General features: G+C 67.7%; 54 protein-coding genes and 1 pseudogene (2 of these 55 cut by a window edge). 30 read left to right on the top strand and 25 right to left on the bottom strand.

Annotation, left to right across the window (positions count from 1 at the left end; all coding sequences use genetic code 11):
• Window positions 1–869, top strand: partial view of a mandelate racemase/muconate lactonizing enzyme family protein gene (locus tag ACZ5KP_RS07620; RefSeq protein WP_460922907.1) — the 3' portion only. It extends 244 nt beyond the left edge of the window; 869 of the gene's 1,113 nt are visible here — the last part of the coding sequence; its start codon lies off the left edge, out of view; its stop codon occupies window positions 867–869.
• A gap of 3 nt (window positions 870–872) precedes the next feature.
• Here the strand turns inward: ACZ5KP_RS07620 and ACZ5KP_RS07615 are convergent, their stop codons facing one another.
• The 4 genes from ACZ5KP_RS07615 to ACZ5KP_RS07600 form a co-directional block, all read right to left on the bottom strand.
• The gene (locus ACZ5KP_RS07615; protein ID WP_460922909.1) at window positions 873–1,904 is read right to left on the bottom strand and encodes an SDH family Clp fold serine proteinase; all 1,032 of its coding nucleotides are present in this window, start codon (window positions 1,902–1,904) and stop codon (window positions 873–875) included.
• A gap of 6 nt (window positions 1,905–1,910) precedes the next feature.
• Complete coding sequence (locus tag ACZ5KP_RS07610) at window positions 1,911–2,090, bottom strand: hypothetical protein (RefSeq protein ID WP_460922911.1); 180 nt, start codon at window positions 2,088–2,090, stop codon at window positions 1,911–1,913.
• Window positions 2,091–2,279: 189 nt separating this feature from the next.
• A complete protein-coding gene (locus ACZ5KP_RS07605; RefSeq protein ID WP_460922913.1) occupies window positions 2,280–2,768 on the bottom strand; it encodes a cupin domain-containing protein in 489 nt (162 codons plus the stop codon).
• A 49-nt stretch (window positions 2,769–2,817) separates the two neighbouring features.
• On the bottom strand, window positions 2,818–3,318 hold the full coding sequence (locus ACZ5KP_RS07600; protein WP_460922915.1) for a hypothetical protein: 501 nt from the start codon (window positions 3,316–3,318) through the stop codon (window positions 2,818–2,820).
• A 222-nt stretch (window positions 3,319–3,540) separates the two neighbouring features.
• Here ACZ5KP_RS07600 and ACZ5KP_RS07595 point away from each other — a divergent pair, with 222 nt between their 5' ends.
• The 8 genes from ACZ5KP_RS07595 (at window position 3,541) to ACZ5KP_RS07560 (ending at window position 12,087) form a co-directional block, all read left to right on the top strand.
• Complete coding sequence (locus ACZ5KP_RS07595) at window positions 3,541–5,910, top strand: type II/IV secretion system ATPase subunit (RefSeq protein WP_460922917.1); 2,370 nt, start codon at window positions 3,541–3,543, stop codon at window positions 5,908–5,910.
• A gap of 92 nt (window positions 5,911–6,002) precedes the next feature.
• Window positions 6,003–7,919, top strand: a complete 1,917-nt coding sequence (locus tag ACZ5KP_RS07590; protein ID WP_460923436.1) for a type II secretion system F family protein — start codon at window positions 6,003–6,005, stop codon at window positions 7,917–7,919.
• Window positions 7,916–8,746: a DUF7289 family protein gene (locus tag ACZ5KP_RS07585; protein ID WP_460922919.1), complete on the top strand. Its 831-nt coding sequence runs from the start codon at window positions 7,916–7,918 to the stop codon at window positions 8,744–8,746. The genes ACZ5KP_RS07590 and ACZ5KP_RS07585 overlap by 4 nt, the downstream gene beginning before the upstream one ends.
• A complete protein-coding gene (locus tag ACZ5KP_RS07580) occupies window positions 8,743–9,225 on the top strand; it encodes a DUF7266 family protein (RefSeq protein WP_460922921.1) in 483 nt (160 codons plus the stop codon). The genes ACZ5KP_RS07585 and ACZ5KP_RS07580 overlap by 4 nt, the downstream gene beginning before the upstream one ends.
• Window positions 9,222–9,977, top strand: coding sequence for a DUF7263 family protein (locus ACZ5KP_RS07575; RefSeq protein ID WP_460922923.1), 756 nt, complete (start codon window positions 9,222–9,224; stop codon window positions 9,975–9,977). Before ACZ5KP_RS07580 ends, ACZ5KP_RS07575 begins: the two co-directional genes overlap by 4 nt.
• Window positions 9,974–10,414: a DUF7262 family protein gene (locus ACZ5KP_RS07570; RefSeq protein ID WP_460922925.1), complete on the top strand. Its 441-nt coding sequence runs from the start codon at window positions 9,974–9,976 to the stop codon at window positions 10,412–10,414. The genes ACZ5KP_RS07575 and ACZ5KP_RS07570 overlap by 4 nt, the downstream gene beginning before the upstream one ends.
• Window positions 10,402–11,076: a DUF7261 family protein gene (locus ACZ5KP_RS07565; RefSeq protein WP_460922926.1), complete on the top strand. Its 675-nt coding sequence runs from the start codon at window positions 10,402–10,404 to the stop codon at window positions 11,074–11,076. The genes ACZ5KP_RS07570 and ACZ5KP_RS07565 overlap by 13 nt, the downstream gene beginning before the upstream one ends.
• Window positions 11,077–11,166: 90 nt before the next feature.
• Window positions 11,167–12,087 (top strand): DUF726 domain-containing protein, encoded by a 921-nt coding sequence (locus tag ACZ5KP_RS07560; protein WP_460922928.1) that lies wholly within the window; start codon window positions 11,167–11,169, stop codon window positions 12,085–12,087.
• A gap of 33 nt (window positions 12,088–12,120) precedes the next feature.
• Here ACZ5KP_RS07560 and ACZ5KP_RS07555 read toward each other — a convergent pair whose 3' ends face one another.
• The 4 genes from ACZ5KP_RS07555 to ACZ5KP_RS07540 form a co-directional block, all read right to left on the bottom strand.
• Window positions 12,121–12,945: an MBL fold metallo-hydrolase gene (locus ACZ5KP_RS07555; protein ID WP_460922930.1), complete on the bottom strand. Its 825-nt coding sequence runs from the start codon at window positions 12,943–12,945 to the stop codon at window positions 12,121–12,123.
• Window positions 12,946–13,397: 452 nt separating this feature from the next.
• Window positions 13,398–13,823, bottom strand: a complete 426-nt coding sequence (locus tag ACZ5KP_RS07550; RefSeq protein WP_460922932.1) for a hypothetical protein — start codon at window positions 13,821–13,823, stop codon at window positions 13,398–13,400.
• Window positions 13,824–13,880: 57 nt separating this feature from the next.
• Window positions 13,881–15,287: an ATP-binding protein gene (locus ACZ5KP_RS07545; RefSeq protein WP_460922934.1), complete on the bottom strand. Its 1,407-nt coding sequence runs from the start codon at window positions 15,285–15,287 to the stop codon at window positions 13,881–13,883.
• Between the two features lie 124 nt (window positions 15,288–15,411).
• The gene (locus ACZ5KP_RS07540; RefSeq protein WP_460922935.1) at window positions 15,412–15,990 is read right to left on the bottom strand and encodes a DUF7090 family protein; all 579 of its coding nucleotides are present in this window, start codon (window positions 15,988–15,990) and stop codon (window positions 15,412–15,414) included.
• Window positions 15,991–16,090: 100 nt separating this feature from the next.
• On the opposite strand from ACZ5KP_RS07540, the gene ACZ5KP_RS07535 reads away from it, so the two are divergent.
• The gene (locus ACZ5KP_RS07535) at window positions 16,091–16,771 is read left to right on the top strand and encodes a class I SAM-dependent methyltransferase (RefSeq protein ID WP_460922937.1); all 681 of its coding nucleotides are present in this window, start codon (window positions 16,091–16,093) and stop codon (window positions 16,769–16,771) included.
• A gap of 70 nt (window positions 16,772–16,841) precedes the next feature.
• Here the strand turns inward: ACZ5KP_RS07535 and ACZ5KP_RS07530 are convergent, their stop codons facing one another.
• The 3 genes from ACZ5KP_RS07530 to ACZ5KP_RS07520 all read right to left on the bottom strand — a co-directional run bounded on the left by ACZ5KP_RS07530 (window position 16,842) and on the right by ACZ5KP_RS07520 (window position 20,397).
• Window positions 16,842–17,345 (bottom strand): amino acid-binding protein, encoded by a 504-nt coding sequence (locus tag ACZ5KP_RS07530; RefSeq protein WP_460922939.1) that lies wholly within the window; start codon window positions 17,343–17,345, stop codon window positions 16,842–16,844.
• Between the two features lie 1,014 nt (window positions 17,346–18,359).
• Window positions 18,360–18,947 carry an imidazoleglycerol-phosphate dehydratase HisB gene (gene hisB, locus ACZ5KP_RS07525; RefSeq protein ID WP_460922941.1) on the bottom strand — a complete coding sequence of 196 codons (588 nt, stop codon included), beginning with the start codon at window positions 18,945–18,947 and terminating at the stop codon, window positions 18,360–18,362.
• Between the two features lie 217 nt (window positions 18,948–19,164).
• On the bottom strand, window positions 19,165–20,397 hold the full coding sequence (locus ACZ5KP_RS07520; RefSeq protein WP_460922943.1) for an MFS transporter: 1,233 nt from the start codon (window positions 20,395–20,397) through the stop codon (window positions 19,165–19,167).
• A gap of 116 nt (window positions 20,398–20,513) precedes the next feature.
• On the opposite strand from ACZ5KP_RS07520, the gene ACZ5KP_RS07515 reads away from it, so the two are divergent.
• Window positions 20,514–21,602 (top strand): TrmB family transcriptional regulator sugar-binding domain-containing protein, encoded by a 1,089-nt coding sequence (locus ACZ5KP_RS07515; RefSeq protein ID WP_460922945.1) that lies wholly within the window; start codon window positions 20,514–20,516, stop codon window positions 21,600–21,602.
• A gap of 121 nt (window positions 21,603–21,723) precedes the next feature.
• On the opposite strand, the gene hisA is transcribed toward ACZ5KP_RS07515, so the two are convergent.
• On the bottom strand, window positions 21,724–22,464 hold the full coding sequence (hisA, locus tag ACZ5KP_RS07510; RefSeq protein ID WP_460922947.1) for a 1-(5-phosphoribosyl)-5-[(5-phosphoribosylamino)methylideneamino]imidazole-4-carboxamide isomerase: 741 nt from the start codon (window positions 22,462–22,464) through the stop codon (window positions 21,724–21,726).
• Window positions 22,465–22,991: 527 nt separating this feature from the next.
• Here hisA and ACZ5KP_RS07505 point away from each other — a divergent pair.
• Window positions 22,992–23,375: a hypothetical protein gene (locus ACZ5KP_RS07505; protein ID WP_460922949.1), complete on the top strand. Its 384-nt coding sequence runs from the start codon at window positions 22,992–22,994 to the stop codon at window positions 23,373–23,375.
• Between the two features lie 55 nt (window positions 23,376–23,430).
• On the opposite strand, the gene cgi121 is transcribed toward ACZ5KP_RS07505, so the two are convergent.
• Both cgi121 and ACZ5KP_RS07495 read right to left on the bottom strand, forming a co-directional pair.
• Window positions 23,431–23,997 (bottom strand): KEOPS complex subunit Cgi121, encoded by a 567-nt coding sequence (cgi121, locus tag ACZ5KP_RS07500; protein ID WP_460922951.1) that lies wholly within the window; start codon window positions 23,995–23,997, stop codon window positions 23,431–23,433.
• On the bottom strand, window positions 23,994–26,648 hold the full coding sequence (locus ACZ5KP_RS07495) for an ATP-dependent DNA helicase (protein ID WP_460922953.1): 2,655 nt from the start codon (window positions 26,646–26,648) through the stop codon (window positions 23,994–23,996). Before ACZ5KP_RS07495 ends, cgi121 begins: the two co-directional genes overlap by 4 nt.
• A gap of 291 nt (window positions 26,649–26,939) precedes the next feature.
• Here ACZ5KP_RS07495 and ACZ5KP_RS07490 point away from each other — a divergent pair, with 291 nt between their 5' ends.
• Entirely contained in the window at window positions 26,940–27,611 is a 672-nt protein-coding gene (locus ACZ5KP_RS07490) for an HAD family hydrolase (RefSeq protein WP_460922955.1), read from the top strand.
• Window positions 27,612–28,513: 902 nt separating this feature from the next.
• Here ACZ5KP_RS07490 and ACZ5KP_RS07485 read toward each other — a convergent pair.
• A complete protein-coding gene (locus tag ACZ5KP_RS07485; protein ID WP_460922957.1) occupies window positions 28,514–28,684 on the bottom strand; it encodes a DUF7838 family putative zinc beta-ribbon protein in 171 nt (56 codons plus the stop codon).
• A 556-nt stretch (window positions 28,685–29,240) separates the two neighbouring features.
• Between ACZ5KP_RS07485 and ACZ5KP_RS07480 the strand changes: the two genes are divergently transcribed.
• The 3 genes from ACZ5KP_RS07480 to ACZ5KP_RS07470 all read left to right on the top strand — a co-directional run bounded on the left by ACZ5KP_RS07480 (window position 29,241) and on the right by ACZ5KP_RS07470 (window position 33,514).
• The gene (locus tag ACZ5KP_RS07480) at window positions 29,241–30,503 is read left to right on the top strand and encodes a putative manganese transporter (protein WP_460922959.1); all 1,263 of its coding nucleotides are present in this window, start codon (window positions 29,241–29,243) and stop codon (window positions 30,501–30,503) included.
• Window positions 30,504–30,971, top strand: a complete 468-nt coding sequence (locus ACZ5KP_RS07475) for a universal stress protein (protein ID WP_460922961.1) — start codon at window positions 30,504–30,506, stop codon at window positions 30,969–30,971.
• A 92-nt stretch (window positions 30,972–31,063) separates the two neighbouring features.
• A complete protein-coding gene (locus tag ACZ5KP_RS07470) occupies window positions 31,064–33,514 on the top strand; it encodes a heavy metal translocating P-type ATPase (RefSeq protein WP_460922963.1) in 2,451 nt (816 codons plus the stop codon).
• Window positions 33,515–33,546: 32 nt separating this feature from the next.
• Here ACZ5KP_RS07470 and ACZ5KP_RS07465 read toward each other — a convergent pair whose 3' ends face one another.
• The gene (locus tag ACZ5KP_RS07465) at window positions 33,547–33,969 is read right to left on the bottom strand and encodes an AbrB/MazE/SpoVT family DNA-binding domain-containing protein (protein ID WP_460922965.1); all 423 of its coding nucleotides are present in this window, start codon (window positions 33,967–33,969) and stop codon (window positions 33,547–33,549) included.
• A gap of 140 nt (window positions 33,970–34,109) precedes the next feature.
• Between ACZ5KP_RS07465 and ACZ5KP_RS07460 the strand changes: the two genes are divergently transcribed.
• Window positions 34,110–34,643: a cob(I)yrinic acid a,c-diamide adenosyltransferase gene (locus ACZ5KP_RS07460; protein WP_460922967.1), complete on the top strand. Its 534-nt coding sequence runs from the start codon at window positions 34,110–34,112 to the stop codon at window positions 34,641–34,643.
• Between the two features lie 63 nt (window positions 34,644–34,706).
• Here ACZ5KP_RS07460 and ACZ5KP_RS07455 read toward each other — a convergent pair.
• From ACZ5KP_RS07455 to ACZ5KP_RS07445, 3 genes and pseudogenes are all read right to left on the bottom strand, one after another.
• Window positions 34,707–35,183: pseudogene (locus ACZ5KP_RS07455) on the bottom strand (hypothetical protein).
• Window positions 35,184–35,245: 62 nt separating this feature from the next.
• Complete coding sequence (locus ACZ5KP_RS07450) at window positions 35,246–35,812, bottom strand: DUF7437 domain-containing protein (RefSeq protein ID WP_460922973.1); 567 nt, start codon at window positions 35,810–35,812, stop codon at window positions 35,246–35,248.
• An 80-nt stretch (window positions 35,813–35,892) separates the two neighbouring features.
• On the bottom strand, window positions 35,893–36,756 hold the full coding sequence (locus ACZ5KP_RS07445) for a DUF7089 family protein (protein ID WP_460922975.1): 864 nt from the start codon (window positions 36,754–36,756) through the stop codon (window positions 35,893–35,895).
• Between the two features lie 872 nt (window positions 36,757–37,628).
• Here ACZ5KP_RS07445 and ACZ5KP_RS07440 point away from each other — a divergent pair.
• From ACZ5KP_RS07440 to alaS, 4 genes are all read left to right on the top strand, one after another.
• Window positions 37,629–38,627 carry a S49 family peptidase gene (locus ACZ5KP_RS07440; protein WP_460922977.1) on the top strand — a complete coding sequence of 333 codons (999 nt, stop codon included), beginning with the start codon at window positions 37,629–37,631 and terminating at the stop codon, window positions 38,625–38,627.
• Window positions 38,628–38,731: 104 nt separating this feature from the next.
• Entirely contained in the window at window positions 38,732–40,876 is a 2,145-nt protein-coding gene (locus ACZ5KP_RS07435) for a sensor histidine kinase (RefSeq protein WP_460922979.1), read from the top strand.
• Window positions 40,876–43,203 (top strand): ATP-binding protein, encoded by a 2,328-nt coding sequence (locus ACZ5KP_RS07430; RefSeq protein WP_460922981.1) that lies wholly within the window; start codon window positions 40,876–40,878, stop codon window positions 43,201–43,203. The genes ACZ5KP_RS07435 and ACZ5KP_RS07430 overlap by 1 nt, the downstream gene beginning before the upstream one ends.
• A 94-nt stretch (window positions 43,204–43,297) precedes the next feature.
• A complete protein-coding gene (alaS, locus tag ACZ5KP_RS07425; protein WP_460922983.1) occupies window positions 43,298–46,078 on the top strand; it encodes an alanine--tRNA ligase in 2,781 nt (926 codons plus the stop codon).
• Between the two features lie 191 nt (window positions 46,079–46,269).
• Here alaS and ACZ5KP_RS07420 read toward each other — a convergent pair whose 3' ends face one another.
• The 3 genes from ACZ5KP_RS07420 to ACZ5KP_RS07410 all read right to left on the bottom strand — a co-directional run bounded on the left by ACZ5KP_RS07420 (window position 46,270) and on the right by ACZ5KP_RS07410 (window position 47,619).
• Complete coding sequence (locus ACZ5KP_RS07420; RefSeq protein ID WP_460922985.1) at window positions 46,270–46,617, bottom strand: type II toxin-antitoxin system PemK/MazF family toxin; 348 nt, start codon at window positions 46,615–46,617, stop codon at window positions 46,270–46,272.
• The gene (locus ACZ5KP_RS07415) at window positions 46,607–46,978 is read right to left on the bottom strand and encodes a MarR family transcriptional regulator (RefSeq protein WP_460922987.1); all 372 of its coding nucleotides are present in this window, start codon (window positions 46,976–46,978) and stop codon (window positions 46,607–46,609) included. The genes ACZ5KP_RS07420 and ACZ5KP_RS07415 overlap by 11 nt, the downstream gene beginning before the upstream one ends.
• 83 nt (window positions 46,979–47,061) lie before the next feature.
• Complete coding sequence (locus tag ACZ5KP_RS07410) at window positions 47,062–47,619, bottom strand: DUF1684 domain-containing protein (RefSeq protein ID WP_460922989.1); 558 nt, start codon at window positions 47,617–47,619, stop codon at window positions 47,062–47,064.
• 193 nt (window positions 47,620–47,812) lie between these two features.
• On the opposite strand from ACZ5KP_RS07410, the gene ACZ5KP_RS07405 reads away from it, so the two are divergent.
• Entirely contained in the window at window positions 47,813–47,980 is a 168-nt protein-coding gene (locus tag ACZ5KP_RS07405; protein ID WP_460922991.1) for a hypothetical protein, read from the top strand.
• Window positions 47,981–48,058: 78 nt separating this feature from the next.
• Complete coding sequence (locus ACZ5KP_RS07400) at window positions 48,059–49,030, top strand: HhH-GPD family protein (RefSeq protein ID WP_460922993.1); 972 nt, start codon at window positions 48,059–48,061, stop codon at window positions 49,028–49,030.
• A 63-nt stretch (window positions 49,031–49,093) separates the two neighbouring features.
• Here the strand turns inward: ACZ5KP_RS07400 and ACZ5KP_RS07395 are convergent, their stop codons facing one another.
• Entirely contained in the window at window positions 49,094–49,660 is a 567-nt protein-coding gene (locus tag ACZ5KP_RS07395) for a DUF7978 family protein (protein WP_460922995.1), read from the bottom strand.
• 90 nt (window positions 49,661–49,750) lie between these two features.
• Here ACZ5KP_RS07395 and ACZ5KP_RS07390 point away from each other — a divergent pair, with 90 nt between their 5' ends.
• From ACZ5KP_RS07390 to ACZ5KP_RS07370, 5 genes are all read left to right on the top strand, one after another.
• The gene (locus tag ACZ5KP_RS07390; protein ID WP_460922997.1) at window positions 49,751–50,326 is read left to right on the top strand and encodes an NADPH-dependent FMN reductase; all 576 of its coding nucleotides are present in this window, start codon (window positions 49,751–49,753) and stop codon (window positions 50,324–50,326) included.
• A gap of 171 nt (window positions 50,327–50,497) precedes the next feature.
• Window positions 50,498–51,055 (top strand): hypothetical protein, encoded by a 558-nt coding sequence (locus tag ACZ5KP_RS07385; RefSeq protein ID WP_460922999.1) that lies wholly within the window; start codon window positions 50,498–50,500, stop codon window positions 51,053–51,055.
• Window positions 51,052–51,660: an IMPACT family protein gene (locus ACZ5KP_RS07380; protein ID WP_460923001.1), complete on the top strand. Its 609-nt coding sequence runs from the start codon at window positions 51,052–51,054 to the stop codon at window positions 51,658–51,660. The genes ACZ5KP_RS07385 and ACZ5KP_RS07380 overlap by 4 nt, the downstream gene beginning before the upstream one ends.
• A gap of 98 nt (window positions 51,661–51,758) precedes the next feature.
• A complete protein-coding gene (locus ACZ5KP_RS07375) occupies window positions 51,759–52,172 on the top strand; it encodes an SRPBCC family protein (RefSeq protein WP_460923003.1) in 414 nt (137 codons plus the stop codon).
• A gap of 96 nt (window positions 52,173–52,268) precedes the next feature.
• Window positions 52,269–52,478: a hypothetical protein gene (locus tag ACZ5KP_RS07370; protein ID WP_460923005.1), complete on the top strand. Its 210-nt coding sequence runs from the start codon at window positions 52,269–52,271 to the stop codon at window positions 52,476–52,478.
• A gap of 48 nt (window positions 52,479–52,526) precedes the next feature.
• Here the strand turns inward: ACZ5KP_RS07370 and ACZ5KP_RS07365 are convergent, their stop codons facing one another.
• Window positions 52,527–52,703 (bottom strand): hypothetical protein, encoded by a 177-nt coding sequence (locus ACZ5KP_RS07365; protein WP_460923007.1) that lies wholly within the window; start codon window positions 52,701–52,703, stop codon window positions 52,527–52,529.
• A 413-nt stretch (window positions 52,704–53,116) separates the two neighbouring features.
• On the opposite strand from ACZ5KP_RS07365, the gene ACZ5KP_RS07360 reads away from it, so the two are divergent.
• Complete coding sequence (locus tag ACZ5KP_RS07360) at window positions 53,117–53,434, top strand: hypothetical protein (protein ID WP_460923009.1); 318 nt, start codon at window positions 53,117–53,119, stop codon at window positions 53,432–53,434.
• A 50-nt stretch (window positions 53,435–53,484) separates the two neighbouring features.
• Here ACZ5KP_RS07360 and ACZ5KP_RS07355 read toward each other — a convergent pair whose 3' ends face one another.
• On the bottom strand, window positions 53,485–54,876 hold the full coding sequence (locus ACZ5KP_RS07355; RefSeq protein ID WP_460923011.1) for a CobW family GTP-binding protein: 1,392 nt from the start codon (window positions 54,874–54,876) through the stop codon (window positions 53,485–53,487).
• An 84-nt stretch (window positions 54,877–54,960) separates the two neighbouring features.
• Here ACZ5KP_RS07355 and ACZ5KP_RS07350 point away from each other — a divergent pair, with 84 nt between their 5' ends.
• Window positions 54,961–55,289, top strand: partial view of a LiaF transmembrane domain-containing protein gene (locus tag ACZ5KP_RS07350; RefSeq protein ID WP_460923013.1) — the start only. The gene runs 373 nt beyond the window's last position; only the first 329 of its 702 coding nucleotides appear in the window; the start codon lies at window positions 54,961–54,963; the stop codon falls past the right edge of the window.

The following is a 55,289-nucleotide window of genomic DNA, read 5'->3' as shown; positions in this document are numbered from 1 at the left end:
TCGCGGACGTCGAGGCGTTCACGGACGACTTCTTCTACGAGTACCTCGACGTCGGCCCGTTCGTCGGCGGCGTGGAGATGGCGATGCACGACGCGCTGGGCAAGATTCGCGGCGTGCCGGTCCACGAGCTGCTCGGCGGGAAGACTCGCGATACGGTCGAGTTCGCCTACTGCGTCGGCATCCTCGACGAGGAGGACTCGCGCGAGCACGCCCGGCGGGCGCTCGATCGGGGGTTCTCGGTACTCAAGACCAAGGCTGGCCGGGACTGGCAGGAGGACGTCCGCCGGATCCTCGCGATGGACGACGAGGCCGACGGCGAACTCGAGTTCCGCCTCGATCCGAACCAGGGCTGGACGCCGGAGGAAGTCGTCCGCGTCGGCGCCGCCCTCGAGGACGCCGGCGTCTACTGCCAGTATCTCGAACAGCCGGTTCGCATCGACAGCCCCCGGACGTACGAGTCGCTGCGCAACCGCCTCCGGACCCCGATCGCCGTCAACGAGGACACCTACTTCGACCGGAACCTCTTCGAACACGGCGCGGCCGGCGCCGTCGACTGTGCCGTGATCGACGTCGTTCCAGCGGGCGGATTCCGGGCGGCGAAGCGCCTCGCTGGCGTCGCCGACGACGCGGGGATCTCGCTGGCCCACCACAACGCGTTCGATCTGGGGATCAAGACCGCCGCCGTGTTGCACCTGACCGCGAGCACGCCGGCGATCACTCTGCCGCCAGATACGATCTACTACGCCTGGGCAGACGACGTGATCGCGGAGCCGTTTTCGGTGGCTGAGGGGTGCATCGCAGTGCCCGACGGGCCGGGGCTGGGGGTGGAAGTGGACGAGGAGAAGGTGGAGGTGTATCGGATCGGCTAAAAACTAATCTTCTTCAGTTTCGGTGTCGCTCTCTCCATCTCCATCTTGTCCGTCGTCAGACTCTCCATCGTCTCCTCCGTCAACCGGACTACTGGGACGAGCAGCTGACATTGTTCCCTCTGTTCGCTTGATTACTGCTCTACCTTGGTGGTTCTCGATTAATTTCATTACGGGTCGACCAGCATGGGTGTGCATTGTTGCATGGAAGACTGACAGAACTGCGTCCTGTAATTCTTGGTCGCTTTCAAGGCTTTCTACGTCAAGCCCATTGGCCGCCGCCAAGTCCCGATCTATTCTTCTACCATGGCTTTTAAACTTTTGCCTATCTGATAAGAATGAGGATATTTCATCTGCAAGTCTCTCTGCTTCATTAGCCGATTTATCCGAATGCATATATTCTTCTGCCCATTCTCTAGCCAAGTCTCGAGATAGGCCCATTGCTTCGTTACACTCAGCTAGTAATCCCACAGAATACTGATTAAGCAGTGGTTGCCAAGCGATAAGATCGGTGTGGTTATTAATTGATTCTTGGGCCATTGAAAATTGATCTACGATCGCTTGAGCCGCCGTCATTCGGTGTCCGAACGGTGTTTGCACAACGAACTGTGGATCAATTGGACCAATTGCTGAGTGGCGGCCCATGAAAACCTTATCAGCAGCACAACACATCAAGGTGGCAGCAGACATTGCGGCCTGTGGGACAAATATTCGAACGTCATTGAACTTTTTTCGAAGGTAGCCAACGATCTGTTCCGCTGACTCAGCGCTACCTCCTGGGCTGTGAATAATGATGTCTAATTTATCTGTATCAAGACCATGCACCACTTCCATGAAGGCGTGAACATCTCTATCATTTATTGAGACGCTAGAATCTCCACCAGGTTGAGTCCAAGCAGTTGAATAGAGGATAGTATCTCTCCCAGTATAGTCATTCAATTCACTGAGATAGAACCTCCTGACTCTGTCAAATGGGCTATCAACGCCTTGTTTTTGTAGAGAGCTTATCTCTTCAAGAATTTGGCCCCAAGTAGGCATAGAAAGCTAGTCGGAGGAATTAGAATAAGAAATGTTGTTTCTATCAGAAGAAGAGTCCCAAAATGACTGGGAGCTTCTACTGTATCCGGATTCATCATCGTAGACTTCAATCACGTCATCAACACTAGGACCGCCTTCCATCTCCTTCATGCGATCGATCCGGTCGGAATTTTCACTGTCACTCATGGGACTTGACTCTGTTCGCGAGGGACTAAAAACCTACATCTGATATAAATTACTATCGGCACCAGTCCATTTCAATATGATATTTGATAGAATGTTGGGATTGCCGAATCGCTCTCGCCGGTCGAACTGTGCTGGGAGATCCTGGGCCGGATCGAAGAGCGGGTGTAACCTCCAGGCGAGCCGCCACCGTCACATCTCGAACTCCTCCCCACACTCCGTACAGGTGAACTCGAACCGTCCGTCCTCCGTAATCCGCGTTCCGTGGGCGCGCTCTTCGTCGCACTCCCGGCAGTATACCACCGACTCGAGTTCCTCCCAGTCGTGGCGATAGCCCGGTGCGCCGATCGCCCAGCCGACGACGTCCTCCGCCGAGTCCTCGGGGTTGTACCCCGTCTGGAACTCGCCGGGCGGGAAGCGAATCACCTCGCCGGCGTCGACGGTGACGGTCTCCCGCTCGCGCCCGACCTCGAACTCGGCCGTGCCGGACTCGACGTAGAACAGCTCCTCCTGATCGTGGTGGGCGTGGAGCCCGCCGGAGAAGGAATCGCCGGGGGCCAGTTCGAAGTAGTTCATCGCGACGTGGTCGGCGTCGAGCGCCTTCGTGACGGGCCGGCGCACGTCGTGGACCTGGAGCGGGTTCACCTCGATCTCGACGTCGTCGATCGCGACTTTCTCCATGGGGGCGCTGCGTCCGGGAGCGGCAAAGTACTGCCGGCGCCCGACCCAGTCAGTTCCGGAGTCCGGCGAGTCCCGTCGAGACCAGCGACGCGAGGCTCGCCAGCAACACGACGAGGGCTCCCGCGAGGCCGGCGTAGAGCCCGACGCCGGGGGTCGCCGTTTCGGCCACCTGCTCGCCGCCGACCAGGATGGCCTCCTGGCCGCCGCCGTGGAGAAACAGGGCACTCACGGAGAACAGAGCCGTACCGACGCCTGCCAGCAGCAGCGACGGCAGCGACGATTTCCAGTCCCACCCGCGGACCAGCGGAAGCCCGATCGCGACCGCGGCGAGGGCGAGCGCGACCAACAGCGTCCGCGAGGTGGCGATCGTCACCGTCTCGGTACCGGACAGCCCGTTGGAGAGTACCGCTTCCATCTTCCCGTCCTGCAACAGCGACGCCGATCCGCCCGACCACGACATCCAGGGTAACACGGCGCCCAGCAGCGCGAGCGCACCGCCGACCACGTTCGTCTTTCCGGTTCGTGAGAGCGCGTTCCAGTCGACTTCCATGGGCATTCGTCGCCGATAATGGCGGATAAACGCAACGTTTGACGAATATCTTCTGGGAATCCGAATTCGAGGGCCAATTCGATCGCGATCCGGAGGCACGCTGGACCTGCGCTGTCCGCCACCGGACGTCGTCGATCCCAGCGGAGCCGCCGCTTCCGCGTACCACTGTTCGATGCCTGTTCCGAAGGTTTAAATTAAATAACGATGCCACCAGTGATTACCATGGCTACGACGGGATCGACGACCGAACAACCGAGGAACTCTGCGCCTGCCGTTCCAGCCCCCGTTCCGCCGGACGATCCCGACGCGTGGTACGCACCGGACGTCCGCGAGCAGACCGAACTCTGCCCCGGCGTCGTCGCGACGATCGACGCGACCGACGGTGGCTTCGCGTACCGGATTCGCGAGCCGGCGCTGTCCCCTGGCGACGAGGATCGCCTCGCGACGATCATGGACCACTTCGAGGGCGCGACGCTCTCTCGCCCGCTCACGCGAGAGGGGACTCGCGAGCAGATGGCCGCCGGGTTCGACGAGAAGTACCGTCGTGCGATCGAGCGGCTCGTCGACGCGACCGAGGAGAGCCTCCGCCGACTGCGTTACTACGCGCTCCGGGATCTCCGGTGTCTTGGCGAACTGACGCCGCTGGCGCTGGACCCGTCCATCGAGGTCGCCGATGCCGCCGAGGACGCGCTGATCGTCCACACCGAACACTACGCGCCGGCGGTCACCGACCTGCCCGGCGACCCCGATTTTCTCGATCGGTTCGTCAGCGAGCGGTTGAACACCTACACCGTCGCGTTTCGCGAGTTCGAGATACCCGTCGTCGTCTACCGCGAGCACCTCATCGGATCCGACGCCTTCACCACGAAATACGCCGTCCGCGAGCCCGATCTCCTGCCCGGCGACGAGGAGCTGGTCGAGGAGTGCAAGACCCGCGTCTGGGAGACGAACGTCGACGGCGTCGTCGAGGACCGCGGCGCGTTCGTCCGCGAGCGCGCTCGGCTCGTGCTCTCCCGGCTGCTCACCGCACGGAACACCCGGGCGTGGTTCGACGCGACCCGCTATCGGGTCCGCTCGGCGCTCGCGACGTACGATCTCGCCGTGCCGCCGATCGACGACCGGTTCGCGGAGGACCGCCTCGAGGACCTCGTCTACTACGTGCTCCGGGACTACGTCGGCGAGGGGAAGCTGACGGTCCCGATCCGGGACGTCAATCTGGAGGACATCGAGGCCAACCGCGTCGGCGAGCGCGTGAAAGTCGTCCCCAGGTCGACCGTCTCCCACGACCGGCGGATGCCCACCAATCTCACCTTCGAGGACGAGACGGCGTTCGTCAACGTCGTTCGTCAGCTCGCCGCCGCCGACGGCGTCGAGCTCAACGCCGCCAACCCCAGCGCGAAAGTCAACCTCGCGCCGGAGGGCGTGAACGACGACGTGACAATCCGGTGTGCGGTCGCGTTGCCGGTCATCAGCGAGGACGGCCCGCACGTCTCGATCCGCAAGCAGGCGCCCGAAGCGATGACGCCGGTCGATCTCATGGACGCCGGCTCGATCTCCCCGGAGCTGGTCGCACTCCTCTGGCAGCTCTACGAGCACCGTTGCGTCGTCCTCTTCTCCGGGCCGACTGGCGCCGGCAAGACGACGCTGATGAACGCCCACATGCCGTTCGTCCGCTTCGAGGACCGCCCGATCTCCATCGACGAGGGATCCCGGGAGGTCAGACTTCCCCACGAGACTGGCGTCTCCCTGACCACGCGCGACCACGAGGACGACTACAAGCGCGTCACGATGGCGGACCTCATGACCGAGTGCAACTACCTGAACCCCGACATCGAGGTCATCGCCGAAATCAACACGCCCGCGTCCTTCGAGACCTTCGGCGAGACGCTGAACACCGGCCACGGGCTCGTCGGGACCACGCACGCCGAGGACGTCGAGAAGCTCGTGAACCGCGTCGTCGAGCAGGGGCTGCCGCCGTATCTCCTCCGGGAGATCGACCTCGTCGTCTTTCCAAAACACGTCGACGGCGAGCGCTACGTCGGCGAGGTGATCGAGTTCCTCGGCGACGACGAGTACGAGAGCGTCGGGGGCGTCCGCGGCGCGATCGAGAAGGGCGACTCCACCGTCTTCTGGAACCGCGTCGCCGAGCGGGATCAGACGGGCTCCTTCCACCTCAACTACGACCACCCGGAGCTCCCCACCGAGGAGCGCGGGGGCGGCGACGTCGCGATCGGCGAGCGCCTCGAACAGTCCGCGTTCGACCCGCCGGAGGGTCCGGCTGCGTCCCCCGACGCACCCGGCGCCGAGGCTGCAACTGTACCCACCGACGCGCCGGAGTCCGGCGGCACCGTCGGTGCAGAAGCCGACGAAGCAACGCCGACCTGCGACGTGCGCGTCTTCCACCGGATCGCCGAGCGCACCGACCGGCCAGTCCAGGCCGTCGAGGCCGAGTTCCACCGCAAGCTCCGCTACGTCCGCTATCTCCAGCGCGAGGGGCTCGACGACTTCGACGAGCTGTTCGCGTTCGTCGCCGACCTCGAGACGAACGAGGCCGCAACCGTCGAACGGCTGCGGCGGAGGGGCGAGTCGTGAGCGACGGCGCAGACGACGCTGCCGGCGCCGATCGGGCCACCCCTGACGCCGATCGGCAGGGCGGTTCTGCACGGCGGAACGCCGACGCGAACGTGCGCAGCGACGGCGGCGAGCCGACGGACGCGGTCAACGCCGCGCACGCCGCGGCGGCCGACGACCGCGACGCCGGATCGACCGGCGTGGGTCTCTCCGTCCTCGATCGGGCGCTCTACGCGCTGTTCTCCCGGCACGCCGACAGCGGCCGTCACGCCGGCGATCGTGCGACCTACCGCGGGACGGACGTCTCGACGAGCTTCGGCGTCTACGTCGCCCGGCTCTACGGTCTCTCGTGGATCGTCTTTCTCGTCGGCATCGCGTTCGCGACGGTCGTCGTCGCGGCGCTGTTGCCCGGGCAGATCGCTGCGACCCAGGCGGCGCTCCCGACGGGGAGCCGCGGCGTCGCCGCCATCCTGCTCGCGCTCCCGGCCGGCGCGCTGTTGAAGCGGGGATCGATTCACCTGGGCGGGCGCTATCTCAAACTGCGCGCTGCGGCCCGCGCCTCGAACATCGAGCGGACGCTCCCGGGCGCCGTCCGCTACCTCCGGGTGCTCTCGACCGGCAGTGACGACCTCCGCGGGATGCTCCGGAAGGTCGCGAACAACCGTGAGGCCTACGGACACACCTCCGTCGCGTTCCGGACGGCGCTGAACAAGGCCTCGCTGACGGGGAGTCTGGGCGAGGGGCTGCGGATCGTCGCACGGGACACGCCCTCTCGGGACACGCTCGCGCCGTTCCTCCTCAAGTTCCGCGAGCACGCGAGCCAGGGTCAGGACGAGCTGACGTCCTACCTCCGCATGGAGGCGCGGATGCTCTCCCACCGGCAGTCGCGTGCGCGACAGCGGCGTCAGGACTTCCTCGAGCTGCTCGCGGAGCTGTTCATCGTCATGCTCGTGTTGCCCTCGCTACTGGTCATCGTCATCTCCGTCCTGAGCGTGCTCTCGACGGGCCTCTCGGGGACCATCTCGACGCCGTTCGGTGCGATCGCACTCCGGGCGCTCGTGATCTACTCGAGTGCGGTGCTCGTACTTCTCGTCGGGCTGGGTGCGTCGATGGCCGTGGAGAGCCTCCGGCCACCGGGACAGTCCCGGCGCTACGCTCGTCCGGATACGATGGCCGAGACGCTCGCCGCGGTGACGACGAATCCGGCATGTACGGTCGTGTTCGCACTCCCGTTCGCTGTCGGGACCGGAGTCCTCCTCGTCGCCACCGGGTTCGACCTGCTGAACGTCGTCCTGTTGAGCTACGCCCTGGGGTCGATTCCCGTCGGCGTCGTCTCGATCCGGCGCTCCCGGATCGACGACGCGAAAGACCGCGAGATCAAGGACTTCGTCCACGCGGTCTCCGGCCACGTCGCGCTCGGCCGGCCGTTCTCGGAAGCCGTCGACATCGTCGCGAGGGAGGTAGATCTCGGCCCGCTCGATCCTGACGTCGCCGACCTCGCCTTCAACTCCCGGCTCACGACCCACGACGGCGACCTCCGGAGCGAGGCGCTCGATCGCTTCGTCGAGCGCGTGGGCACGCCGCTGGCCGAGCAGACGATCGGGCTCGTGACGGGGGCGCTGGATTCCGGCGGCGACGTCGAGGACGTCTTCGACGCGCTCCAGACCGAGGTGGGACGGCTCCACCACGAGAAGCAGGCGTTGCGCTCGTCGATGCAGGTCTACGTCGCCGTCGGCTGGACCACGGCACTGCTGATCGTCGGGATCACGATCGCCGTCAACAGCTACGTCATCGACGGGTTCACGCAGCTCTCGGCGGTCTCGGAGGTCGACGGCTCGATCGGGTTCGATCCCGGCGCGGTCGACCTCGACGCGATGCGATTCCGGTTCTACGTCGTGACCCAGTGCACGCTGGTCGCCTGTGGCTGGTTCGCGGGCGTCGCGAACCGCGGGCGGTACGAGGGGCTGCTTCACTCCGGGCTGCTCGTCCTGCTTGGCTACCTGCTCTTCCGCGGGGTGGGAATGGCGTGAGCCGGCGCCGGAGCGGTCCACCTCGACGACGCCGGGAAGGTGCGTCCGGGCGAGGATGCGACGACGGGCAGAGCGGATCTCGCAGATGGAGCCGCGCGCAGTCCCACGTCGTGGGCGTCAGCCTGATGATCGGAATCACGGTGCTTGCACTGGGCGGCCTCACCGTCGCGATCGGGACCGTCGTCGATTCGGGTGCGAGTGACGCCGAAGCCAACCGCGTCGCCAATGCGATGACGGTCGTCGCGGAGCCGGGCGACGTGGTCGGGACCGCCGAGGCCGAGCTGCGCTTCGGCGACGGCACGCTCACCACGGAGCAGCGCACGATCCGCCTCATCGACGCGAGCAACGGCAGCGTGATCGAACGCGTCGATTCGGACGTGCTGGTCTACACCGTCGACGACCACACGGTCGTCGGCGGCAACGGCGCCGTGCTTCAGGGCGCCGCAAGCGGCGCGACGATGGTCGAACAGCCCTCGATCGTCGCCGACAGGGGCACCGACGGCGTGTTGCTGATCGGCGCACCGGCGATCGACGCCGAGAACGTCTCCTTCGGCACGAACGGTCCCGCTCGCGTCACGCTACGTGCGTCGGTCACCCACGACCGACTGGATCTCGGCGAGCGCAGCGTCCGGGTGGCCGTCGAGACGGCCTATCCCCGAGCATGGGCGGAGTTCTTCGAACGAAAGGGAGCGACGGTCGTGGATCGCTCGCGGACGTTCGACGACGACGGCGGCACCGACGGCGAGTCGAGCGTCGTCGCGGAGTTCCCGGGCCAGCGCCAGACCTATCTGATCGTCCACCGGACCGACCTGGAGGTGCTGCCGTGACTCGCGGACCGGCCCGACGCGGAAGCGATCGGGATCGCGACCGGGCGCTGTCCGCCGTCGTCGGCAAGTCCCTGGAGGCCGGGATCGTCGTGCTCTACATCTCGACGATGGTCGGCGTCCTCTACGGCGGCGTCGTCCCCGAGTACCAGGCGACGGCCGGCGAGGAACTCGGGGAGCGGGTGCTCGCCGAGAGCGTCCTGGAGGTCCGGACTGCGGTGCCGGCCGACCCGCAGTCGACCGGGACCGCCCGGCACCAGCTCCCGCGGACGATCGACGACGAGCCCTACCGCATCGTCGCGCGGAACGAATCGCTCCGGCTGGTTCTGGACGGCTCCGACGCGACGATCGAGCTGCCACTCCGGCTGCCGCCGGATGTCCAGCGCGTGGAGGGCGAGTGGCGCAGCAGCGCCCCGGCCGTCGTCCGCGTCGAGCGAACGCCGACGGGTCGCATCGTGCGATTGGAGGCGGGATCGGAATGAGCACCGCGTGGGATTCCGGCGGATCGTCGCCGTCGCTGTTCGGGGACGACCGTGGCCTCTCGACGATCCTCTCGCTCGTCGCGGCGATCACGGTCGTGACCATCACGTTCGCAGGGACGATGGTGATCGTCGAGGACGCCTTCCGGGACACGCGCCGTGGCGACGCCGAGCGCGCGACGGCCATCCAGGCCAGCGACCGGCTCGTCGCCGCTGGCGGCCCGATCGCCGTCTCGCAGAACGTACTCGACGCGGACGAACTCGACTCCCTCTCGGCGGCCGATCTCCGGCAGGTCGGTGCTACCGACCGCTTCGCGATGGCGGTCGCGGTCGACGGCGAGCGGGTCGCCGCGGTCGGGGATCCCCACACCGGTCACGTCGTCCGCCGGATCGCGCTGGTCCAGTCGACCGAGCGCGTCGAACGAACGCCGGTGCTGTCCGGCACCGATCCCGGCGTCACGTTGCCGGTTCGGACCGACGAAGTCGAGTTGACGATCGCACCCCCGGCGAACACCACCGTCACCGAGGTCCGGTCCGGCGGTCGCGTCGTCCTCGAAGACGCCGGCGGGCTCACCGGCACCTTCTCCGTCGACACATCGCCGTACCGAACGCTCTCGCTGGATTTCGAGACGACCGGCCCGCTCGAGACCGGTGACGTGGCGATCGCCTACGACGCGACGAACAGCGAGCGGATCGTCCTCTCGGTCACGGTGGACGACACGCAGCGAGCGTCGGGTGGAGGTGCGTCGGTGTGACTCGACTCGCCGGCGCCCACGACGACCCGGATACGGACCGCGCCCAGCTCTCGATGCCCGTCGTCGAGGCCGGCATCGGCGTGGTCATGATCCTCTCGCTGGCGGCGCTGCTCGCGATCGGCACGCCGGCACCACAGGTGGACGATCCCCAGCTCGACGTTTACGCCGAGGACGTCGCCGTCGTGCTCGCCGAGGAGCCGCCACGCCACGGCGGCACGACCCGACTCGACGAGCTGACGCGTTCGCAGTCGAGCTTCGATCGCGAGGCCCCTGCGCTCGATCGCCGGGTAGAGACGCTGCTCCCGGCGAACCTCCTCTATCGGATCGAGACGCCCCACGGTGCGGTCGGGTTCGAGCGGCCCACCGGCGCCGTGACCGGTGCCTCGACGGTGACGACCCAGCACGGCGAGGTGCGCGTGGAGGTGTGGCACCCGTGATCGACGGCATTGGCAGTGAACGGGACGACGTCGATAGCGGCGGTGTCGACAGCGGTGGCGATGGAGACGGTCAACGTGGCGGCGCTGGCAAGGGCACCGATCGCGATGGAGGCCGGTCCCGGCTCGCCGGTCGCCGGAGCCAGCTCGTCCTCGTCGCCGCGGGCGTGATCGCGATGGGGCTGCTCCCAGTGGTGATCGCCTACACGCAGCTGGGCTACGCCGGCATGGCCGCCAGCGATCCCACCGCGACGACGCCGACGGACGACGCCCAGTGGGCGGTCGAACGGGCGGCGTTCTCCGCGAGCACCGAACTCCAGGGTGCCCGGGATTGGGACGCTCGGACCGAGGTCGTCGACGACGTGGCGGCCCGGTTCGACGCCCGGGTGGCTTCGATCGAGACCGGGAGCGTCGAGCGCGGCACCGTCCACCAGATCGAGCGGAACGGCTCGGCGGCGACCGCCTGGGCCAGCGCGAGCTGTCCGGGTGGGCCCGACCGGCAGTTCGGCCCCTGCGAGGCGGTCGACGGCGTGGTCGTTCAGGAGCGGGGCGGCGACACTCACGTCGTCGCGATCGCGGTGGATCTGCGGACTGTGGTGGAGGATGCGACGTACGACGGGACGTACGTGCTGGACGCCGAGGTCGGTGGCACGGCCGGGGGATGAGTGGCGTTCTGGCCGACCCGTCATGCCTTTCGAGGCCGTCACCATCCGAACCGTCGAAACCACTTTATTCCGTCGGCGATGGTGATCACCATGGCTGATGATGACACGCACACTGGAAAACTCGAATCGACCGACCGGCGAACCACACTCCGGCTAATTGGCGGTGCGGCCGCGACGGTCACCGGGCTCGCAGGCGTCTCGGCCGCGGCGAGTGCGTTCAACGGTGACGACGGGGACGTCACCGGCTCAGCGGACTACCCCCGCGTCACGACGCGCGACCACTTCGACGTTCACTGGTGGTACGGCGACCAGCTCACCGACGGCCACACTGCCACCGATTACGATACGGTCGGGGCGATCCCCGGATGGGATGGTGGCGGTGCTCCCGGGGAGCTGGTCGTCGCCGTCCACGGCTGGCTGACCGCGGCCGACGAGGCGCCGGATCACTTCGCGACGGTCGAGACCTCGCTGGCGGAGAACGAATTCGACGCGCCGGTCGTCGGGTTCAGCTACGACGCGGACACCGGGGTCAGCAACTGGTGGCCGGCGACGGATATCGCCGAGCGGAACGGTCCGAAGCTCGCCGCCTTCCTCGCCGACTACGCGGACCAGCATCCGGCGACGGCGGTTCGTTTGACCGGCCATTCGCTCGGCGCTCGCGTCGTGCTCTCAGCGATCGAATCCCTCCACCAGGCCGGCAGGGACGACGTCGTCGCCTCGGCCACGTTGCTGGGCGGTGCGGCGGACGACGGCGCCGTCTCCACGGACGGTCGCTACGGCGCCGCCATCGAGGCTGCCGGCGGGCAGGTCGACAATTTCTGGAAGGACGACGACGGCGTGCTCCAGTGGGCCTACTCGACCGGAGAGTTCGACAGCGCCGTCGGCGAAGAGGGCTGTGACGGCCCCCGGCCGGCGAACTACACCGATCACAACGTCGACTACGTTCCCGACCACTTCTCCTACCACGAGCCCGCCGACGGCTGCATGCCTGCGGTCGTGGATGCGTTCTGATCGGTCGGTTGCTCCGTTTCAGGAACGGTCGTCCTATAGCCCGAAGCGCTCGCCGTCGATCGCCAGCGGCGCCTCGAACGCCTCGTCGGGCTCGAAGTTGTGCGAGCAGTGGACGAGGCGCACCTCGGCGGCGTCGAGTTCCTCCGCCATCGACAGCGCGCCGGTCCGGGTCATGTGCTTCGTGCCGAACGTCCGCGGGACGCCGTTCTCGTCGACGTGGTCGCCGCCCTTCGGGTGGTGTTCGCAGTAGCTCGCGGGGACGATCGCGTCGGCCAGCAGGAGGTCGGCGCCCCGGAGCACGTCGCGCGAGCGCTCGGGAATGGCGAAGCTCGTGTCGCCGGTGAGTGCAAGCGCGGCGCCCGTCTCCGGGTCCTCGACCAGCAGGCCGTAGCACACCAGCGGCGGGTGCTCGACCGGGACCAGGGTGACCTCGAACCCGCACGTCTCGATCTGCTCGAACGGCGTGGCGTCGTGGACGGTGACGGTGTCGAGATAGTCGTAGCGCTGCCGAGCGGTCTCGGCGACGGACTTTCCGGTGACGGGATCCGTTTCGTTTGCGGCGTAGATCGGGAGATCGCGGAGGAGCCGGTAGACGTTGCCCAGTCCGTCGAGGTGGTCGAAGTGGACGTGGGTAACGATACCGGCGTCGGGCAGGGGAACGTCGAATTGGAGGAACTGCTGGCGGAAGTCGGGGCTGAAGTCGATCAGGAGGGACTCGTCCGTGCGCTCGTTCCGGACGTGGACGGAGAAACGCGTGCGCTCGACGCCGAGTTCCTCGGCGCGCTGGCAGGTGTCGCAGTCGCAACCGGGCGCTGGCGTGCCGATGGTGTCACCCGTTCCCAGCAGCGTGACCTCCATTCGTGTGGTGGTGTTCGTGGCGCGGGCGTCATACCCTTCGCGGTTCGGCTTTGGAGAGTAGTGCAAAAAGGCGAACCTACGGCCAGAGATAGGACGACGACAGCAGACAGCTTGGAAGCCCCCTCCCACTCGTCACTTCTGACTCGCTGTCGCCGAAAATCGGAGATTTTCGAGATGACGAAAGAGCTTCGCTCTTTCGAACCACGCGCTTCCCTCGCTCCCTACGGTCGCTCAGTCCAGTGCTTACGTCGTCGGAAGTGACGACCGGTCACCGGGAGACCTTCGGTCTCCCGGGCAGACGGACGTAGTCCGTCAACGGCCCCTTCCAGTCCCACCCGATGGCATTCGACGAGTGTGCGCGAAACCCCGATGGACTGCGTCGCGGAGCGTTCGACGGTGGAGGCTGCAAGCGTACGGATGCGGCGGCGGTCGCCTCGATTTAGTCGGTCCGATCACACCCGCAGTATCGATCCCCAGAGGTAGGGCGCGACGAGCAGCGTGATCGGGACGACGATCCAGACCTGCCCGGCGGTGACGTCGTACTGCCCGATCGTGACCGAAACGGGCGTTCCCTCGGCGTAGCCGACGAGGAACTCGAAGCCGACCGTGAGGATCGTCCAGCCCGCGCCGATGGCGAGCAGTTCGGCGTCGGTGAAGGCTCTGTCCGACCACGCGAAGAAGGCGTAGCTCACGGACAGGATGAGGAGGACGAGGAGCGCGGTGCTCAGGACGTGTGCGCGGTACTCGTCCATCCGCGGGACGAGCATCGTCTCGCGAAAGACGCCGTTCGCGACCGCCAGGACAGCGAGCAGGAGCCAGACGCCGAGCGGTGCGAGGAACACCTCTGGACGGACGGTGGCGAGTGGGGTCGAGACCATGCGCTATCTACGTGGCAACCTCCGAAAAAGCTGCTCGCGGCTCCCGTGGCGGGAGAATCAGTCGTCCGCGTGGTCGTGGTCGCCGTGGTCGTGATCGTGTTCGTGGTCGTGTCCGCCGTCCGCGGCGGCGTCTTCTTCCTCGTCGTTGCCGCTGATGTCGCCGCCGGCGACCAGCGCGTCGGCGTCGCCGTCGATCATGTCCATGTTCTTGAGGTTGTCACGCTCCTCGAAGTCCTGGATCGCGGCGAGCAGGTCCTCCTGGGTCAGTTCGGTGCGCCCCTCCGTGAGCGCGGAGAGGACGGCCTCGCGCATGACGAGCCGGAGGTCGCTGCCGGTGAGCCCCTCGGTCTTGTCGCCCAGTGACGCCGGATCGAACTCGTCGATCGTCATCTCCCGGGTGATGATCTCGAAGATGTCCGCCCGCATGCCGGAGTCCGGCTTCGGGAAGTTGACGATCTCGTCGAAGCGCCGCCACGCCGCGGCGTCGAGGTCGTCGGGGTGGTTCGTCGCGCCGATGAGCAGGACGTCGTCGCGAACGAGACTGATCTCGTCGATGGACTTGAGCAGCGTGTTGACCGCGCGCTTGATCGCGGCGTGTTCGTCGGAAGAGCGGGTCTTCGCGACGAAGTCGAACTCGTCGATGAAGAGGATGCAGGGGGAGAGCCGCTTGGCGACCTCGAAGACCTTCTCGACGTTCTTGGCGGTCTCGCCGAGGTACTGGCTCGTGATCATCGAGAGCTTGACCTCGACGAACGGCAGGTCGAGCTCGTGGGCGAGCCCGCGAGCCGTCGACGTCTTGCCGGTCCCCGGCGGGCCGACGAACAGTAGCTTCCCGATCTCCCGGAGGCCGATCCGCGCGAGGTAGTCGCGGTGCTCGATCGCGGTGACGATCTTGTCGATCTCGCCCTCCTGGTCGGCGGTCAACACGAGGTCGTCGAGCGTGATCTCGATCTCCTCGGGCGCCCGGATGTCCACGAGGTCGAGCATCTCCTGGTCGTCCTCGTCGTCCGCGCCGAAGTACTCCTCGAGCAGCGAGTCGATCCAGACCCGGTCGGCCTGGATCGGTCGGTTGGCCTCGCGGGCTGTCTCGTAGTCCAGCTCCTCGGGCGCGTCCTCGTGTCCCTCGAAGTACGACGCCAGCGTGGGGTTGGTCTCCAGGCGCTCCAGGTCCGCGCGCTCCAGGAACCAGGACTCGGCGAGCTCCCGCTTCGTGAAGGAGATCGTCCCCGAGAAGTCGTCCCGGTCGGTGAACATCAGCCCCGACACGGCCTCCCAGGGCCGCTCGTGGCCGGTCGCGGCGCGGGCGGTCTCGTTCGTGGTCGCCAGCGGCCGCTCGATCGTGCCGTCTTCCCAGAAGACGCTGCGGTAGCGCGGCGGCAAGTCGTTCTCGTCGAGGTCCCGGTCGTCGCCGTATAGCTCCGCCGTCAGCAGGAACTCGACGACGTCCAGCTCCGGTGTGCTCATTCCCCGATTGGTTGGTACCCCCGGGCGTTAAGGGCGTCGAAGTCCGAAACGACTGCGAACCGGTGGCAGGGATGGCGAAACCTGCGGTCGCTGGTCACTCGGCCGTCGCAGAACGAGCGCGTCGCTACTCCTGAACGTCGATGGAGTCGTCTTCGTCGAGGTCGATCACGACGTCGAAACGCTCGCGGTACCCCTCGAGCACGTCGTCGTCGTGAACTTCCGTCGAGAGGTGGAACAGGCCGACGGCGTCGTGTTCGACCAGCAGGTCCAGGATCCGCTCGACGGCGTCGCGGGCGTCGTCCTCGCCGGCGTAGTAGGCCAGTTCGGTGACGGAGTCGAAGCTGAGCCTGATCTTCCCATCGTGGGCCTCGAGGAACGACTCGGTCTGCTCGACGATGCCGTCGGTGTCGTCCGGCGAGGAGACGTAGTGAACGTCGTCGCGGGAGCGCCGGGAGTAGCCCCGCTCGACGGAGAGCGTGTCGAGAATGACGGCGCTGTCCTCGTCGACGTCGTAGTAATCGAGCTTCTGCGTGACCTCTCGGGCTGTGGTTCGCGTCGAGATCACGAGGAAGTGGTCCGTGTCTTTCTTCAGGAAGTCGGTGTCCACGCGGTCGGTCTCCGCCGTGCTCGGGTGTACCAGCAGTACGCTCGTTCCCCCGGGGATCGACGCCGGACCCCCGTCGACCGCGAGCTCGTAGTCCATACCTACCGCGTGGGCACGGAGTCACCTTAATTCCTGTTCGACAGTCCGTGACAGGCGGTCGGTCGAAATTCCCTTGCCCCGGGGACGTCTCGGCGGGAGTATGAGCGTTCGCGAGGAGTTCGACGACTGGGCGGCCGAGGGCCGCGACAGGGGAATGGAGGAGCGACACTGGCGGACGGCCAAACACGCGCTCTCCTCGATGCCCGTCGAGGCGGGCGACACCGTCCTCGACTTCGGCTCGGGGAGTGGCTACGCCGCCCGTGCGCTCCGCGAGGCGGCCGACGCCGGGCGCGCGATCGGGATCGACGGCGCGCCAGAGATGGTGGGGAACGCCCGCGAGTACACCGAGGACGACGAAATCGAGTTCGTCGCCGGCGACTTCCATCACCTGCCGCTGCCGGACGATTCGATCGACCACGCGTGGTCGATGGAGGCGTTCTACTACGCCGCCGATCCCCACGCAGCACTCGCGGAGCTACGAAGGGTGCTTCGCTCCGGTGGCACATTCTACTGTGGCGTCAACTTCTGGACGGAACACGAGTACAGCGCCGGCTGGGCGGACGAGATCGACCTCGACATGACTCGCTGGACGGAGGCGGAGTACCGCGAGGCGTTCCGTGATGCAGGGTTCCACGTCGCGGGCCAGACCCGGATCCCCGACCACGAGACGGAGATCCCACCCGCATCGGAGTTCCCGAAGCAGTGGTACGAGACGCGCGAGGAGCTGCGCGAGAGCTGCAGGGAGTACGGCACGCTGTTCACCGTTGGCGTGGTCCCCTGAATCGGCTGCCGTACCGTCGGCCGCCTCTCACCCCCGTCTATCGGTGGATACCACCGAACTTCTCAACTGTTCACTTGATTTCCACCGAACGAACGAACTCCAGATCGCTCAGCTGCGTCAGTAGGTCACCGGGCGCCTCGCCGTCGATGATGACGTAACAGCGCGCCTCGTCGGTGAACTCCGGATCCTCCGTGATGATCTGGCGGATCGAAAGCTCCCGCTCGGCCAGCAGCTGGGAGAGCTCCGCGACGATGCCGTGCTCCTGGGCCTCCGCGACCTCCACGGTCAGCACGGTCAGGTCAAGCACCGGCGCGAGGTCCATCAGACTGGGCACCTGGGAGATGTTCTGGAAGATGCGCCGGAGCTCCTCGTCCTCGAGGATCGCGTCCGTCGTCGAGTCCACGACCCGCCGGTCGACGTCGATCTCTCTGGCGATTCCGGTGTTCGGAATCTCGATGCCGCCGGAGACCACGCGTCCCTCGTCGTTGACGGAAAAGCCGCGCTCCAGGAGCAGGCGAATCACCGCCTGCTGACTCGGACTGCCCTCGAACTTCTCCAGAATCTCGTCGAACATGCTCGGGCGTTCGCTCCGGGGTGGTTTGAAGGTGGGGGATGAATGCGGCTATAAATAATGTGGGTTGGCGTGGAATCGTTCGCGAGTGTTCCGGTCTTCGGAGTTTCTCCGATCGCTACTGCACGACTCTCTACTAGGGAAATCAGTATCGGGATGTAGAGAAGTATCGGTAATGGTCCCCTCCGAAAGCCCCAGGGCGCTCGATACACCGTCGGAGCAAGCTCCGACGAGGTCACACTCGCTACGCTCGCGTGACTCCCGGGGCTCGCTGCGCGCTTAACTCGCTCCCTTCGGTCGCTCGTTACAGTGCTTACTTCGCCCGGGGACAGCCGAGTCGCCCTGCCCCTTTCGATGTATCGAAGGATCGCAGATCCTTCGTACCTCGCGAGACCGAAGGTCTCGCTCAGTACCGGAAGATCGGAGATCTTCCGTACCTCGCGAAATCAAAGATTTCGCTCAGCCCCACCCACAGCACCTCACTCCTCCCCAGCCTTCTGCGCTGCTCACTCCGTTGCGCTGCCTGAGGCGAAGCCTCAGACTTGCTGGATCTCCGATCCAGCATCGCTCGGCCCTCGCGCGCTGGCTGGCGCGGCCGCTCGCCCGCTTCGGGGCTCGCAGCCGGCGCCAGCGCGCGCCGAAGAGGTCCACCGGGGTGTCGCGCTCGATAAACGATCAAGCGGGGGGCTTCGGAAGGGGCCGACCGCTCGTCGCGCGTAACGAAGTAAGCACCGCAGCCGACCGGAGGGAGGCGAGGCGCGTCGTTCGAAAGACGCGGAGCGTCTTTCGTGACTGAGCGGGATCTTCGATCCCGCGAGGTCGACGGGAGCTTTGCTCCCGTCTGATCACGAGAGAGCTCCGCTCTCTCGGACGACAGCGAGTTAGGCGCGTCGAGCGGGAGGGGCTTCCGTAGCTGTTTGCTGTCCAAGTCACCCTGCGGCGCGATTTGCAAGACTCAGTAGTCAAGCAACGCACCGTAAAGCCGAACCGCGGACCTATCCCGGGACGTGCGTACCTCTACAGCTCGCCCTTGGTGCTGGGCGTTCCGGAGCGCCGCTCGTCGATCCGCGTCGCGTCGTCCATCGCCCGGGCGAACCCCTTGAACAGCGCCTCGATCTCGTGGTGGGCGTTCCGCCCTTCGATCTCGGCGTGGAGGGTCAGCCCGGCGTTCAGCGCCAGGGACTCGAAGAAGTGCCGGGCCATGTCGCTGGCCATCTCGCCGACGGCGGCCTGGGAGAAGGTGCCCTCGAAGTAGAAGCGCGGCCGGCCGGAGACGTCGACGACGACCGACGCGACGGCCTCGTCGAGGGGAACCCGACGGTCGGCGTAGCGGACGATCCGCTCGCGTTCGCCCAGCGCCTCGTCGAAGGCCTCGCCGAGCGCGATCCCGACGTCCTCGACGGTGTGGTGGTCGTCGACCTCGAGATCGCCGTCACACTGGACGGTCAGGTCGAACAGGCCGTGGGTGGCCAGCGCTTCGAGCATGTGATCGAAAAACGCGATCCCGGTGTCCACCTCGGCCTCGCCGGCCCCGTCGATCTCGAGGGTCAGGTCGATCTCGGTTTCCGCCGTCTCGCGGCTAACCGCCGCCGCTCGGTCGCTCATGGCTCGCGGTACGCAGGGGCCCTATTAATCGCTGGCGCTCCCACGAGAAGGAGTTTCAGGGGTTTGGATTGGAACTGCTACCGCAAACGCAGCCTGGAAAGCCCTCGGCGCGCTCGCGGTCGCTCGCCCTTTCATTCCGCCAGGGACGTGGTCGGTGCCGTTGCTGGTCATCATCGAACACGAAAACGTACAACGCCCTGTGGAACGCCGGTCGCCGCTAGTCGGCGCTGGCGCAGGCAGTTTCGGCGCGGGTCCGCCGGACTTCGGCGACGCGAACGAGGAGGATCAGGCCGAGTGCGATCAACAGCGGGATCACGAGCAGCTGCATCCCGGTCGCCGGATCGACGTCGCTCAGCACGAACCCCATGACTGCCGGCGTCACGCCCACACCCAGCGAGGAAGAGATCGCGGCGACGGCCGTCACCGGGCCGCTGTACTCCGGTGCGGCGTCGGTCGCGTAGGACACGAGCAGGGGGAAACAGCCCGACATGAGGAGGCCGATTGCGAGGATCCCTGGAAGCACCCAGAGCCCGTCGGCGAACACGAACGTCGCGACGAACGTCGGCACCATCAGGAGGAGCACGGCGGCGATGAGTCGGACGTAGCCGACCCGCTCGGAGAGCCGTCCGTAGGCGAAGCGGCCGGGGACGTAGCCCGCGATCATGATCGAGAGCGTACCACCGGCGATCCAGCCGGGGAGCTCGCTCTCAGCGTAGGTGGGTAGCCAGAGGAAGAGTCCACCCTCAACGCCCGTCGCGAAGAACATGACCAGGGCCATCCCGAGGATCTCCGGCCGGCGGAGGAGCGCCTTTACGTCCTCCCTGGCCAGGGGCTCCTCCTCGGTCTCGACGGCGGGCTCGTCGAGCGACCAGACGACGATCCCGAGAACGACCAGCATCGCGGCGAGGATCCAGAACGCGTACCGCCAGGAGAGAAATGCGACGCAGGCGACGACGAGCAGCGGTGCGAGTGCAGCACCGATCGCCCACGTCATGTCGTAGTAGCCGTAGATCCGGCCACGCCGGGTGGGGTAGAAGTGGCTCAGAAGCGGCCGATTTAGCCCCCGAACGACGCCGATCGCCGCGCCCTGAAAGACGGCTGCAGCGAGGACGACGAGCATGATCGGTGCGGCCCCGAGCACCAGGAGTGCGACCGCGTTCGCGACGAGCGCGCCAGCGACGATCATTCGTGGCTTGAGATGTCCAGCACCGAAGCCCACGAACGTCACCGAGCACAGGTAGCCGAGCGTCCCGGCGGGCGCGATGAGCCCGAGCTGCCACTCGGGCGCGTCGAACGTCGCGCCGAGCTCGGGCAGGACCGGCCCGCGGGCCATCATCGCACCGCCGCCGATCGCCAGCGCCGCGAAGATGACGACCGTCCAGCGGAGCCGGTTCGAGCGGTTCGCGTCCGCGAGCGCGGCGCCTGATCCGCCCGTCCCCTCGCCGCTCACGCGCCGCTCCCCCCTGTCCTGATCGTGCTACCGCAGGCTCGACGCTCGCTCATTCGTGCGGAGCCAGGATCGCTGTCGAGAAAACTTTTTCTAATAGTAAAAGAAGATAGCTTCCAATGTCGACCGATCGGCTCCGCGACGCACTGGCCGATCTCGGACTCTCGCGCACGGAGATCGACGCGTATCTCGTCGTTCTCGAGGGTGGCGAGGCGACGATGCGCGCGGTGTCGGAACGCGCGGACGTCTCACAGAGCTACGTCTACGAAATCGCCGGCGAGCTCGCAGATCGTGGCCTCGTCACCGTCGACGAGAGCGTCACCCCGACGGTGCTTCGCGCCCGCCCGCCCGCCGAGGCGGTCGAAGCGCTCTCGACGCGGCTTTCGGCCTTCGAGCGTGCCGCCAGCGAGCGCTACGCTGCGTCGAGCCGCGAGGACGCCGGCTTCGAGACCATCCGCTCGGCGAGGACCGTCCGCCGCCGGATCCAGCGCCAGCTCGAGCGTGCGAACACCGAGCTCTACCTCGTCGTCCCCGGGAGCGAGCTGGCCGACCTCCACGATCCCCTCCTCGCGGCGCGCGAGCGGGGGGTGACGGTGTACTGCATGCTCACTGCCCCGGAGCCGGACACCGCCCTCGACGACCACCGGCCGGCCGTCGACTGGGCGACCGTCGTCCGGACGTGGGACGGGACCCCTCCGGTCGTCGTGCTCCGGGACGGCAGCGCCGGCGTGATGGGCGCCCACGGCCTCCTCACCCCGGGATCCGACGGGATCCAGCACGCAGTCGCGTTCGGTCAGCCGGAGGTCGCCGGTGCGTTCTACGGCTCCTCGCTCGGGAACGTCTGGCCGATGGGTGCCGAGCGGGCGGTCGCCGATCCGCCAGCGCTTCCCGTCCAGTTCGACCTCTTTCGGTCCGGCGTGACCGCGGCTGCGATCCACCGCGAGGCGAACACCGATCTGGTGGCCGACGTGACGCTCGTCGACGCCGAAACTGGGGAGGAACGGAGCGTCTCCGGTGCGCCGGTGACCGGCGTCCGGCAGAGTCTCGTCGAACCGTCGAACGCGGCCTTCCCCATCGAGAGTGCGCTGCAACTCGAGACGGACGCCGGACGCGTCTCCGTGGGCGGCATCTCCGAAGGGTTCGGTGCGTACCACGAGCCGTTCGCTGCGGCGTCGGTCACGCTCCGCCGCGCAGACGGATCTCGGTAGTAACAGCAAAAACGACTCGAATCGTCGGCCATTGCAACTGAATTATGCTGTACTGAACCCGCCTATCTCGGTGGATTCGGCGTGCTGTTCGGTGGAAATCGCTGCGCTCTCCAGGTGCCGATCAGCCGTCGTTTTCCAGCGCCGCAAGCGCTTCCGCGAGCGTAAATTCGCCCTCGTAGAGTGCGCTCCCGACGACGACCGCCGCCGCGCCAGTCTCGCGGAGCGCGAGCACGTCGTCGATCGTCGCCACGCCGCCGCTCGCGATCACCGGAATCGAGACGGCGTCGACGAGTCGCTCGACGGGTTCGGTTCGCACGCCCTCGAGACGCCCCTCGACGTCGACGTTCGTGAAGAGGATGCCCGCTGCGCCGAGATCGGCGTACCGCTCGCCGGCGGTCGCGGGATCGAGCCCCGTGCTCTCCGTCCACCCCTCGACGACGACCTCGCCGTCCTTCGCATCGAGACTGACGACGACGCTATCTGGTCGTCGCTCGCTGATCTCTGCGACGATCTCCGGGCGCTCGACGGCTGCCGTGCCGAGAATGACGCGATCGATCCCGAGGTCGAGGAGCTCGATCGCGTCCTCGACCGTGCGGATCCCACCCCCGAGCTGGACGTCGACGGTCTCGGGCACCGTCTCGACGATCGCTTCGACTGCGTCGGCGTTCACGCGCTCGCCCTCGAACGCCCCGTCGAGATCCACGAGGTGGAGCGTCGTCGCTCCCTGTTCGAGCCACCTGTTCGCGGCGTCGACCGGGTCGCCGTAGCGACGGTCGGTCCCGCGTTCGCCCTGGACGAGCTGGACGACCTCACCGTCGCGGAGGTCCACGGCCGGAACGACGGTGAACGGATCGCTTGTCATGGCTCAGACCGGGCGATCAGGACGCCTATCGCTTTCGCTCTCGTCCGACTCCCGGGCAAATGTCCGACCTGGTGGATCGTCCGTCTGGCCAGATCTAGTTCGATAGGCTGTTCGGCGACATCGGGGAGACCACCGATCGACTCGAACGGTCCGCCAACGGCGTCGACGTCGGACCCCGGCGCCGCAAAACGGAGACCGTCCGTTCGAACGGCGACACCCAACGCCGCCATCGACCAACGGTAGCGCTATCGAAGACGCCTGGTCTGGCGACCGATCGTCGACGGCGACCTGCTCATCGGCGCGACACCGGACGAGGAGTGACCGAGTCGCCCGCCGGTCCTTTCTCCGAGAATCGCCGGCTTCTGGAATCGACGTTCGCACACCGGGCCATTCCTCTATCGACGAACGACCAGTTATTGGGCCTATCTGTTCCGCCATTGCTCCACAGATGACGAATATCGGGGCGAACGATGGCGATAATTGTACCAACCTCTACGTACGTACGGCATCCGATCGAACCGATCGCTGTGATCGACGAGGAGTTGCCCGCCGACTGGGATCGGGAACGGCTCCCCGGCGGCGTGGACGCGGATCGCCGACCGTCGTTCGTCGCCTTCAGGCACACCTCCGGCGACGTGCGCGTCCGGATCGCGCCGCCGAACGCCGACCTCGAGCGCAACGCCCACGCGCTGACGGTGACGCTGTTTCCCGGCACCGAGCTCGCGACGACCCGGGAGGTCCGCTCGGTCGCGAGCGAGGAGCGGGTCGGCGAGCTGGCCGTGGAGTGGATGAAGCTCTTCGACGGCCGCTACGAGAGCCCGGCCGACGTCGAGCAGGCTGCCCAGTTCGCCATCGAGCGGATCGCGCCCCCGGACGTCGTTCTCGACTCCCTGGTTACCAAGGACGAGTGAGGGCATCGGAGTGCACGGCGCGCGCCGTTCGGCCGGCTCAGTTCTCGCCGAACCGTTACCGCTCCACGGTCAGCAGTGCGACCCGCTCGCGGACGAGGGTGGCAAGCGCCGCCTCGTCGTCCAAGACGGCGTCGCTGGCCGCCAGCTCGGCGTCGTCGATCTCGAAGAAGCTGCGGAGCCGCTCGGGGTCGGCCAGCTCGACCCCTCGTTTCAGGGCCGCCGGCTCGATCAGCGTCCGGACGGCGTCGGCTGCACCGGCTTCGTCGGCGGAATCGTGCTCGTTGGCCTCCCCAGCGCGCGCGGATCGTTCCGCGTCGAATGGCGCCGCGACGAGCACGACGACGGGCGTCCGACCTCTCACGCCGAGCTCCAGCGCGACGTCGATCTGGCGGGTGCCAGCCGCGTAGCAGAGCACCTCGACGGCGGGGTCGCGGGCGATCGCCTCGCCACGCTCGGTCGCCCGCCGCGCCGTGGCGAGCGCCTGCTCGAGGTGCCCCTCGCCGGCGACGAGCCGGGCGTCGAACGCCTGGACGACGCAGTCGTGGTCGTCACCGATCTCGGCGAGCGAGTCGAGGAAGACGTTGAGGTCGTCGACGTCGGCGTACCCCTCGACGAGTCTCACGCAAAATCCCCCAGGTTCGACTGGCCGTTATCGTCGTCGCCGCTTCCGGTCGCCTCCCCGCCGTCCTCATTTCCGCCGCCGTTCGCTGCGAGCGTCGCGTCGGCCTCGGCGTCCGCGTCGGCGTCGACGGTCTCCATCGAGGCGTCCTCACGTCCGGCGTTCTCGAGGATGGTCTCGGCGGTCGCCTCGCGTCCGCGCAGCGCGCCGAGAATCACGCTCTTGTCGGCGGTTCGGAGCGCCTCGCGGTCCTCGATCCCCGCTCGGTAGAGTCGACGGGCGCGCTTGCGGCCGACGCCCCGGACGCCGACGAGGTCGAGCAGTTCGTCCTTGACGCCGTGCTGGACGCGCATCCTGGCCTCCCTGACGTCGTCGACGACGGGCGCGTCGAGCTCCGCGACGATCTCCTCCGTCGCGCCGAGCAGCCACTCCGCGGTGTCGACTTTCGAGCGGATGTCGCCGGGGCCAACGCCGTGGCGGTTCGTGATCCGGTCCTCGTCGAGCTCTTCCGCCCAGTCCTCCATGAGCTTCGCCGTCTTGAGCGCCGAGAGCCAGTGCTCGAAGCGGTCGTCCTCGTACTCGCTCGGTGCGGCGCCGAGCAGCTCGGTCTCGTGTTCGTAGTAGAGCTCCGAGTACTTCTCGCGGTCGCCGGATTTGAGGTAGAGCTCGTACATGTCCGGCGTGCGCGAGACGAGGTGGTAGAGCGCGAGTGGCGTGAGCGAGACCGACTCGTCGTACTCGGGGCCGTCGTCGGCCGCCGCGTCGTCGGCTTCGGTTCGGCCGTCGGCACTCGACTCCTCGGCGACGCCTTCGGCCGTCTCGTCACTGGCAGGGTCCGCTGCCCCGCTCTCGTCCTCGCCGACGAGTTCGCTGGCGGGGGTGAAGCCGCCGTTGGCGGTCTCTTCGTTCACAGCTGCGGCGCCGTCCGCCGATCCAGCGTCACCGGCCGCCGCGCCGCCCATCGCCTCGTCGGCACTGCTCGACTCGCTGACGGTCCGCGTCGTTTCGGGGTCGTCCACCTGGAGCGCGTGCTCGATCCCGTCGACGATCGTCGCGGCGCTCATCGGGTCGAGGTAGAGCCGCGAGACGGTGTGGCCGAGATTGGTGGCGGTGAGCGTATCGCCGGAAGACTCGCTTCGCTCGCCTTCCGAGCCCGCACTCGCTTCGCTCGCGCGGACGCCGTCCCGCTCCAGGAAGTCATTGCGCTGGAGGTAGACGAGCACGTCCTCGACGACCCGCTCGATGCGGCCGGCCTCGGTGGTCTGGCTGGCGTAGAGGGTCTCCTCGAGGAAGGAGAGGAGCTCCTCTCGCGAGCGGGCGAACCCGGAGGCGACGGTCGCGAGCACGTGCGTTCGGAGGGCTGGTTCTGCGGCGAGCTTCGACTGCACCGGCTCGGGATCGGCCTCGACGTAGCGATCGAACAGCTCGTCGAGCTCGTCGTGGCCCTTCGCGAGCAGGAGCGCCTCGCCGTAGGGGTCCATCCCTGGCCGCCCCGCCCGCCCCATCATCTGGTGGACCTCGAGGACGGGCAGGGGTTTCATGCCGCCGGAGCTGCCGTCGAACCGTCGCCAGTCCCGGACGACGACCCGCCTGCTCGGGGTGTTGACGCCCGCGGCGAGCGTCGGCGTCGCGGAGACGACCTTCACGAGCCGGTCGCGGAAGGCGTCCTCGATCAGGCTGCGGTGCTCGCTGGCGAGCCCGGCGTGGTGGAACGCGGCGCCCTGCTGGACCGCGTCGGCGAGGTCGTCGCTGGTCTCGGTGTCGCTCACGCCGCGGATCTCTTCGGCCAGGGAGGCGAGCTTCGCGCGTTCATCGGGGTCGAGTTTCGATTCGACGACGGAGCCGAGTCGGCCCGCCGCAGCCTCGGCGTTCCGGCGCGAGTTGACGAACACGAGCGTCGAGCCGCCGTCCTCGAGCGTGTCTCGGACGATCGCGCCCGTCGCGGACTCGCTGGCGCCGACGGGGAGCTCCTCTCTCGTGGCTTCGTCCTCGCCGTCGTCGAAGTGGGCGGCGTCGCCGAAGTGTACGCCCATCCGGAGCTCGATCGGGCGCCAGTCGGTGTCGACGAGGGCCGCGTCGAGCCAGTCGGCGATCTCGTCGGCGTTGTCGATCGTCGCGGAGAGGGCGACGATCTGTGCGCCCGGATTCAGCTGGCGGAGCTTCGCGAGGGTGACCTCGAGAGTCGGCCCGCGTTCGGGATCGTCGATGAGGTGGACCTCGTCGGAGACCACGCAGCCGAGATTCTCGATCCAGGAGGCGCCGTTGCGCACGAGCGAGTCGACCTTCTCCGACGTCGCGACCACGAGATCCTTGCTCGCGAGCCACTCGCCGCTTGCCTCGTAGTTCCCGGTGGAGATGCCGACGTCGATGCCCATCGCTTCCAGCGCCTCGAACTCCTCGGCCTTCTCGCTGGCGAGCGCGCGGAGTGGCACGATGTACAGCGCGGTCCCGCCACGGTCGATCGCCGAGATCATCGCGAGCTGCGCGATCAGCGTCTTGCCACTCGCGGTGGGAACGCTCGCGACGAGGTTCTCTCCCTCGGTGACGCCCGCGTCTACTGCTTCTGCCTGTGGTGGGTACAGCGAGTCGATGCCCTCCGAGCGCAGGTGCTCGACGGCGCCAGTGGGTAGCTCTGGGATCGACTCGACGTCCATTCGTCACGGGGTAGGCGCGTACTCCGGGTTAGGGTTTCGGATGCGGGGTTAGGCGAACGACCCTCGGTGACGCGGATTCCGTATCGCGTTGAGCGATATAGTGGCGACTGTCTCCCTACGTCACCTCCTGCACCGAAATCGACCGTATTGAACGCCTCGACGCATTCTCGCGTCGATTTCGTTCTCGCTGGCGTCCAGTCCTTCGCCCTCCGGATCGACACGCCTGTGGCTCTTCGTCCGCCGAGCCGATCCCAAACCGCTGAAGCAGTCCCGGCCCCAACCGGTGATCGAATGCAATACGACGCGGTCGTCTTCGACAACGACGGGGTGCTCGTCGAACCCACGAGCCTGAACGTCATCCGCTCGGCGATCCGGGAGGCCTTCGACGAGGTCGGGGTCGTGGATCCCGACGAGGAGCACGTCGATCAGCTGATCGGCGTGACCGTCGAGGACGTCCACGCCGTCGCTGACACGTACGACCTGGATCCCGACGAGCTCTGGCTGGCCCGGGACACCGCCGGCTCCAGACACCAGTCGGAGCTGATCCGCAACGGCGGGAAGGCGCTCTTCCCCGACGTCGACGCGCTCACAGACATCTCCGTGCCGATGGGGATCGTCTCGAACAACCAGCACGCCACGGTGGAGACGATCGTCGATCACTACGAGCTGGCAGAGCACTTCGACGTGATCTACGGCCGCCAGCCGACGCTCACCGACATCGGCCGCAAGAAACCCGACACGTACTACCTCGACCGCACGCTCTCGGAGCTGGGCGGGATCGAAGACGCCCTCTACGTCGGTGACAGCGCGAAGGACGTGGAAGTGGCCCACCGCGTCGGCGTCGACGCGGCCTTCGTCCGGCGATCACACAACGAGCACGTCGAACTCCCCAAGGAGCCGGCGTACGAGGTCGCCGACCTGGCGGCACTCGTGGACGCGATCGACGGCTCTCTCGGCGGCTGAGTTGGGCCCGCGGAGGGGGAGATCGTCTTTATTTCTGGAGGTGAGCAGTTCGTTGGCGAGCGAATCGCAGGAAAGCGACGGCTTTTCCGACGACGGCGAATCAATAGGTGTCTGCCTGATTGTTGCCAATTCTATATCGCATTATATGGTTTATATCCTCGATAACGCGGCTTTTCCGCCCGTTTCAGTACGTCTGGCGGTGCTCGTCGGTGGGGTCTCGGAGTTGCTGACTGCGAGATTCGACTACTAGAGAGATCAGCTTGGTACGGTGGAGTTGGCTGGACAGTGAACCACTCCAGAAGCCCCCTCCCGCTCGACGATAGTTGACTCGCCGAGAGACGTTCCGGCTCGCTTCGCTAGCGGGTTGCGTCTCTCGAGCCACTCGCTCACTCCGTTCGCGAGGACGCTGCGCACTTTCTTCGTTCGCTACGCTCGCTCAGTCCAGTGCTTACTTCGTCAGCTATCGTCGACTGGCCGGCCCCTTCCAGTCCCGCCCTGGGGGGATTGGAGGAGCGTTGCGTTGCGGAAATTCGGGCGCGCCCAGCACTGGGGATCGCCCGGCGGTCTCCGCTCACTGGCGATCCACCGGAGCGAAGACCCTTCCAAAATCCATCGGGCTGGACTGGAAGGGGCCGTTGACGGACTATGTCCGTCTGCTCGGGAGACCGGAGGTCTCCCGGTGACCGCTCGAGTTCGCTCGCTCGCTGCGCGCGGCCTCGCTGACGCTTGGCCGTGCTTACTTCGCGAGCGGACTCGAGCGGGAGGGGCTTCCGTAGGGGCTGCTGCCCACCTCACTCCACAACTCAAAAATTGAGTTTCCTAGTAGTCGTTTCCGACAGGACAGCAAGTGAGTCACTGCTCGATCGTGGCGACCGTCGAGGGTCGAGAAAACAGTGGACCGGTCAGGCCTGGACAGAAGTGTCGACCGTGTGGTCGATCTTGACGATGCCGTAGTTGCACTCTTCACAGCGGAACTTCCGCTTGCGACCGAGGTGGAGCTCCGTGCGCGCGGTCAACCAGAACGTCTGCTCCTCGCTGCAGTCCGGGCAGGTGTGTTCGAGTTCGTCGCTCATTGGCCGAGTGTGGATGGCCGCGAGGTTTGAACGTACTGATTTCTGCGAGATTCGCGAGGCTGCAGGTGGTCGGCCAGTTCGCGGTTCGCGTGCCGCCGTGGACCGTCTCGCCGCCGATTCTTTATATAGTATATCGAATATCGCGATATCAAATCCGGACAGATCGTCCGTCCGTGTGATCGATCCGGTTTCGCTTCGAATCGGGCATCTGAGCGCGTTTCCTGCCGGTATTGTCCGTTTGCTGATCGCGAACCGCTCGCTGCCGTGATCGCCACAACCGAAACGCATCTCGACTTGGTCCTGCCGAATTCGGCCGATTGCAGCTGTGAGGGCGGTTATCGGTACCGATGGATGGGTCGAGGGGCACGACGCGCTGGTGAAGGAATTAGATGCATCTAATAATCTAATTAGACAGAAACTACTTTATAGTTCGGACAGCCAACTACCACTCGATACAACACATGCAGTCCGAGTACGCGAGGGGCGCGCTGCCCACTGTCCCCAGTTCTGGGGTCGCCACGCACGGGCGTTCCACGACTCGACGGAGGGATGCCCCGTGATCGGAGCGCAGGAGGCCCTGGACATCTTCGCCTTCTCCGTCAGGGACGGCTTCGTCCAGGTGAGTGCCTTCGTCGCGATCACGGTCCTCGTCTTCAGCTACGTGCAGTATCGCACCGGCGGGCGGATGGTCACGTGGCTCGAGAACCACGAGCGACTCCAGCCCGTCGCTGGCGCACTCCTCGGGCTGACGCCGGGCTGTGGCGGCGCGATCATCGCGATGCCGCTGTACATCCGCGGGACGATCAGCTTCGGGACGGTCGTCGCGACGCTCGCTGCGACTGCCGGCGACTCGGCGTTCGTCATCCTCGCACTGGCGCCCGAGGCCGCGATCTACGCGTACGGCCTCGCCTTCGTCTCGGCGGTGCTCTTCGGGTACGCGATCGACCTGTACGGCCTCGGCGTCGGTCGCGTCGACAGCGCGGTTGAGCGAGTCAGCCGGCCGATGACCGACGGGGGCTTCGCGACGACGAGCGTGGCCGAGGGCGGTCCGAGTATCCCCGGCTACGACACGGGCGAGTACGGATCGGCGAGTACCCACGGCCACTCCCGGTCGTCCGGCACGGATCGCGCGTCCGAGGACGAGTCGTGGCTGCACGAACCGATGAGGACGATCAGCCACGGCGTCCACGTGCTCTGGTGGATCGTCGCGTTCGCCGGCCTGGTCGCCGGCGTCGAGTATCTGCGTCGCGGTGCGCCGGAGGTCGCCATGGAGCTCGGGCCGACCTTCTTCGGTCTGTTCACCGTCGCCGGACTCCTCGGGACCACGTCGTCGTTCTACCTCCACTTCGTCGGCCGGCGGTACATCGGCGAGGGCGAGGCCGGTCGCGTGCGCGAGAGCTTCGCCAGCACCTACGAGACGTTCCAGCACGCGGCGATGGAGACGGCGATGGTGACGGTCTGGGTGATCGCCGCCTACCTGCTCTACGAGTACTCGATCGCGATCTTCGCGCTGGACGTCGGCGCACTCGCCGCGGCCGCGGGCATCTTCGCCCCGATCGCCGGCGCCATGCTCGGACTGATCCCGGGCTGTGCGCCACAGATCGTCTTCGCGACGCTGTACGCCGAGGGGGAGATCCCCTTCTCGGCGCTGACGGCGAACGCGATCAGCCAGGACGGCGACGCGCTGTTCCCACTGCTGGCGATCGACGCGAAAGCCGCCATCATCGCGACGATCTACACGACGATTCCGGCCCTGCTCACCGGCGTCGCACTGTACTTCTGGTGGCCCTTCGCCAACTTCGGGTTCGGGGTGGCCTGAATGTACGATCGCATCGTTCTCGCCACCGACGGCAGCGAGCCGGCTGCAGCGGCGGCCCGGCACGCGATCGAACTCGCCGCGGCGACAGACGCGACCGTCAACGCGCTGTTCGTGGTCGACACCGACACGGGCTGGCTGACCGTGTCGAAGGCCGACGTGCGGGACTCGATCCGTGAGATCGGCGAGGGGGCGAGCCGGGAGGCGCTCCAGCAGGTCGAACCGCTCGCGGCCGAGGCCGGGGTTCGACTGGAGACGGCCGTTCGCGAGGGCTCGCCGGAGGCGGAAATTCTGGCGTACGCCGAGACGGTGGACGCCGACCTCGTCGTCCTCGGCACGCACGGACACAGCGCCCTGAAGCGCCGGCTGCTCGGTAGCGTCGCCGAACGCGTGATCAACGGCGCCGACGTGCCGGTGACCACGATTGGGGTGCCAGCGGGGACCGAGAGCGCTCCTCCCGACGATGGTTAATAACTGAACGGCCTTCCTTTACCAAGGTTAGTCAGTCATGGCCGCTATTTTCGCAGCTAGATTAATAACGTGGCGTCGGCTAGCTCGAACCGATGACTGACGACGCTGTCGAAGGGGCTGCCAATACCGATGGAGCTTCCAGTGTCGGTGGAGCTTCCGGCGTCGATCGGGCGGACTCCGCTCCCGGGACCGACGCCACGCTCGAACTGCGACTCTCGGTTCCGGAAATGGACTGTGCCTCCTGTGCGGGCAAGGTCGAGAACGCCCTCGACGTCGAGGGGGTCTCCGCAGTCGACACGCGCCCGATGACGGGGAGCCTGAAGCTCCAATACGATCCCGCGATGGTCGACGTCGACGAGATCGTCGCGGCGATCGAAGCGGCGGGCTACGAGGTCGTCGATCCTCCCACGGGCGAATCCGGTTCGACTACGGCCGAGGGGGAGGCAGATCACACGGCCGAGGCGACCGGGGCCGGTACGGGCGGCGACGGGCTCTTGACGAGTCCGCGAGCGCTGAAGACCTGGATCGCCGGCGCGTTGCTCGCGATCGGTCTCGGCCTCGAGTTCGTCGTCTCGGGCTCGAACCTCCACGTCGCGAGCGTCCTGGGCAGCGAGCTTCACCTCGCGGACGTGCTGTTCCTCGGCGCGGTCGCAGTCGGTGGCCAGGCAATCTTCCGCGGGGGCTACGTCTCCGCCCGGCAGCTGAACCTCGACATCGACTTCCTGATGTCGACCGCGATCGTCGGCGCGATCGTCGCGAGCGTCGGGTTCGGCGAGGCGCTGTACTTCGAGGCCGCGACGCTCGCCGTCCTCTTCTCGATCGCGGAGCTGCTGGAGACTGCCTCGATGCAACGGGCCCGCAGCTCCTTCGAGGAGCTGATCGAGCTTTCCCCCGACGAGGCGACCGTCCGGCGTGGCGGGGAGGGCGGCGAGGAGGCCCGGGAGGAGACGATTCCCGTCGCCGACCTCGCACTCGGCGACGTCGTGCTCGTCCATCCCGGCGAGAAGATCCCTGCGGACGGCGAGGTGATCGAGGGCGAGAGCGCGGTGAACCAGGCCCCGATCACGGGCGAGTCGGTGCCGGTCGACAAGACCGTCGGCGACGAGGTCTACGCGGGGACGATCAACGAGGAGGGCTACCTCGAGATCGAGGTCACGGCGGAGGCGAGCGATACGACGCTCTCGCGGATCGTCGAGCTCGTCGAGGACGCCCAGGCGAACAAGACCGAGCGCGAGCAGTTCGTCGAGCGGTTCGCGAGCTACTACACGCCCGCAGTCGTGGCGTTCGCGATCCTCGTGACGCTCGGCACGCCGTTCGTGATGGGCGTCACCTGGCCGACGGCGGTCGTCTACGGCCTGACGCTGCTCGTGCTCGCCTGCCCCTGCGCGTTCGTCATCTCGACGCCGGTCTCGGTGGTCTCGGGGATCACCTCCGCCGCGAAACACGGCGTCCTGATCAAGGGTGGAAACCACCTCGAGGCGATGGGAGCCGTCGACGCCGTGGCGTTCGACAAGACCGGGACGCTGACGAAGGGGGAGCTGACCGTGACGGACGTCGTGCCGCTCAACGGCAACGACGAGGACGACGTCCTGCGCTGTGCGCAGGGGCTGGAGGCTCGCTCGGAACACCCCATCGGCGAGGCGATCGTCGCGGAAGCAGGCGAGGCCGGCTTCGACGCTGGCGAGCACGAGGTCGCCGAGTTCGAGTCCATCACCGGCAAGGGGGTCCGCGCTGAGCTTGGCGGCGAGCCCCACTTTGCCGGCAACCCCGGGCTCTTCGACGAACTGGGGTTCGACCTCTCGCACGTCCACGCGACGACGGACGGGGGCGTGGTGACCCGGACCGCCCAGCAGCTCTGCGAGCGGAACAACTGTCTCGACCTGCTCGACGGGCTGGTGCCCAAGCTCCAGTCGGAGGGCAAGACCGTCGTGCTCGTCGGGACCGAGGACGAACTCGAGGGCGTGATCGCCGTCGCCGACGAGGTCCGTCCGGAGGCGAAGCGCACGATCGAGGCGCTGCGCGCGCTGGGCGTCGATCGGACCGTGATGCTCACCGGCGACAACGAGCGGACCGCCAGCGCGATCGCCGAACAGGTCGGCGTCGACGAGTTCCGCGCGGAGCTGCTCCCCGAGGAGAAGGTCGACGCCGTCGAGGAGCTGGACGCAGCGACGGAGGGCGGCGTGGCGATGGTCGGCGACGGCATCAACGACGCCCCCGCGCTCGCGACCGCGACCGTCGGCGTCGCGATGGGCGCGGCCGGCACCGACACCGCCCTCGAGACCGCCGACGTCGCGCTGATGGGCGACGACCTCTCGCGCCTGCCCTACCTCTACGAGCTCGCCGGCGACGCCAACGGCGTGATTCGGCAGAACATCGTCTCCAGTCTGGCCGTGAAGGCCGCGCTCGCGCTGGCGGTGCCGTTCGGGCTGGTGCCGATCTGGCTGGCGGTGCTCGCCGGCGACGCGGGGATGACCATCGGCGTGACCGGGAACGCGATGCGGCTGTCGCGGGTGGCGCCGGACGCTCTATCCGGAGCAGAATAGCCAGAAACGGCTCTCGCGGAGTGACCGAGCAGCTATTCATCTCGCTCTACGGTTCGGGGTCCACGTTCGACTTCCTCCGCTCGTTCGAGGAGTTCCCGATGGAGACCGATCGCTTCCTGTGATCGCCCCGTATTCCATTCGGAGAGTTTCCAGCCAGACGTTGTCCGATCGCCTGGCTCGCTGGACAGCCCGTCCCCTCGCTTCTCTCGCAGAGTATCCGTCGCCTGCCCCTCAGTCGATACCTCCTCCTCCTCGGCGGCGAAGCCACGCATCTCGTTGGCCGACGGAACTCGTTCGACGATGACCTGGTCATCTGCCGTCTCTCGAAAACAGACCTTTCCCGGGGTATCGATCCCGAGCCTTCCCAGGAACCACTCCGGGATAGTGACCTGGCCGCTTTCCGTCACGGAGACGACCTGCTCCTCGGGGCCGTCCGGCGGGTCAGGTTCGTCCATGGTTTGATTTCAGTTCTCCTTTTCCAAGAATGTGGCTCAAAGTAGCGTCGGATTAGTGGACGATCGATCCGTGTTGACTTTCGGGTCGATCGGTCGCATTCGGCGGGACGGCTAAGTGACTCCCCGACGCAGCCACAGCCATGAAGATCTACACCGGCCGGGGCGACGAGGGGATGACCGACCTCCGGGACATGTCCCGCGTCTCGAAGACGAGCCCGCGGATCGAGGCCTACGGCACCGTCGACGAGCTGAACGCGATCGTCGGCACCGTCCGCCCCTCCGAGTTCGAGGACGTCGAGGACGCCCTCGCCGCGATCCAGAACCACCTCCACGTCGTGCAGGCGGACTTCGCGAACCCCGATCCCGACGAGGACGATCCGGTCGTGCGCGAGGAACACGCCGAGGAGCTGGAGACGTGGATCGACGAGTTCCAGGAGGAGCTGGAGCCCCTGGAGTCGTTCATTCTGCCCGGCGGGAGCGAGGAGGGCGCGAAGCTCCACCAGGCGCGGGCGGTCTGCCGGCGCGCGGAGCGAAGGGCCGTCGACTTCGCGTCCGCGGAAGGCGCGAACGCGGCCGCGATCGTCTACCTGAATCGGCTCTCCGATCTGCTGTTCGTTGCAGCGCGGCTGGTGAACCAGCGGACTGGCGTCGAGGAGGAAAATCCGACGTACTGAGCGAAAGCGAGCGAGATCGCCGGGTCGTATGGTCGTGATTCGACGGCCCAATATTGACTGCCGTCAGTCGATCGGATCGTCGACGAGCGTCTCGAGAAACGACCGCCCCTCCACGACCGCCGTCGCCTCACCGACGTCCGTGGCTTCGAGCACGTCGTCAATTGCGCGCTCGGCGACCGTATCGCTGACCAACACCGTCACCGCTGTGGTTCGCTCGGCCGCGTACTGCTAGGCGAGTCCGGCGAGCACGGCGTCGGTGACCTCGACGTCGTCCTGGGTGACGTCGTCGGCCGAGAGGCTGGCCATACGCTCCCGCGTGCTGTCGATCACCGACGAGACCGTCGGATTCGAGAAGTCGACCGCCGCCCGCGCCAGCCAGCCTGCGTCCTGGGCGGCACGGAGTCGATCCCGGTGGTAGCGATACGCCCCCGGGCTCTCGCCGAGTTCCTCGGCGACGTGGTCGGGGATTCGGACCGCGACGTCTCGGCGCTTCACGTATCGCTCGAAGGCCTGGTATTTGTCGTTGGACGGTCCGCCCATGGCGAAGAGGACGCTGCTATCGAGGATCGCAACACTCTCGCTCGGCAGATCGACGCCCGGCATCAGTTCGCCGGATCGAGATACGGATCGTACTCCGCCGCCGATTCGATCACGTCCTTCAGGGCAGTGATGATGGTCATGCCCTCGACGGGGTGCACGTCGAGCTTGTTCGCAGCTGTTCGCTGGGTGAGCTCCCCGTTCCGGACGCGGAGCGCGTAGTGGAGCGCGGCTGCGAGCTTCGGAACGCCCTGCCGATCGACGAAGACCCGGATGTCCTCGGTGTCGACCTGCCGCCCGATCGCAGCCACGAGTGCGGGCGTCACGACGACCTCGCCGTGATCGGTGTCCAGGGTGAGGTGGATCGGCTCGACGGTGAGCAAGGCTGGCGTCTCGTCGTCGTGACGCGTCAGAATTCCCTGTTCTTCGAGTTCCCCCACGTACTTGTAGGTCGTCGAGTGGGGCAGATCGAGCGCGTCCTTGACGGCGTCGACGGTGACGGGACCGGTGCGGAGGACGTGAACGTAGAGCCGTGCGAGCTGCGGCGTCGTGAGTAGCTCTGCGTAGGTGAGGAGGGCTCCCACCGTGTCCTCGGGATCGGCGGCATCGACAAATCGTTCGTCCGTCGACATTACAATCTATATTCTATGTACTGTGTATTAATGCTGTTGCCGTGCAGCCGTTCGGCCGCACGGATTCTCGCCGCGGAACGTCACTCCAGCGCGTCGAAGGTCTTCTCGGCCCACTTCACCGCGAACGGCGCGCCGCGATTCTGGTAGGCCTCGGTGTCCAGTGCTGCGTAGGGCGCCGGCAGCTCCAGCGCGTGCTTGACCGCAGCGCAGGCGAGCTCCGCGGCGTCGGGGAACTCCGTCTCGCCGCGGGCGACCTCCCCAGGGAGCCCGTCGAGCCTGCCCTCCAGTCGATCGCCGGCGTCCTGCCAGGCATCGCCGAGCCTTGCCTGCTCCTCGTCGTCGGCTCCGACCCATCCGGCGAACACGTCCCGGGTGTGGAGCCCCAGCCAGGCGTCGTACAGCGCCGCCGCGAGCTGGTACGTTCCGGCGGGCGCCAGCGGCGTCGCCTCCGCGAGGTCGGGGTAGTGGCCGCGGAAGAATCCGAGGAAGTGCTCCGACGGCGGACTCGTCGGAGGCGGCGATCCGGGACCGCCGGTCTCGACGCCCTCGTCCGCGACGCCCGGCACCTGCACGTCCAGTCCGAGTTCGACCAGCGCGTCGGCGAGCAGGAAGTCGACGAACGAGTCGGGCGAGCCCTCGATCCGGGGCTTGACCAGCACCGTCGGCGGCTCGGTCTGGCGGGTCCAGACGACGCTCCCGTCACCCGGCGCGCCGATCGTGAAGTCGCTCCCGGCGTACTGGGTCAACAGCGCCGGCGGATCGGCGGGCAGCCACGCCGCCGGGTAGCTGTGGGGCACCAGCCGATCGACGAGGAGGCCGAGGTCCTCCGCGACGGCGGGATCGAGCGTCTCGAAGTCCGTCTCGACGTCGAACACCTGCGCGTCCGGAGCGTGGCGCTCCCGGACCGCCTCGACCGCCGGCGAGAGCTCCCGTTCGGTGAACATCAGACGAGATACATGCCGACGAGCGCAAGCGTCAGCACGGCCGCGATGACGACCGTCGAGAGCACGATCTTCGTGGACTCGCTCATGCGAAATCGTCCGTGGGGGTCGGTGAAACGCTTTCCGATCGACTCGAGTAGGAGGGTAGGTGGTGGGATACTGCCTGTTTGCGGAGTTGCTTCTGGGCGCTCCGAAAGCCCCAGAGCGCTCGATACACCGTCGGAGCAAGCTCCGACGAGGTCACACTCGCTTCGCTCGCGTGACTCCCGGGGCTCGCTGCGCGCTTCACTCGGTCGTGCCTCCCTCGCTCCAGTGCTTATTCCGAAAGACATCGCTTCGCTCGTCTTTCGGCGTTCGCCTCGCGTTGCTCGGCTCACCTTCGCCCGGGGACAGCCGAGTCGCCCTGCCCCTTTCGAAGTCCCACCCACCGCACCTCGATCCTCCCCAACCTCCTCCCTCGCGTACGCTCGGTCGTCCCTCGCACGCTACGCGGCTGCTGACGCAGCCGCGAAACGCGCGCCACTGCACCCACCGGAGTATCGGCCAACGACACGAACTCCGGGGTGGGGCTCCGGAAGGGGCCGACCGCTCGTCGGTTTAGGCGAAGGTGAGCCGAGCAACGCGAGGCGAACGTCGAAAAGCGAGCGATAGCGAGCTTTTCGGAATAAGCACCGCAGGCGAGCGCCAGCGAGCCGAGGAGCGCAGCGAGCGTAAACCGTCGAGCGGGAGGGGGCTTCCGTAGGCGAAAACTGAACCAAATTCTCCAGCAGTCCATCCCAATTTCCACGCACGTTTTTCTCGCGGGAGGCCGTCGATCAGACTGTCATGCTACACCGACGCACACGACCGCCCTGTACTCACAGCGGTGATCGCGGATGAACGACTCGCTGCGGGGCCTCCTCGGGCTCGCGATCACGATGGTCGTCGCGGCGATGACGGCAGCGGCGGCCGTGATCCTCTTCTGGTACCTCCCGGGTTCGACCACCGAGCTGCTGGGCGTGTTGCTCGCGATCGGTGCGACGATCCTGGGGCTCCGAGTGGGACGCTCGATCGCCAGCGACGCGCTGTCGAGCTACGACGTCGCGGAGGTCGGCGTCGAGGGGCCAATCGTGCGCGAGGACGGCGGCTCGCCGCTGCCCTCCGCGCCGACGGCTGCCGCGGCCGACCAGATCGTCGAGCAGATCGAGCGCGCGGACGAGGACGGCGGGGTCGACGCCCTGGTCCTCCACCTGAACACGCCCGGCGGCGAAGTCGTGCCGAGCGAGGACGTCCGCGCGGCCGCCGAGTCCTTCGACGGGCCGACGATCGCCTACACGAGCGACCTCTGTGCCAGCGGCGGGATGTGGATCGCCAGCGGCTGCGACGAACTCTGGGCGCGCGAGGGCTCGATGGTGGGCTCCGTCGGCGTCAGATTCTCCCAGACTCGCTTCGACGAGTTCGCCGAGGAGCACGGCATCAGCTACGAGGGGATCGTCTCCGGCGAGTTCAAGGACGCCTCCGGCGCGCCGTTCAAGCCCCTCGAGGACGCCGAGCGCGAGTACCTCCAGGGGCTCTCCGACGCGTGGTACGACCAGTTCGTCGAGCGGGTCGCCGAGGCGACCAACCTCGACGAGGCCGCGGTCCGCGACACCGAGGCGAAGGTCTACCTCGGGATCGACGCCGCGGAGCTCGGGTTCGTCGACGAGCTCGGGGACCGCGACGCCGTCGAGGTGGCGCTCGCCGAGGAGCTGGACCGGCCCGAGGTGACCGTCGAGCGGTTCGAGCCCCAGCGCTCCCTTCCCCAGCGGCTCCAGGGCGGCGCAGCGTCGATGGCGTACGCCTTCGGTGCCGGGCTCGCCGCCGTGGTGTCGGGCGATCGCCCGGAGATGCGGTAAGCGTTCGACCGGCCGGAATCGCCGAATCGGCGCCCAGCCCGCCCTCGCCGTCGTCGTTTTCCCGGCCGCCATGGTTTTTTCTCCCCGGCGAGTGCTGTTTGGCCATGGACGTCGTGGCGTACGATACGATCGAGCCGCTCGTCATCTTCGCGGCGAGCGACCTCGATCGGCGGGCTGCCACGACCATGATCGGCGAGGGGGTCGATCTGCGCTGCGTCGACGGGATCGCCGACGCCCTCGCGGTGATCGACGGGGCTGCGGGCGAATCCGTGCGGATCCAGGACGGCGCGACCGGGTCCGGTGGTGCCGGCGAGGCCGCGAGCGACGATCCCGCCGGGACGGAGGCCGACGAGCGGGTCGACTGCGTCGTGACCGCCGATTCGCTACGCGACGGCTCCGGGATCGATCTCGCGTCGGCGATCCGCGACCGCGACGACGACCTCCCCGTGCTCTACGTGCCCGCCACTGGGAGCGTCGAGGACGCGGAAGCTGCCACGGCAGCGGGGGCGACCGTCTACCTGCCCCGGGACCGCGCGGCCGACGGCGAACTCAGGGAACGCATCGACGACGTCGTCGACCACTACGATCGCCGCCGCCAGCTCGCTCGCGAGCGACGGATGTTCGAGGCGCTCCTCGAGAGCGCGCCGCTCCCGCTGTACGTCAAGGACGCCGAGGCGCGTCACGTCGCCGTCTCCTCCTACGTCGCCAGCGGGTACGAGCGCTCGCCGCTCGGTGCGACCGACGTCGAGCTGTACGGCGAGCACGACCCCCGGGCGATCGACAGCTATCGCGACGACTGCACCGTGATCGAGACCGGCGATCCGATCCTCGAGAAGGAGGCGCCCGGCACCTCCGCCGATGGCGAGGAGGGCTGGTACAGCACGACGAAACACCCCTTGCGGACGGCCGACGGCGACGTCCAGGGGCTCGTCGGCGTCACGAGACCGATCACCGCGATGAAGGAACGCGAACGCCAGCTCGAGCGCCAGCGCTGGCGGCTCCAGCAGTTCGCGCAGTTCACCTCGACGGAGCTGCGCGAACCCGTCACCGCGGCGCTGGACGCCCTCGACCGGGCGCGAGCCGCGGACGGATCGCTCGTGGCGGACGCCGATCCGTCACTCGACGAGATCGACGACGCGCTCGACCGGATGCAGTCGCTGATCGACACCCTGCTCACGATGGCCCGGCCGCAGTCCGAGCCGGCCGAGCTCGACTGGATCGACCTCGAAGTGGCCGTCCGCCAGAGCTGGAACGCGATCGAGGACGTCGACGCCACGCTGGAGTGCGCCATCGACGAGCGCCTCGAGATCCGGGCGGATCCCGACCAGCTCCACCGGTTCCTCGAACAGCTATTCCGGGACGCCCTCGAGTCGGACGCCGCTGTGGCCGAGGGCGACGCCGCCGGCGCCAGCAGCGTCACGCGCGTTCGCGTCGGACTCACCGAGATGGGGTTCGCCGTGGAGGACGACGGGCAGTTCCGCGAGTACGACGAGGACGCCGAGTTCGACTACCAGGGCGCCGGCCACCGGGTAGCGATCGCCCGCGACATCGCGGACGCGCACGGCTGGTCGATCGGGACCACGCGGGGCAGGGACGACGGGACCCGGTTCGTCGTCGAGGACGCGCTGTTCCGCCCCGCCGGCCTCCCGACCGCGATCGAGGGGTCGTCGATCCCGCTCGATCGCTCCGGCGACGTCGGCGACGCGGCGCCGCCCGGCGACGCGACGCAATCTCCGCCCCGGGACGACGCGGGAGCTGCCTGGACGGTTCTGGGCGGCGGTCGCAACGTCTGGCAGGACGTCCGGGAGTTCCACGGCGTCTGGGCGGCCGTCGAGGGCGACGTTCGCGTCGAGGCCCGGGTGACCGATCTCGAGCCGGTCCACGAGCGCTGCAAGGCCGGGGTCGCGCTGTTCGATCCAGCCGACGGCGGCGTGCTGTCGTCACTCGGGCTGACCGGCACCGTCGAGACGGAGTCGATCGGGCGCTCGAGGGCGGACGAGCCGATCACCGGGTCGGTCGTCCCCGGCTGGGAGGGCTCCGGGCTGTACTACCGGATCGACCGCGTCGGCGATCGAACGGTCTGCTCCGTCTCCGACGACGGCGAGGACTGGACCGTCGTCGACCACCGGCGGTTCCACGGCCCGGAGTCCGTCGCGGCCGGGCTGGCGGTCTGTAGCCACTCGCCGGAGCGGCTGACCACCGCGTCGTTCGAGGCGGTTCGCGTCGTGGAGCTGGAGGTGAGCGAGTAGTGGAGTTCGCATCGCCGGACTGGCGACCGATCCGCGTGGCCGTCGTCGGGGACACCGACGGCCTCGCCGGTGTCTCAGCTGATGACCTCGCCGGTGTCTCCTCTGGCGATCTCGCCGGTGTCTCCTCTGGCGATCTCGCCGGTGTCTCCTCTGGCGATCTCGCCGATGTCTCCGCTGACGATCTCGCCGATGTCTCCGCTGACGATCTCGCCGCCGTCCCGGCCGACGCCCTCGGGGACGCTGAGGACGTCGCCATCGAACGACTTGCGCCCGAGCGAGTGCTGGAGCGCCTCGAAGCAACGTCCGTGCGGATCGACCCGCCGGCCGACCGGATCGACTGCGTCGTCTGCCCGAGCGATCCGGGCGAGTGGGCGACTGCGTCGTTCGTCGCTGCCGTTCGCGAGACCGATCCCGACGTCCCGGTGATCGTCCACCCGGAGACTGGCTCCGTCGAGGAGGCAGCCGCCGTCACCGCGGCGGGAGCGTCGCGCTACCTCCGGCAGCCGAGCGGTGATCCCGCAGCCGACGGGGATTCTGGGAGGACGCAGGCGCTACTCGAGGCCGTCCGCGAGCTCGCCGACCGGCACGACGCCGTGCGCACCGACCAGCTCTGCAGCCAGCTCCTGACCGCGCTCCTCGACGACCTCCAGCTGGCGATCTTCTTCAAGGACCGGGACGGCCGCCACGTCTGTGCGTCCTCGCGGGTCACCAGTTCGCAGTCCGAGTCGGTGCTGGGCAAGACCGACGTCGACCTCTACGAGGACGAGATCGGCGAGCAAGCCGTCGCCGGCTACCGCGACGACCTCGCTGTCGCGCGCGACGGCGAGCGGATCGTCGAGAAGGAGGAACGCCACGCGACCGGTCGCGGCGAGGTCAGCTGGCTCCGGACGACGAAGGTCCCGTGGTTCGACGACGCGGGCGACCGCTGTGGCCTGATCGGTATCACCGAGTCCATCGACGAAGCGAAGGCCCGCGAGGCGGAGCTCGAGCGGGAGCGCAAGCGGCTCGAGGCGTTCGCGAGCTTCGCGTCCCACGACCTCCGGAACCCCGTGAGCATCGCGAGTGGCTATCTGGAGCTCGCCCGGGAGACCGGCGATCCCGAGACGCTCGAGAACGTCGCTGCGTCGCTCCACCGCATGGACGAGCTCATCGACGACATTCTCGCACTCGTCCAGCCGGGAACGCCCGACGAGGCGCTGGCCTGGCTCGACCTCCGGGAAGCGATCGAGGCGACCTGGGAGCGAATCGACGCGCCGGCGGCCTCGCTCACCGTCGCGGTGCCGGCCGGGATCGAGATCCTGGCCGCGGACGGGCTGTTCAGGCAGCTCGTCGAGAACCTGCTGAAAAACTCGGTCCAGCACGCCGGCGCCGAGGTCGCCATCGAAGTCGGCCTCACGGCGACGGGCTTCTACGTCGCGGACGACGGCCCCGGCGTCGACGCCGAGAACCCCGACCGCGTCTTCGAGTACGGCTACACCGAGGGCGGCACCGGCCTGGGGCTGGCGATCGTCGAGGAGATCGCCGAGTATCACCGCTGGGAGCCCGCCGTCGGCGAGCCGATCGACCACACGGTGTCGGTCCCCGAGGTGGCCGACGAACCCCCGACGGCCCGCGGCTACGACGGCGCCTGCTTCGCGTTCGGGCGGTGCATCCTCCGGACCGACGCCCATCGCCGTGCCGTGGCGGGCGAGCCCGTCGATCCCTCGGAATCGGTCGACGTCGGTCCGGAGACGATCGCCGGTTCCACGCAGCGCGTCGACTCGGACGCTGAAAACGACGTTCTCGCTGGCCTCGACGAGCCGACCGGCCCCGACGCCTGGCGCGTCGAGGGCGGCGGGAAGAACCTCTGGCGGGACGTCGAGGGGTTCCACTTCGGCTACGCTCACGTCCCGAGCGACGCCCGGGTCGTCGCCCGGCTGGCGTCGTTCCAGCACGCCAGCGAGTACTCGAAAGCGGGGGTGCTCGTCGCCGACTGGCCCACGTCGGAACAGCCACTCTCTTTCCTGGGATCGATCGGCGCCCACGGCTGCGAATCGATCTACCGAACGGCCCCCGGCGACCTCCTTATGCTCCGGAACTACCCCGACCGAACCGACGTTCCGATCTGGCTGCGACTCGACCGCGTCGGCCCGCGGGTGACCAGCTACGTCTCCGCGGACGGCGAGGACTGGACGCCGATCGACCAGCACGTGCTCGCGCTCGAGGGGTCCGTCGTCGCCGGACTGGCGGTCTGTAGCCACAACGCGAACCGCCGCTCGACGGCCGTCTTCGACCACGTGCGGATCACGCCGCTCACGACGCGATCGGAACCGCCGTCCGGTGGGTAGATCCGCCGGCTCCAGTCCCCTCCGAAACGCCCGACAGCGCGGCGCTCCCGGCGTCCCGGAACCCTTTTGCACGGCGACCGGCAGATAGCTCCCAATGAGCGACCTCGAGGAGGAGTACCGTCTCGATTTCTTCGAACGGGAGGGGTTCGTCCGGCGCGAGTGCGTCGACTGTGGCGCCCACTTCTGGACCCGCGACGAGGCCCGCGAGACGTGTGGCGAGCCGCCCTGTGAGACGTACACCTTCATCGACGACCCCGGTTTCGCCGAGGAGTACACGCTGGAGGAGATGCGGGAGGCCTTCCTGTCGTACTTCGAGGAGCACGGCCACGAGCGCATCGACCCCTACCCTGTCGCGGCGAACCGCTGGCGCGACGACGTCCTCCTGACGCAGGCGTCGATCTACGACTTCCAGCCGCTGGTCACGTCGGGCGAGACGCCGCCGCCCGCGAACCCGTTGACGATCAGCCAGCCCTGCATCCGGATGCAGGACATCGACAACGTGGGGACCACCGGGCGGCACACGATGGCCTTCGAGATGATGGCCCACCACGCGTTCAACGCCCGGGAGGACGTCGAGAACCCCGACCAGTACGCCTACGAGGGTGAGGTCTACTGGAAGGACAGAACCGTCGAGCTCTGCGAGGGCTTCTTCGAATCCCTTGGAGCGGACCGCGAGGGGATCACCTACATCGAGGATCCGTGGGTCGGCGGCGGCAACGCCGGGCCAGCGATCGAGGTCATCTACGAGGGCGCTGAGCTGGCGACGCTCGTCTTCATGTCGATGGAGCAGGACCCCGAGGGCGAGTACGAGCTCAAGGACGGGAACCGCTACTCGAAGATGGACACCTACGTCGTCGACACGGGCTACGGACTCGAGCGCTGGACGTGGGTGAGCCAGGGGACGCCGACCGTCTACGAGGCGATCTACCCCGACCAGATCGCGTTCCTGAAAGAGAACGCCGGGATCGAGTTGACCGAGGAAGAAGAGCGGATCGTCCACGACGCCGCCGCGCTCGCCGGCAACATGGACATCGACGAGGCCGAGGACCTCGAGGCTGCCCGCGACGAGATCGCCGCCGAGGTCGGCGTCGACGTCGCGGACCTCGAGGAGCTCGTCGAGCCCCTCGAGACGATCTACGCGATCGCGGATCACTGCCGCACGCTCGCGTACATGCTCGGCGACGAAATCGTCCCGAGCAACGTCGGTACCGGCTACCTCGCGCGGATGGTGCTCCGGCGGACCAAACGGCTCGTCGACGAGGTCGGCGTCGACGCGCCGCTGGACGAGCTCGTCGACATGCAGGCCGAGCGCCTCGAGTACGAGAACCGCGACCACATCCGCGACGTCGTCCGGACGGAGGTCGAGAAGTACCGCGAGACGCTCGAACGCGGCCGCCGGAAGGTCGAGGACATGGCCGCCGAGCACGCCGAGGCTGGCGAGCCGATCCCGACCGCGGAGCTCGTCGAGCTCTACGACTCCCACGGCATCCAGCCGGACATGGTCGAGGAGATCGCCAGCGAACACGGCGCCGACGTCGCCGTACCCGAGGACTTCTACGGCCAGGTCGCCGCCCGTCACGACGAGGAGGCTGGCGGGATCACGGCCGCCGACGCCGACGAGCGCTTCGCCGACCTCCCCGAGACGGAGACGCTCTACTACGACGACCAGCAGGGCACCGAGTTCGAGGCAGTCGTGCTGGATGTCTTCGAGCGCGAGGAGGGCTACGACGTCGTCCTCGACCAGACGATGTTCTACCCGGAGGGCGGTGGCCAGCCGCCGGATCACGGCACGCTCACCAGCGACGACGCGACCGTCGAGGTCAGCGACGTCCAGATCGAGGACGGCGTGATCCGTCACCGGACCGACGCGGAGATCGACAAGGGCACGATGGTCCGCGGCAAGCTCGACGTCGACCGCCGCCGCCAGCTCATGCGCAACCACACCGCGACGCACGTGGTGATCCACGCCGCGCGGCAGATCCTCGGCGACCACGTCCGGCAGGCAGGCGCGCAGAAGGGCGTCGACTCCTCCCGCATCGACGTCGCCCACTACGACCGGATCGACCGCGAGGAGGTCAGGCAGATCGAGCGACTGGCCAACGAGATCGTGATGGCGAACGTCCCGGTCAGCCAGGAGTGGCTCCACCGCAACGACGCGGAGGCCGAGCACGGCTTCGACCTCTACCAGGGCGGCGTCCCGCCGGGCGAGCAGATCCGCATCATCACCGTGGACGCCGACGTCCAGGCCTGCGGTGGCACGCACGTCGCCCGCACCGGGGACATTTGCGCGATCAAGGTCCGCTCGACCGAGCGCGTCCAGGACGGCGTCGAGCGCCTGACGTTCTCGGCGGGCACCGCCGCGATCGAGGCCACCCAGCGGACGGAGGATGCGCTCTACGACACCGCCGACGCGCTGGACGTCGATCCCCAGGACGTGCCCGAGACGGCCACCCGATTCTTCGAGGAGTGGAAGGCCCGGGGCAAGCGAATCGAGGAGCTCCAGGAGGAGCTCGCCGAGGCCCGCGCAGGTGGCGGGGACGACGACGCCACGGAGGTCGAGGTCGGTGAGACCACCGCCGTGATCCGCCGGATCGACGCCGAGATGGAGCAGCTACGCGCGACCGCGAACGCACTCGTCGAGGACGGTCAGATCGCCGTCATCGGCAGTGGTGCGAGCGGTGCGCAGTTCGTCGTCGGCGTCCCCGATGGGAGCGCCGTCAACGCCGGTGAGGTCGTCAGCGAGCTGGCGAGTCGCGTCGGCGGCGGTGGTGGCGGCCCGCCGGACTTCGCGCAGGGTGGCGGCCCCGACGCCGACCAGCTGGACGACGCGCTCGAGGACGCGCCGGAGATCCTGCAGGCGGTCGTCGACGCCTGAGGCTCCGGCGAATCAGCGTAGACTGAATTTCCCACCGCGTTTCAGCTGCCGCTACCGCTACAGCGACAGGCAGTTCGACCGCCCCTGGGGTGTCGCGCCCCTCGCAAATCCTCCGGGTGGGACTGGGAGTGGGCTTCCAAGGCGGATACGGTCTCGCGCACCGTACGAACTGTCTCGAAACTCCGTCGTAGTCAGTCCAGGTAGGACGTAACTGCCCCTGTCACTGATTCCAGTCGATCCTTCGTGAGCGCGCCGACGCCTCGATCGACGTCGGCGTGTTTCAGCGTCGTCAGGAACCACGGCGAGACGTAGCTCGTTCGTGGGAGTCCACCGATCGCCCAGGCGTCGTCTTCGTCGATCGCGACCGTTCCCGGACGATCCGTCGTGGTAATTCCAGCGACGAGGTACTCTTCGCCGTGGAAGGGATGGCGGTCGTCGCTGAGGACGAGCCAGGGCCGGCCGCTCCCCCGGAACAGGCCGTCGTGCCAGACGACGTGTCCGCGATCGAACGCGTCGTCCCGTGGCGTCTCAGTCGCCATCGTCGGCCTGCCGGGGATCGACCGCCGTCGCCTGCCATTCGCCCCAGTCCTCGTCGCCGAAGCGGTCCCGGGCCGCGGTCGTGCCGTGGAGGGCTCCCGCGAACGCGGCGAGACGGTCGTCGTCGCCGATCGCCCAGTAGGGTTCCCTGTGACGAACCAGCGAGCGGTCCTCGAGTCGAGAGAGCGTCGCCCCGACGCTGTTCCGTGGGACGCCCGTCTCCTCGGCGATTTCTTTCGGCGTGAACCCCGATTCGGGATGCTTCGCGAGGAACTGGAGGATCGCGTACGCGTTCGATCCCTCGGTGAACGAGAGTCGCTGTTCCTCGTCCCCGGGGTCGTAGGACTCGAACTCGACCGGCATAGTACAGAGATCGTACTCGTTTGTAATAGAAATTCTGGTCGTACAGGTATGTACTACCTCACTCGGCGCCTACTGATCGCCGACTACTCCCAATCCTTCTCGCCGGCCTCGACCGCGACCTCCAGCCAGTTCTCCTCGGGCGGCAGCGGACACGAGAACGTCTCGCTGTAGGCACAGAACGGCGAGTACGCGAGGTTGAAATCCACCGGCACGACGTCGCCGGTCTCCAGCGCCCGCTCGGCGTCCAGATCCATGTACCGGCCGCCGTCGTAAGTCTGCGGGCCGGTCGTCTTGTCGCGGAACGGAACGAAGATCGCTGCCTCGCCCAGCTCCTCGTCGGGCTGCTGGTAGCCGTGGAGCTCGACCTCCGCTCCCTTCAACTCGAACGCGAACGTGACCACGCGGTCGTAGCGGATCGACCGGCCGTCGCTGGTGTCGAGTTCGAGCTGCTCGGGATCCTCGTGGACGGTCACCTCGGTCTGGACGCGGAACTCGGGGTCGGGGTCGAAGTAGTCGAGCCCGTCGAAGTTTTCGCGTTCCTCCGGCGGGATCGGCGACTGGCGGTGCTCGTCGAGGAACTCGTCCTTCTCGGCGCGGCTGGCCTCGAGGTCCTCGGCCCAGCCCGGCGGCGTCTCGCTCATGGGCGAATGTGGGCCGCGAAGCCGGATGAACCCCGCGGCTCGGGCGCCCGGCGAGCCGCCTCCCCCAATCTCCACTTCCACCGAGCTTCTGGCGTCCGCTTAACCGTTACCGACGGTAACGGCTATTCACTCGCTGGCGCCGTGCACCGGCACCCCGTGCTGGGGCGCTCGCGGCCCACGCCGAGCCACAGCCATGTCCGACCACCCACCGCCCCTCTCGACCCGCGTTCGTCGTCTCGCTGCCGCAGCGGTCGCGCTGGCCGGCACGTTCGCTGCGCTGCAATCAGTCTACGGCTCGACCCTCCTCGCCGCCGGCGTCGTGCTCGCGATTCTCGCACTCGCGGCGCTGGGCGTCCGGTAGTGCCGACGGTCCGCCCACGTCGTTCGGCTGGATCGCCGACCGCACGAGTAAAGCGGCCCCGTCGGCAAGCCGCCAGCAATGAGTTCCGAGGAGGACGCGGACGCCGACGGCGATCCCGGTGCTTCCGCCAGCGACCGCGATCTTCCCGACGGCGTCTCGCTTCCGGAGGACCTCGACGCCGTTCAGGACGCGCTGCTCTCGTGGTATCGCGAGGACCACAGATCGTTCCCGTGGCGGGAGACCACCGACCCGTACGCGATCCTCGTCTCGGAGGTCATGAGCCAGCAGACCCAGCTCTCCCGCGTCGAGACCGCCTGGGCCGCGTTCCTCGACCGGTGGCCCGATCCGGCAGCGCTCGCCGACGCCGATCGCGCCGACGTCGTCGCCTTCTGGACCGACCACAGCCTCGGCTACAACAACCGTGCGAAGTACCTCCACGAGGCCGCCCGGCAGATCACCGAGGAGATGGACGGTGAGTTCCCGACCGACCCGGACGGCCTCCAGGCGCTCCAGGGCGTGGGCCCCTACACCGCCAACGCCGTCGCGTCGTTCGCGTTCAACGAGGGAGATGCGGTCGTCGACACGAACGTCAAGCGAGTCGCCTACCGTGCCTTCGGCGTCCCGGACGACGACGCGGCCTTCGAGGCCGCCGCCGCTGCGCTCATGCCCGAGGGCGAGTCCCGCGACTGGAACAACGCCATCATGGAGCTCGGTGGGGTCGCCTGCGAGAAGACCCCAAGCTGCGACGAGGCGGGCTGTCCGTGGCGGCAGTGGTGCGGGGCGTACCACACCGGCGACTTCACCGCCCCGGACGTCCCGACGCAGCCGCCCTACGAGGGCAGCCGGCGGCAGAAGCGCGCGCGGGTGCTCTCCGCGCTGAGCGAGCACGGGCCCCAGGAGCTGGACGATCTCGGGCCACGCGTGCGGGTGGACTACGCGCCCGACGGGGAGGGCGACGGCAGCCGGGAGTGGCTCCGTGGACTCGTCACGGACCTGGTCGACGACGAACTGGTCGCTATCGAGGACGGCGTCGTCGAGCTTCGCACGTGAGTGAGAATCGCGGGCGCGTCGGTTCCCTGCGGAAATCCCGTCCGACGGTCGGTGATCCCGGCGCTACAGCCGCGAGCCGATCGCCGCACCGAGGCCGCCGAAGAGCACGGGGTAGAGCAGTCCCATCGTCGCGATGGTCGCGACGCTGAGCATCGGCGTGACGGTCGTCGTCGACAAGCCGAACCAGCCGCTCTCGGAGCTGACCTCGAACAGCTGGGTGCCGATGACGGTCAAGAGCACGTAGCCGCCGGCCATCGCCGCGCCGCCGACCGCCGCGGCGTCGGGGTCGTTCCGTGCCGCGACGCGCGCGAGCGCGATCCCGACGAGCACGAGCACCACGATCGGGACGGCGTAGTAGACCACGTCTGCGAGGTCCGTCATGCTCCCAGCGATCATGCTCCCGGTGTCGCTGGCGGAGCCGATCGGCCCCGTCTGCTTCGCCTTCGACCTCGCGAAGTGGGCGTTGTACATGACGTTCCCGCCGAAACCGATGGTGTCGTCGGGGCTCTCCGCCCCGGCGACGAGCCCGACGATCACCACGAGGTTCACGACCCAGGCGACGAGACCGGCGACGATCCCCTGGGCGATCGGTGCGCGGTCAAGCAGACTCCCACTGTTCGCTGGTGACATCGTCGGTGCGATACCGGAGGTGCGGCATAAGCCTTGTCTGGCACCGTCGGAGCGCCGTGCTCATACTCGTGCACCAACGTAGCTCTCTGTATGTCGGATCCCCACGTCGTCGCCATCACGGGCAGTCTCCGCGAGACCAGCTACACACGCATCGCGACGAACCGTGCACTCGACGGTGCCGAGCGTGCCGGCGGCACCACGGAGTTCGTCGATCTCCGGGAGTACGACCTGCCGATCTTCGACGCGGACCACGACGAGGCCGGTGACGCGGCGGAGCTCACCGAGCGGATCCGTGGCGCCGACGCCGTCCTGCTCGGCACGCCGATGTACCACGGCTCCTACGCCTCGCCGCTGAAGACCGCGCTCGACTACTGCGGGTTCGACGAGTTCGAGAACGAGACGGTGGGGCTGCTGGCGGTCTCCGGCGGCGGGTTTCCGACGCCCGCGCTGGAGCACCTTCGCTCCGTCTGCCGCGCGCTCAACGCCTGGGTCCTCCCGCACCAGGTCGCGATCCCCCGGGCACGCAACGAGATCGAGGACGGCGAGATCCACGACGACGACCTCGACGAGCGAACGCTCGTGCTCGGCCGGCGAGCGGTGCAGTACGCCGACATCGAAGCCGATCCCGACTCCTTCGAGAGCGACCAGAACGTGGGCGCCGAATAGGCGGTAGACGGCGGTTCGCGCTGGCACGCTCCGCCGCTGCAGACCGCCCTGGCCGACGTGATCGCTGCGCTGTGGGTGTCTGGCCAGTAGCGGCTCCACGAACCCGCACATTTTCGGCCGCACACGACCCAGAGCGCACGACTAATGGGGCCCGTCGTCCAAGCGCGGTCAATGAACGCAGAGACCCGCTCCTGGGTCGAACTCCTCGCCCTCCAGCTCGCGGGGCTGGTCGTCGCCACGCACGTCTACTGGGGGCTGGACCGCTTCACCGAACAGCTCCGGTACAGCGTCTACGTCGACCCTCGACCATTCCTGTTCGTGCTCTCCTCAGCAGCGATCATCGCCGGTGTGGCCTACGTCGCGCTCGGCGGGCGGCGCAAACCAGTCTACCTCCTCGGGATCGCGCTCATGGTCGTCTACGTCCTCGGCTACTGGGGCTGGCACCTGATGGGTCACCTCCCGGCGCTGCCCTGGGTCGAGAACCAGTCTCATCCCCATCCGGAGTGGGGGCCATTCGAGACGCTCTACCGGCACCTCGCGGAGGACGCGCTGGCGCTCGTCTCGAAGATCGCGGAGGTCGCACTCGCGATCGTGCTCGCGGTGCTCTGGCTCGACCGACGCGGGAGCGAGGCCGGGGCTGGTGCGGACCCTGCCCCCGCGGCGGACGGGGAGTCAGCTGCCGAAGCTGATTCCGGAGCGGACGGGGAGCCCGAGGCCGACCGTTCGTGACGACTCCCGAGCCCTACCGCACGGTCGCCGGGCGGGCGAGTGCGGCCTTCGAAGTCCAGGGCTCGGAGTTTCTCGGCTACGTCGCGCCCGTCGAGAGCGAGGGAAAGGCGGAGGCGTTCGTCGCCGAAATCGAGGCCGACCACGACGACGCGACCCACGTCGTCCCAGCCTATCGCGTCAGGACGGAGGACGCGTACCTGCGCGAGTACAGTTCCGACGACGGCGAGCCCGCCGGATCGGCGGGCAAGCCGGCGCTCAACGTCCTCCAGGGCCAGGAGCTCGAGAACGTCGCGGTCGCGATCGTCCGGTACTACGGCGGGACGAACCTCGGCGTCGGCGGGCTCGTTTCGGCCTACGGTCGCGCTGCGGCGGAGGCGATCGACGCGGCCGGCGTCGTCGAGCGCGAGCCCCACGAGCAGTTCACCGTCACCGTCGCGTACGACGACTCGGGCTCGGTCCGGTCGATCCTGGAGGGCGGTCCCGGGGAGTTCGACGCCGCGTACGAGGAGCGGGTGTCGTTTTCCGTCTCGGTGCCGGTCGCGGCGGCTGCGTCGCTCCGGGATCGGATCCGGAGCGCGACCAGCGGTCGCGCGGAGATCGAGTAGCAGCGGGCTTGCGGGCGCCCTCGTGGTACGCGACGCGGTCCGTTGCTGTGGCCGCTTCCGCCCCGAACGCTTAGGTGCCACCCGCCGAAGGCCGGCGTATGCGCACGGTCGAGGTCTCGCAGTTCGTGCAGGCGCCGCCGGGGGTCGTCGAGCGCGAACTCGATCCGGCGTCGATCGTGGAGCACGAGGGGAGCTTCCAGGTCCGCCACGTCGAGGAGCGCGACGGCGACGTCTACGTCGTCGCCGGCGGCACCGGCCTCGAGCTCTCCTTTCGCTTCGAGCTCCGCGAGGACGGCATCTTCTACGAGCAGGTCGAGGACGAGGGAGCGCCCCTGGAGACGATGGAGACCGAGCTTGCCTGGCGATCCGAGAACGAAGGGACTCGCATCGACGCGACCTCGACGGTCAGCATGGGCGTCTGGCCCCACTCGATCTCGGACCGGATCGCGGGCTGGAAACGTCGCGGCGAGCTCCGGCGTGCGCTCGGCTCGGTCGCCGAGACCCTCGGTTGAGCCGGGTTCCGTTCCACTGATCGGTGGCGAGCGGTTCTGTCTCACCCGCGCACAGCCGGGCCGGCGTTTAACCGGCTGGCCGCCGAACGCCCCACTATGCGCATCCTTGGCACGGTCAAGGAGGTCTTCCAGGCCTCGAACCAGACCACCACGACCGACGACTCGAAGGGCGCCTACTGGTGTCACGACTGCCAGGAGCCAATCCGCGACGCCGACGTCGAGGGCGACGCAGCGCCGGACTGTCCGGCGTGTGGTGATTCGATGACGTTCGAGCGCTCGACGGACGGGGCCGACTGCGCCTGTTGAGAGATCGAGCGGACGAGCGCAGCGTTCGCTGCGTCGTGAGGGCCCGCGCTACCGCGTGATGACGTGCGTGATCGCCATCAACAGGAGCGTCGCGATCGCGAAGCGCGTGAGCGTGAACGACACCACCTCGAGGAACTCCAGCCCCCGGAGTATCATGTAGACGAACGCCGCCGAGAGCACCAGGTTCATCGCGAAGTGGACTCTGGGGTCGCCGCGACTCTGCATGGCCGGGTGTGCGCGGCGGTGCGTCTTAAGTCCCGGCTATGGGTGGGTGACAGGGACGTGAATGATGAGAATAGGTGAATGTCTAATTCAGCGACGTCCGAAAGCCCCAGAACGCTCGGAATCCCGGGCACCGTCGGAGCTCGCTCCGACGGGCTTCGCCTCGCGTTCGCTCGGTCGTCCACCGGAAGACGTCGCTTCGCTCGTCTTCCGAGCCCTCGTTCGCTTCGCTCACGAGGACCTCGCACGCTACGCGGATGCTTGCGAACCCGCGAAACGCGCGCCACTGCGCTATCCACCGGAGTTTCGTGTATATCAAATTTACAGAGGGTGGGGCTTCCGTAGCGGTCTGTCGTAGACGGACGAATCACCCAGAACGCCCATCGTTAACTTCCCACACGCCGAACTAGCCGCGAATGGAGCTACGGAACAGCGACGGCAGCCCGATCGACCCGGTGCCGTTCCTGGTCGTCGCGCTGCTCGGCATCTGCGTCGCGATGGCGTGGGGCCCGCTCTACCTCGTGAGCCACGGGGTCGGTGAGCCGCTCGCGATCGCGATCTCCGGGGTCGTCGCACTCGGGACGGTCGGGGTCGCCTTCCACCGGTACGTCTGGACGGAGAACCCCGACCGCCGCGAGGAGGTCCCCGTCGGTGACCGGTTTCGGACGCTGCTCTACGCGATCCTCGCTGGCGTGCTCGTCTTGCTGGCACTGATCGCGCTCTTGTACGTCTAATCGGCGATCCGATGCTCACCGGTTCGGCAATCCCCGCCCGAAACCGATCCTCACGCAGTCGGGTCGAACCCTTCGGCGTCCCGCGGCGAGAATTCGAGCCGGTCGTCGTCCTGGCTGGCGGGGAGCCCGACCGCGTCGGCGGGATCGTCCTCTCCGAGCCAGCCCGCTTCGGGGTCCCATTCCTCGTCGGTGACGAGCGCGTCCTCCAGGGCTTCGAACAGCGACTCCCGGGGCACGTCCTGCCCGATGAACACCAGCTCGCTCCGGCGGTCGCCGTGGGGCTCCTCCCACGGAATCTCTGGGTTGTTCGACCGGTAGAGGTCGGCCTCGATCTCGGGGAGGCTCGCGATCCAGGGGCCGACTGCATCGACGTCGGCTGTCGGTCCGGCCTGGCTGTAGAGCAGGGCGAGATCGTCCCGGCCGGCGGCCCAGAACAGCCCCTTCGAGCGAACGACGGCCGGCGGCAACTCGGTGAGGACGTCGAGCAGCCGCCCGGGATGGAAGGGGCGACGGCGCCGGAACGCGACGGAGTCGACGCCGTAGACCGCCTCCGGATGTGCGTGGTCGTGCTCGTGGTCTGTTTCGTGCCCGTGACCGTCATCTCCGTGCACGGGGCCATCCCCGGTGTGTTCGATCCCGGTCCGGGCGTCGTCGAGTCCGCCCGCTGTGACGGCGGTCTGCTGCTCGGCGTACAACCCCGTGTCGAGGATCAGATCGAGGTCGACCGCACCGTGGACGGTCCGGTGGATCTCGGCGTCGGCGTTGAGTGCGCCCAGCAGCGCCTCGATCCGGTCGAGGCGGTCGTCGTCGACGAGATCGCACTTGTTCAGGAGGAGGACGTTCGCGGTCTCGACCTGCTCGATCACGAGGTCCGAGAGCGGCCGTTCCGTCGAGCCGGGTGCGGTCTCGCGCTCGATCGCTCCGTCCGCCCAGCCGGCTCCGCCGTCGTCGTCCGCAGCTCCCGTGCTCTGATCGCCGCCGCGCTCGCCCTCGGACTCGCCGGCGGCTGCGCCGCCGAACGTCTCCCAGAACCGCGGCGCGTCGACGACGGTCACGAGCGCGTCGAGATCGTAGATCGCCGCCGCGCGGGAGTCCGTCACGAACAGCCGGCCGACGGGCCCGGGCTCGGAGATGCCGGAGGCCTCGACGACGAGCACGTCGAACGCCCGCTCCTCGGCGAGCCGTGCGACCTCCGTCTCCAGATCGTCCTGGAGCTCACAGCAGATGCAGCCGTTGGAGAGCTCGGCTACCCCGCCGTCGGCGGCGATATCCGATCCGGCCGCGAGCAGGTCCGCGTCGACGTTCACCTCGCCCATGTCGTTGACGAGGACGGCGATCCGCCGGTCGCCGGCGTGGGTCAGCAGGTGGTTCAACACCGTCGTCTTGCCGGCGCCCAGCGGTCCGGAGAGCACCGATACCGGGATGGCGTCCTCTCCATTCATCCTGCCGAGACGCTAGGCCCTCGGCTACTTGAGCGTGTGGTAGCCCGCCCCACGCTTATACACGTCGGCGCCGACAGCGATGCCATGGCTCGGAACCTCACCGGACGCATCGCGACGGGCGGGCTGATCGTCCTCGTCGGCGTACTGCTCCTCCTCGCGACGACCGGCACCGTCCCGACGGACTCGGTCTGGGACTGGGTTCCAGCGATCTTCGTGCTGCTCGGACTCTGGGCGCTGGTCTCCAGCGGATTCCGGAACCTCACCGGCCCGATCATGGTGATCGCGATCGCGGGCACCTACCTCGCGCGGAACCTCGAACTGATCGGCGATCAGGTGATCGGGACGTGGTGGCCGCTGTTCGTCGTGCTCTTCGGCGTCCTGTTGCTGATCGGCCGCCGACGCAGGAGCCACGG

Source organism: Salinarchaeum chitinilyticum, assembly GCF_055390775.1.
Note: the sequence above shows the minus strand (reverse complement) of the source record. Positions and strands in the feature narration are given on the sequence as shown.

Bases quoted from the DNA above. Each gene is read 5' to 3' on its own strand.
- ACZ5KP_RS07435 (WP_460922979.1), top strand. From the start codon at position 38,732: ATGGACGTCGTGGCGTACGATACGATCGAGCCGCTCGTCATCTTCGCG.
- ACZ5KP_RS07485 (WP_460922957.1), bottom strand. From the start codon at position 28,684: ATGAGCGACGAACTCGAACACACCTGCCCGGACTGCAGCGAGGAGCAG.
- ACZ5KP_RS07440 (WP_460922977.1), top strand. From the start codon at position 37,629: ATGAACGACTCGCTGCGGGGCCTCCTCGGGCTCGCGATCACGATGGTC.
- alaS (WP_460922983.1), top strand. From the start codon at position 43,298: ATGAGCGACCTCGAGGAGGAGTACCGTCTCGATTTCTTCGAACGGGAG.
- ACZ5KP_RS07575 (WP_460922923.1), top strand. From the start codon at position 9,222: ATGAGCACCGCGTGGGATTCCGGCGGATCGTCGCCGTCGCTGTTCGGG.
- ACZ5KP_RS07490 (WP_460922955.1), top strand. From the start codon at position 26,940: ATGCAATACGACGCGGTCGTCTTCGACAACGACGGGGTGCTCGTCGAA.
- ACZ5KP_RS07530 (WP_460922939.1), bottom strand. From the start codon at position 17,345: ATGTTCGACGAGATTCTGGAGAAGTTCGAGGGCAGTCCGAGTCAGCAG.
- ACZ5KP_RS07545 (WP_460922934.1), bottom strand. From the start codon at position 15,287: ATGAGCACACCGGAGCTGGACGTCGTCGAGTTCCTGCTGACGGCGGAG.
- ACZ5KP_RS07445 (WP_460922975.1), bottom strand. From the start codon at position 36,756: ATGTTCACCGAACGGGAGCTCTCGCCGGCGGTCGAGGCGGTCCGGGAG.
- ACZ5KP_RS07410 (WP_460922989.1), bottom strand. From the start codon at position 47,619: ATGAGCGAGACGCCGCCGGGCTGGGCCGAGGACCTCGAGGCCAGCCGC.
- ACZ5KP_RS07550 (WP_460922932.1), bottom strand. From the start codon at position 13,823: ATGGTCTCGACCCCACTCGCCACCGTCCGTCCAGAGGTGTTCCTCGCA.
- ACZ5KP_RS07465 (WP_460922965.1), bottom strand. From the start codon at position 33,969: ATGGACGAACCTGACCCGCCGGACGGCCCCGAGGAGCAGGTCGTCTCC.
- ACZ5KP_RS07385 (WP_460922999.1), top strand. From the start codon at position 50,498: ATGAACGCAGAGACCCGCTCCTGGGTCGAACTCCTCGCCCTCCAGCTC.
- ACZ5KP_RS07560 (WP_460922928.1), top strand. From the start codon at position 11,167: ATGGCTGATGATGACACGCACACTGGAAAACTCGAATCGACCGACCGG.
- ACZ5KP_RS07420 (WP_460922985.1), bottom strand. From the start codon at position 46,617: ATGGCGACTGAGACGCCACGGGACGACGCGTTCGATCGCGGACACGTC.
- ACZ5KP_RS07540 (WP_460922935.1), bottom strand. From the start codon at position 15,990: ATGGACTACGAGCTCGCGGTCGACGGGGGTCCGGCGTCGATCCCCGGG.
- ACZ5KP_RS07415 (WP_460922987.1), bottom strand. From the start codon at position 46,978: ATGCCGGTCGAGTTCGAGTCCTACGACCCCGGGGACGAGGAACAGCGA.
- ACZ5KP_RS07360 (WP_460923009.1), top strand. From the start codon at position 53,117: ATGGAGCTACGGAACAGCGACGGCAGCCCGATCGACCCGGTGCCGTTC.
- ACZ5KP_RS07535 (WP_460922937.1), top strand. From the start codon at position 16,091: ATGAGCGTTCGCGAGGAGTTCGACGACTGGGCGGCCGAGGGCCGCGAC.
- ACZ5KP_RS07615 (WP_460922909.1), bottom strand. From the start codon at position 1,904: ATGCCTACTTGGGGCCAAATTCTTGAAGAGATAAGCTCTCTACAAAAA.
- ACZ5KP_RS07460 (WP_460922967.1), top strand. From the start codon at position 34,110: ATGAAGATCTACACCGGCCGGGGCGACGAGGGGATGACCGACCTCCGG.
- ACZ5KP_RS07390 (WP_460922997.1), top strand. From the start codon at position 49,751: ATGTCGGATCCCCACGTCGTCGCCATCACGGGCAGTCTCCGCGAGACC.
- ACZ5KP_RS07405 (WP_460922991.1), top strand. From the start codon at position 47,813: ATGTCCGACCACCCACCGCCCCTCTCGACCCGCGTTCGTCGTCTCGCT.
- ACZ5KP_RS07400 (WP_460922993.1), top strand. From the start codon at position 48,059: ATGAGTTCCGAGGAGGACGCGGACGCCGACGGCGATCCCGGTGCTTCC.
- ACZ5KP_RS07370 (WP_460923005.1), top strand. From the start codon at position 52,269: ATGCGCATCCTTGGCACGGTCAAGGAGGTCTTCCAGGCCTCGAACCAG.
- hisA (WP_460922947.1), bottom strand. From the start codon at position 22,464: ATGACAAGCGATCCGTTCACCGTCGTTCCGGCCGTGGACCTCCGCGAC.
- hisB (WP_460922941.1), bottom strand. From the start codon at position 18,947: ATGAGCGACCGAGCGGCGGCGGTTAGCCGCGAGACGGCGGAAACCGAG.
- ACZ5KP_RS07375 (WP_460923003.1), top strand. From the start codon at position 51,759: ATGCGCACGGTCGAGGTCTCGCAGTTCGTGCAGGCGCCGCCGGGGGTC.
- ACZ5KP_RS07355 (WP_460923011.1), bottom strand. From the start codon at position 54,876: ATGAATGGAGAGGACGCCATCCCGGTATCGGTGCTCTCCGGACCGCTG.
- ACZ5KP_RS07595 (WP_460922917.1), top strand. From the start codon at position 3,541: ATGGCTACGACGGGATCGACGACCGAACAACCGAGGAACTCTGCGCCT.
- ACZ5KP_RS07395 (WP_460922995.1), bottom strand. From the start codon at position 49,660: ATGTCACCAGCGAACAGTGGGAGTCTGCTTGACCGCGCACCGATCGCC.
- ACZ5KP_RS07495 (WP_460922953.1), bottom strand. From the start codon at position 26,648: ATGGACGTCGAGTCGATCCCAGAGCTACCCACTGGCGCCGTCGAGCAC.
- ACZ5KP_RS07515 (WP_460922945.1), top strand. From the start codon at position 20,514: ATGTCGACCGATCGGCTCCGCGACGCACTGGCCGATCTCGGACTCTCG.
- ACZ5KP_RS07450 (WP_460922973.1), bottom strand. From the start codon at position 35,812: ATGTCGACGGACGAACGATTTGTCGATGCCGCCGATCCCGAGGACACG.
- ACZ5KP_RS07365 (WP_460923007.1), bottom strand. From the start codon at position 52,703: ATGCAGAGTCGCGGCGACCCCAGAGTCCACTTCGCGATGAACCTGGTG.
- ACZ5KP_RS07475 (WP_460922961.1), top strand. From the start codon at position 30,504: ATGTACGATCGCATCGTTCTCGCCACCGACGGCAGCGAGCCGGCTGCA.
- ACZ5KP_RS07600 (WP_460922915.1), bottom strand. From the start codon at position 3,318: ATGGAAGTCGACTGGAACGCGCTCTCACGAACCGGAAAGACGAACGTG.
- ACZ5KP_RS07470 (WP_460922963.1), top strand. From the start codon at position 31,064: ATGACTGACGACGCTGTCGAAGGGGCTGCCAATACCGATGGAGCTTCC.
- ACZ5KP_RS07555 (WP_460922930.1), bottom strand. From the start codon at position 12,945: ATGGAGGTCACGCTGCTGGGAACGGGTGACACCATCGGCACGCCAGCG.
- ACZ5KP_RS07610 (WP_460922911.1), bottom strand. From the start codon at position 2,090: ATGAGTGACAGTGAAAATTCCGACCGGATCGATCGCATGAAGGAGATG.
- ACZ5KP_RS07605 (WP_460922913.1), bottom strand. From the start codon at position 2,768: ATGGAGAAAGTCGCGATCGACGACGTCGAGATCGAGGTGAACCCGCTC.